A 50,380-nucleotide genomic window follows, 5' to 3' on the forward strand; every position below is an offset into this window, starting at 1 on the left:
TGCGAGCCGGATGGAGGCGTTCCCGAAGCTGCGGCACTCGGGCCGGCGATATCGGGCGGAGGATGAGGCGGCGACCTGGAGCCTGCCCGCGGCGCTGGCCCACCTGGCCACCTACTGCGTGAGGCGAGACGTGGACGAGGGGGGGGGCATCTCGCTGTGCAGCCGGAGCCGCTACGTGGGCTCGCGGCTGAAGAAGAAGCGGGTCTTCGTGTCGCTGGACCCATACGATATCGCCTGGCTGGTTCACGACAAGGACGGGGTCTGCTACCGCCGGCTGGAGGCCGACGAGCTGACCACGGAGCGGATCACCGGCCTGGATGTCAGCAACCATCGGCACCGCCCCGGCCCCCGGTCGCGACGGCGGAAAACAACCGTGGCCGATTTGCCGGCAAACAACTGTGGCGCGTGACACACCACGGCCACCCGGAGACACTCCTTGCCTGCCAGGATGTTCACGATCCGCCTTCGCGATGCGAGACGAGACGAGACGAGACGAGCCTTCGTTGAACGGTATTGAGCCTAACCCCGGATAATGCTTGGTCATCGACTCTGCACGATTGACCTTGCCGATCTCCGCTTGCTTCGTACACGTCGCGGTTGGACACTTCCCGCCACTCACCGGCACCCGGATACCCGATCCGGTCATCGAACCGACTCTCGACCGCGGAGCGGGTTCGATACCTTCTCAACGCCAATCTCCGTTGAGGACGAACGCGGCCCAGAGTCCAAGGTGAGGTCGATCAGTCTTGCGATCTTGTCCATGAGCTGTCGTCTCGGGGGAGGGGACGGCCTCGCTGAGCGACCCGCGGTGAGCATCGTACCGGTGGAGCATCGCGATCTGGGCCTGTCGCAGGGCCTCCAATCTTCCCAGCTTCTTGTGCCATAGATTTCGGTAGAACTCGACCATCAGGGCCCTGGTTGCAACGTCGTCGACCTTCCAGAGGCTGGCAACCGTGGTGCGGACACCCGCGAGATGGAAGGCTCTCTGGAGACCGAACACGCCTTCGCCCCCGCCGACATCACCGAGCCCGGTCTCGCAGGCGGAGAGAACCACGAGATCCGTCGCCCGAAGGTTGAGGGAGGCGACCTCCTCCGCCGTGAGAATGCCATCGGCGGCGGCCGGTAGGCCGGAGGCGTCCAGTTCGAGCGGCTGATTGGCCCCCGCGCAAACGAGTCCCGAGAGGAGCAACGGGTTGCGACCGGCGGCTTCCCCGAGAGCCGACAGCTCTACTCGCGGTTTTCGCGTCGCTTGCGACATGAGCAGCTCCACGTCGGCCGGATCGAGGGCCGGTGTCGGATCGAGTACCGAGCGGACCTTGGCACCAGTGAAGAACCCGTGAGTGGCCAGATGGGCGAAGCGAGAGAGTGCAATTTCCCGGCCGAGTGCGGGCTCGCTCGCGGCGCTACTTCTTAAGAGGGTGACCGCGTCCGCGGCAGGGGCTTCAGCCGCGATCCGCTCGACCTCAACAGTCGTTCCCGGGAGATAGGTCCATCGGTTCTGACTGACACCGACGACACGCGACTGGGCGAGCACGGGCTCGACGGGCTCGCCTTCTGCCGGGACGTCATAAGCCGCCCCGCCCATCAGGACGACCCGCCCAGCGTCCGGTCCCTTCGAGCCAAGAACGGCGAGGATCTGCTGCCCGCTGGTCGCGGTCGCGATCGCGATGTCCTCGATGAGGTAGCGGCCCGGGGACCGCCCCGACAAGGCCGGCCAGGGAAGCCGGGTCAGGGAGCCGTCAGGGATGATGACCACCGTTCGGGCGCCGGCGAGATGCGGTTCAAGGGAGGTCCAGAGCTTTTCCCGAAGGCGGCTCCTGGCGGCCTCCGGGCTTGACTCGTCATCGGGCCCTCGTTCGACCTCCACCGGAACCGCACCTCGGTTCCCAGCCTGGATCCAGGACCGCCAGGTTGCGATGTCCCGGTCGATCGGCGATGCGGGCCCGAGTTCCACACGTGCCAGGCAATATCCCGGCGCCCGGGTTTCGTTCCGGAGCACGAAGGCCGCGAAGCGCGGAGCTGGCTGATTGCCCGGGGCGGCGGATTTCGGGTCCGACCAGTCGAGATATCTCACGAAGTCGACGACGGCCACCCCCTCGGATAACGCGTGGGCGAGATCCGTGAAGCGCGACCGCAACCTGGCGGTCTCCTTCCGGTAGCCCTCACAGTTCCGGGCGAGCTCGCGTTCGAGGCGCTCCTTCGTCTCGGTCAGGCTTTCGAGCAGGGCTTTGCGCTCGGCCGGATTCTGACGAATCGACTCTGGGTAGAGTGTCAGAGCCGAGAGCTGAGATCGCGTGGCGCGAAGCCGGTCGAGCTGGGCGGCTGCGGTCGGGTTGGCTTCAATCAGAGACTTGCGCTCGGCCAGGGCCCGGGACACCATGGCGCGTGTCGACCAGACGACGTGGTATGCGGTCTCCGCATCCGACCCGGTCAGGCGAAGGGCCGTCAGAGCGGGATCACGTTCGGTCAGGGTGGCCACGAAGGCCAGGGCTTCGGCCTCCGAGAGCGTCGGTACGATGTCTTCCGCCATCGACCGCTTGATCCGCAAGGATTCCTCGAGCGGCTTCATGGCCTCGGCGGGACGTCCCGCCATCACCAGGACAATCCCCAGGCGCCGGAGCGTGTCGGCGTACTGCGGGCTCTGCGAACCGTGGACGTCCCGGTAGATGGCCGCTGCGCCCGTGAGCTGCTTGATCGACTCCTCGAACTCCCCGTTGCGGGCCCGGGCGATGCCGAGACTCACGCGGCAAAGAGCCGTTTCGGGATGGACGGCCCCGAACGACTTCACCCGACCTTCCAGCGATTGCTCGAACTGGCGGATCGCCCCGGGAATGTCGCCACGCTTGCGGGCGATGACACCGAGACTGTTCACGGCCACGTGGTTGTTGGGAGCGAACTCGATGACCTCGCGGAAGAGGCGTTCGGCTGACGTGTCGTCTCCCTCGACGAGCGCGATCGTCCCGAGATTGATCCGAGTGCTGACGTCCTTGTAACTGCCGGAGTCATTCGGCTTGCCGAAACGTCGCCGTGCCTCCGAGAAGTCGCCCATCTCGATCAGGACCGTCGAGAGGTTCTGTGCCGCCGCGCGGCCAAGATCGCTTCGCGTGATATCGCCGGCCGGGATCGCACGGAGAACCGTCTCGAAGAAACGACGGGCGGTGACCAGATCGCCCTGCGCACGGAGGATGACGCCGAGATCGTTGAGTGACGAATCGGCGTCCCTGGGGCGGTCCTTGCGCCCGCGACTCCTCAACTGCATCGCTTCCTCAACGCAGACGCGTGCCTCAGGGTAGCGACCGCTGCGGTAATGGACAGTGCCCAACGTGTTGATGGCAGAGGCGAGCTCAGGGTGAGCCGACCCGAGGGCCTCACGGTCCGCTGCCACACACGTCTCGAGCAGCTCGCGAGCCTCGGCCGTCAATCCTTCGTGGTAGAGTATGATCCCCAGTTGGAACCGGGCAGCGGCCAGTTGAGGGTGTCGTTCGCCCAGACGCGTCTGGAGAATGCGACAGGCGAGACGGGAGAGTTTCTCAGCACTCGCCAGAGCGTCACGCTTCTTCTGCTGAGTTGGCGGAAACGGCTCGAATGGCGTGATCATCGCGAGGTGGACAAGCAGGACACCTCTGTTGTTGGCGATGATGGCCGTGGCAGGATGTTCAGGCCCAAAGGCCCGTGTGCATTTCTCAACCGCCGGCAGCCTATGGATTTGATTGCGGTTCGCTGCAAGCCACGAGAGGATGGTCCAGGGGTTGTCCTCGCCGAGCAGAGTCGTGAGGATCTCGGTGCTTTTCTGCGCAAGGCTAATAGGTTGAGGGGTGCCCGAAATGACGAAGCTGCTGGATTCGGGAGAGTTTGCCATGCGTCGGAGGACGCGTGCTCGACCGAGTTCGAACGCGTTCGGATCTTCGAGCAGGGAGATGGGAGCAGCCTGGGGCCAGGCCAACGTTGAAGGCGTCATGGGAACGGGGATGACCGCGACGAAGGTGAGTATCGGGGCCGGAGACCTCGACATCGCCGCAAGTTGATAGTCGGCAGAATCGGGAGCCGCATCGTGGGCTCCGGATTCGATCATGGCGGCGGCTTCGAAGAGGGATCGGCGGAACTCCGACTCCGACTCCGACTTGCCGTAGGCGAGTCGCTCCGCTTCGCCGAGGTTCCGAAGTGCCTGCCATGTCCCGGGGTCGTGACGCCCCAGGCACTCAGCTCTTGCAAGGTAGGCGTTTCTCGCCTCGGCCGCGGCATCCCGATATCGACCGCTGAGCAATAACGCAACGCCCAGATTGTTCCGCGTGGACGCCGAGCGGGGATGATGTGCACCGAGCGCCTCCTCACAGAGAGAGGATGCCTCGCTGAACGAAGCAAGAGCCCTGGCACCGTCGTGCTGAGCTGCCTGGGCCAGTCCAATCCCCGTGAGCGCATCGACCACTTCCAGTGGGGCGTTCAGGCCCGATGAGCGAGCCAGAGCGACGGCCTTGCCGGCCTCGGTGGCGGCATCCGAGAACTTTCCCTCCCGAAGGTGGACTCGTGCCTGGAGTCCGGCGTCTCGCGCCTGGACCAATCGCCGAGAGCTGTCGTGGTTGACCCCTGCGAGACCTCGGGCGTCCTGAGAGGCAACCCGGGCGCTCCGGGCAAGCCAGTGGTTCGGCCCGAGACGCGCTACCATGCGGGCGGACAGGTCAGCGAGGCTGGCGTTCGCATCGGCCTGCGTGGGGTTGCGTACGACGCGGTCCAGCAACGCGGTGATGAGGCGATCGATGCCGGTCAACGCCACGTGTGTTCGAGGGTGAGCGGGACCGCAGCGCGTAAGCACAGTCGTCAGCGAAGCCTCCGCCTCGGGGGCGACCTCCGTGTAGGCTCCGGCGAGCAGGGCCGCCTCGGCAACCAGAAGGTGCATCCGGGAATAAACCCCGGGCCAGGTCGCTTCGAGGCCCTCGGCTTCAAGGGCCCGCAACAGTCTCCGGGCCCGATCGAGTCCGTCGGCAGGACGTCCTGCCCGGACCAGGCCGGACGCCTCGAAGGACGCCTCGGAGGCATCGCGCAGCGCCTTCGCACCGGCCGCATTGATCGCACTTGCATTCGCACTGCGAAGTTCAAAGCGTGCGATGGAGACCTGGCCATAGGCCACGATGGCTGTGATCTCGGTCGGGCCGTCGGTGAGCTCACCCGGCAGGTATGCGTCGATCCAGCGTTCGCCGCGAGACTCCACGAGGAGCCGTCCGTGCTCCCAGCTCACGCTCCAGTTGCCTTCCAGGGTGCGACCAGGCAAGGTGACGAAATGTCGTGAAATGCCGAACGCTTCCTTGTCGGCCTTCTGCTGGACCGCTAATTGATCGTGTGTACCCTCGCCGTTTCCCGACCAGGTCACCAGGATCGGGAGGCGATTCGGGATGACCAGTTTCACCGTCAACGCACAATCCAACCTGGTCGAACTCGTCGCCACGGGAGTCGTGCCTTGAGCGGGTGGCGGAATTTCGGGAATCGACCACGTGAGCTCGAACCGACCCGATGGGGCGCCGTTGGACGCGACTGTGAACTGGCCCTTAGGGTGGACCAAAAGGCGGCCAGATTTCCAGGTCACCGGGCCCTGGAGTCGGTGCTGCGGACGGCGGTCGGCCTGAAAGTCGTCGCTCACGAGAACAGGTAGCTCGGGCCTTGCCTCGGCCGGGACTTGACTCGATGCCTGGGCGGCCGCCGTCCTCGTCAACGAGCCCACGGCAAAACCGAGCGCAAGCATGCCGGTGCCGATGCGTGCCCAGGTCGATCGGGAAGCTCTCATGGCGAGGTATCTCTTTCCCGTTGGAGATGCTCTGTCGAGAACTTGCGAGCCTGGAATGACGCCCTATCAGATGATTCAATACTCATTTGATATTGTCAGCGAGACGGGCCGGCGTGGGGTGGGCGGGCGGACCGGGTCATTTCTTCCGCCTCACTTCCAGAACGAATTCCGCCGTACCCCAATCCGTGACCTCGGCCACCAGCGGATCGGCACCTCGAAGCTGCGCGGGGGGTGGGCCCTGATTCGGAGGCGGGTCGGGGTCTTCTCCCAGCACCGCCGCGCCGAGCAGTCGGGCCAGCCCGTGGTTCGGGCCGCCGCGCCCCCTGGCCACTCCTCGCCGTACCTCGTCACCCCCACGCTCGCCTTGACGCTGAAACACCAGGGCGTTGAGGTTCGCGTCCTCCATGGTGCCGAACGCCTTGTACCGGTCGACCTCGCTGTCCTTGTCCGTAGACATTTTCGTCCTGAAGAGGTACTGCCTCAGAGAGACCCATGGAGCGTTCTCGGCCGCCGGGGCTGCCTCGAACTTGGGCACTTCGCCGAAATAGGGGAAGGCGGCCGTGATCTCCCGGGTCGGGGTCATGTCCAGCACGGTGATGAACGCCGGACGGCGTTCGGAGAGGTTCCTCACCTCCAGCATGACGAAGTCGCCCTCGGTCACGGTAATCCGCCTGCCCTCCGGCTTGATGTCCTCACGGACCTTGAGCTTGGTCAGATCAACCTTGTGCGCGGCGGTGAACTGCACGTCCACGGCGACGAGTCGCAGGTCGACGTTGATCAGGCTGTCGGGGCCACCGTTGTTGAGTCTGGAGAGATATTTCCATTTCCAGGCCCCGAACAACTCCTCGCGGATTCGTTTCGGGGTTTCGGGCGATTTCGTGCTGAACTTCTGGAGACCGCCGTCTTTGCGCTCGACAACGATGTTGTTCAGCGGATCCGTCTCGTCGGGGTGAACGAACACCTCGTAGGTCTCTTTGGTCACATCCTTGGACGAGACAACCTTGAGCTTCTGGATCTCCCTGGCGATCGGACCGTCGATGCCCTCGAGCCAGAGCAGCAGCACGCAATCGCCGAAGCCGTGGCTGGTCTCGACGGCGCGTGCCGACTTGAATTCCCTGGCCGGGGGCCACTTGACCCGGTCACCTTCGAGTCGAGCGACGCTGCTTGTCGTCTTGACGTCCGAGACCACGGCCTCGGCGAACTGGTTCTCCTTATCCTTGACGTCCTCGCCGCGAGGGAAGATCGCGTACCGCGAGGCCGCGGTCACCCCCTGCAATCTGCCTGCGGGGAGCGTGACCACGCCCTGAGTCTCGTCGAAGTCCTCGACCAGAAGGTAAGGGTCGGCCGGGACCGCAGTGCCGGAGAAGAGCAGGCTGCTGTCCTCCCCCTCCTTGGTGGGATCCTGACCGGGTATGTCACCCGTCAACTCAGAACTGACCTGCTCGAACAGGTCGCGGTACGTCGTCCGCGCTGTCGCCTTGTCCAGCGCACGGACGAAGTAGTAGCTGAACGCTCCCATCGGGATCGCGTTCTCGTCCCGCTTTTCCTTGGCGACCTGGTCGCTCCGGGTCGCCGTGAGCAAGACGTAGCCGCTCGCGACCGCCTCGCCGGCGTCGAGCAAGCCGCTGCTGTCGTCTGCCGTACCTCGAGCACGCGTCTGGGCCGACGGAACAGGTCTGGGACCGTCGAGCGGTTTGCCTTCGTATTCCTCGATCCAGCCGCGCCCACGGTTTGGCAAACGCCCCGAGCCTTGAGGGAGGTTGCCGCCTCGCGTCGCCGACCCCGAGAAGCAACAGTCGAACGTCAGGGTGATATTCCCGAGCACTTTCCTGGCTCCGGGCGGGGTCATCCGTGCTTTCAGTTCCGCGAGCAGTTGCCCGATGGTGTCGTCACGGAGGTTGGAACGGGCGTTGTCAAGCGCCGACTGGCTCACGTAGTCCGCTGTGACAAGTGACTCGTCCTGCCCGTCGATCTCATCGCCGTTGTCATCGGGAATCTGCTGCCCATGGCCCGAGTAGTGGAAGTAGACGATGTCACCGGGACGAGCCTTGTCGACGAGATGGCTTCGGAACGCATCGATGATCCCCTGTCGGGTCGCCTGACCATCGGTCAGTACGAGCACGTCGGCGGGCACAAACTTAAATCGGTCGCGGAGAACCAGATTGATCCGCTCGACGTCATTCCTGGTATTGAGATTCCACCAGTCCGGGGGCTGCTGGCTCTTGTTCTTCGGCGGGTAGCGCTCAGGACGCTCGTACCTGCTGATGCCGACGAGGAGAGCGAGCTTACGGGCTCCTGCTTGCGGTTCTGCAAGCGCCTGTGGGGCAAGCCCAGCGTACAGCAGCGTGCCAGCCAATCCGACGGCGGCCCAGAAAGGTGACCTGGCGTGAGTCATGGTTGGTTCCTCTCAAGGAGGTTCCGCGAGCGGCGAAGGGTGCGGCCGAGCAGGCGGACGTCGTGGGACGGACGCACAACGATTCTCGGAAACGGCGAATCGGCTTCCCCTTGGGATCGTGACGTCACACCATTCAGGTTGGACTCAGATCGTGAACGGCTTCTGCATCCAGAACGCGATGTTCGGCTCGCCGATCGGATAGAAGTTCGGACATTGCGTCATGGGCATCCTGCTGACGATCGCGGAGTGAAAGGAACGGTAATTCGGCCTCTGGATTCGGTTGAACTTGCCGTCGTTCCAGACCTCCTTGAGCCTCGACGTGAACAGGCCGTTGCGATGCAAGTCGGCGGAGAGCTGGTTGTCCTGACAGCCGGAGAGCAGGAGCACCGACGCTTCGATACCCTGGTCATCCATCTCCCTGCTGCCGACGGTGTCCGAGACTCCATTCAGGACGGTTCTTTGCTGCTGGTACGCGGCCATGGCGACTTCGCTGGGCAGGTAGCGAAACACAACCTCCTTGAGGATTTTCTCCTTGTCGTCATCGCCACGGCCCGCTCCCGCTCGCTGGACCGCCGCGACGAAGGCATCGTCGGCGCCCCGAGCCACCGAGCCGCTGTGGCAACTGTCTGAGATCATGAGGATTCGCGTACCTCTGGGGAATCTGGTCCAGAGGCGGCCGAGCTCGTCATCGAGGAGCATCCGATCGTAGAGACACCAGGTTTCATCCAGGCCGTCTGGCTCGTCACTATTACGGTCCGGAACCTGGCAACCATGCCCGGCGTACTGGATCAGGAAGATACCCCCGGGGCTCTGCCTGAGTTCCCTGGCGGCGTCCTCAATCCCGCTGATCACCGCCGATGCGGTGGCCGCCTCATCGAGCAAGGGACTCTTGCACTCGAAGCCCTGGAGGCGGGCGATATCGAAGACGTCCCTGGCGTCGTTGACGGCTCCGCGCAGCGGCGGCGCACCCGGATACGCGGTCGGGCTGAGTCGGTTCAGTCCGATTGTCATCGCAATCCCGCGAGACTTCTCGGCTCCCACGGCCTCGGAAAACCCGAGACTCCAGGCTATCCCGCTCGCCCCCATGGCCGCCAGACCGGTGCCTCTGAGGAAACTCCTTCGAGCGAATCGCATGGTATTCCCCTTTGTCGGCTTGGGAGCTGGGCACCGAAGGTGCGATTCAGGACATGCTTGACAGGGAGGCCTTGCCTTCTCTGGCCAGGCAAATTGGGCGCGTTTCCAGCCGCAAGGATCCTCCCTGCTTGCATGTCCGGTGTCAAGAACGTTTGCAGAAAATTGCTTTACAAATCAGCACGGCACAATCAGGCCGCTCCCGCCGCCCTTGACGCATGGTGGACACGAATGTGAGTTGGCCAATCGCAAGGCGACGGGGCGAATTCGAGTGCAAGCGCGGTGGGTTCTCCGCCAACGCCCCATCGAACGGCCGATCGACATCCGTGGCGATGACCGTTCCATGGGTGGTCGGAAGGTCCGCCTCAGGCGAGCTATTTCGCCTCGGAGCGTTGTAGGAATTCGATCGCCACGCGTTCGTCCCAGCGAAGATTCTTCGATCGCTGGAAGACGCGAGTGACCCGCTCCATGGCGGCCTTTGCGTTCTCGGCGTGGTCGAGCTGGCGCTCGGCGGCGGCGATGAGAGCCAACCCCCAGAGGCTCGAGTGGTCAGGGCCAACGACGGTTTCGAATGGCTGAACCGACTTGATGACGTCGGCAGCATGGCCACCGCGGAGTGCGGCCCAGTGCTTCACGAATGGAAGCTCCCAGTCTCCCGAGTACCGGCTGTGGGCCCGCTCTGCCAGGGTGGAGAGAATCTTGGGGTCGGGCAACGCGTCTGGAAGAGCGGCCGCGAGGCGGACGTAAAGGCAGAGGAGCCTGGGGTCGTTCTCGGCATTCATCGCAGACAGCAGCTCACGGCAGGCCGTGCGGTAGCCGGACAGGTCGCCCTGTGCCAGGAGCACGAACCCTCGCAAGATCCTCGGCTTCACGGCGCCGGGTTGGAGACGCGCGGCCGTGGAGAATCCTCGGGCGGCGTCTTGCCAGTGGCCCAGCTCGGCCGCCGCGGTCGCCCACCGTGCGTGCAGGTCGGGGTCGTCCGCCCAGGTTCGCGTGAGGCGGTCGAGGTGGAATTTCGCGGCATACCATCGGCCCTCGGATTCACATAGCTCCGCAATTCCGCGATCGAAGCTCTCCGCGATCGACGCATCGGCCTGGGCGTCGGCGGGTGAAGACGCGGCGAGCTCTCGGCACGACGACTCCCATTCAGCGTACGGAGCCTGCGCCGGCTCCTGAAGGTCGTCAAGCTTGAGTCCGGTCCGCGGGGTGAGTATCGCCTCGAGCCGATCGGAGTCCGTGGGCAAGGGAGCGGGCAGGAAACGCCACCGCCGCGCCCTGGGAGGCGGTCGGTTGCCCGAGTCGATACTCATGATGCTCAGGCTGTCGACCGGCTTCACCTCGTAAGTGGTGACGGTGCCGTCGGCGCCCGCCTCGATGCGCTCGATCGGACGAGCGTGGGAGAATTCACGAAGCCAGGGGCGGCCCGTGGCCGCGTCCCACACCCGGAACGAACCTTCAACGCCACTGCCGTAAACACTCAGGCCGTCGGCGGAATATGCGAGCAGGCCGATCGGCTCGGCGGTTGCGATCTCGGGGCCGTCGGCGAGCCCGCTGGCGACATCGATGAACCAGAGCGACCGCCCGTGGGCCACGGCGAGCTGTCGACTGTCGGGGCGGAACGCTGTCAGAAACTGCCCGGCTCCGGATCCTCCCGCCTGAATTCCGAGGGGCCTGCCCGTGAACGTGTCGAACCCCAAACCTCGGCCATCCGGAAGGATCATGATCGAGGCCGCCAACCCCGCGCGGGACGACGAGAACCGGGGCCGGATGGGTATGCCACGAGCCGTGCCGCTCGACACGTCCCAGAGTCGTGCCGAGTTGTCGCCGAATTGGGTGAGGAGCGCCTTGCCGTCGGGGCTGAATTGGCTTCCCACGAGGGAGGTTCGATAGTCCTTCGGATTGGGAGCCGGGTGAGTCAGCGGCGCCCCGCGACGGGCGCCGGTCGTCGCGTCAAAAAGACCGACGGCCATCCGCCCGCGGACCAGGATGGTGGTGCCATCGGGGCTGAAGATCGGGGGATGGAACAGATTGTCGCCGGCCAGTCGGAGCGGCTCGGCGCGGGCACGCCCCGAAGCAACCTCCCAGAGCTGTACGGAGTCGGAGCCCTCGACCGCCAGGAGCGAACCGTCGGGGCTGAAGACCAGGTGGGAAACCGGCCCTTCGTGGTGGAGGGGTCCGTGTACGATCCGACCATCGGCCGCGTCACGAAGCCATGTACTGACGCCGCGGCTCTCCGCGCGAGACCGGCCGCCCGGGCCCGTGACAACGAGCGTGGGGGGCGGCTCCCCGATCGGATCGCCCGAGGGCCGGCCCGTCGCAAGGTCGAACCGGCGGAGCCGACCGTCGAGGGCGAACGCGCGGCGGCCATCGTCCGAGAAGCCGACCGCATGGATCCGGCCGTCCATCCGGAACGGCTCGCCCCGAGGCGCAGCCGTTGCGACGTCCCAGGCCCGGAAGGTTCCCCGTTCGCCGCCCACCAGGACAACTCCTCCTGGACGGTCGACTGCCAGTGCGGAGACCACCTCGGCCTGCGCCAGCGGTCCCGCGACCCGCTTGCCCGTGTCAACCTCCCAGACCCAGACCTGGTTTCCGGCGGCGGTCGCCACGCGTGCTCCTTCGCCGCTGAAGGCCGCGACATCCGCACCGCGCGGATGCGTCAGCCCGTCGTGCATGGCCTGGCCGCGCGCGTCGCGAATCTGGATCCGGTCGCCATCCTTGCCTTCGGCAAGGGCGAACCGGTTGCCCTGCGGGTTGATCGCCCGGAGACGCCCCACACCCTGACCGTAGGATCTGGTGGTTTGGCTCTTCCTGCGCGTCGCGTAGAGCTCCATGTTCTGGGACACGTACGTCCCGACGACTCCTGCGCTGTCGGGCAGGAAGATGACCGCATAGCCCCCCGCATAGCCTTGCTCGTACTCGGCAAGGAGCTTTCCGGTCGACCCCTCGCGGAATTGCAGGAGCGAGTTGGTGATCGCGTTGACCCCGCTCGAGAGCACGACCGTTCCGTCGGGACTGATCGCGTGGGCCGGGTTGCGGAGGTCCGGAAACTCGATCCGCTCTCCGATCGGCTTCAGGGTTTCGGCGTCCCACACGCGGCGATCACGCAGGAACCGCCGGCCGTCGGGCGTGACCGCGAGGACCGTGCCGGCGTCGGGGTTGGCCGGCGCATCGGCTTTGGGAAGTTCACCCCAGAGGGTTCGCACGGTCACACCGAGCGACTCCGGGCGGGCGCGTGGACCCCAGACCCGGGCGGTGCCATCGGCGCTCGCCGTGGCGAACGAGCGGCCGTCGGAGCTGAACGCGACGGCGAGCACGCTGTCGTCGTGCCGCAACGGCTCTCCGATTGTACGGCCGTTGGCCGTGTTCCAGAGCCGGGCCAGGCCGTCCTGGCTGCCGGTCAGGATCATTCGGCCGTCAGGGCTGAACGTCAGGGCAAGGACAGGCTTTGGGTGCTGCAAGAACGGACACACGAGGCGGCCCGTCTCGACGTCGATCAGGTAGACACCCAGGTCGGTCGCCAGGGCGACGGAGCGGTCGTCAGGTGAGATCCTCATCAGGACGACCCGGCTGGGGCCCTGGATCGGTTGACCGAGCGGCCGGCCGTTCGTCGTGTCGAATTTCTGCAGAAGACTCCCCCCCGCGCCTGTCCCTGTTGCGGTCCGGACCACGAGAAACGGGACGCGACCGCCGTGAGAGAAGTCGACCTCGATGTCCCCTCCTTGGCCCCCGGCGAGCGGCCGGACCGGCTTGCCCGTCGTCGAGTCCCAGAGCTGGAAGCCGCGGTAGTACGTGGCCCCGTCCGGCGCGAGCGCCACCAGTCCGGAGAACGGTTGCTGGACGAGAGACTTGCCGTCGGGAAGGCTCCATGAATGGAACCCGGCGCCGACCAGCCCCCCTGCGACCAGCATCCGTCCGTCCGCGGACACGGCGAGCTGGTTGACTCGAGTCAGCGTGGGCATCGGATCACGGAGAAGGCGGGACGTGCTGGCGTCCCATGCCCGCACTACCCGGTCCAGGCCACCGCCGCTGGTGAAGAGGGTTTTCCCGTCGCGAGCGAAGACGAGCGCGAGCACCCGGTCCTTGTGGAGCATCGGCGGGCCGAGCGTGCGGCCCGTCGCGGCGTCCCAGAGGCGGGCGGTCTTGTCGTACCCCGCGGTAGCGATGGTCCGGCTGTCCGGGCTGAACGCCACGAGGTCGACGGGAGCCTGGTGCCGGACGATGATCTCGAGGTGGCCCAGGCGGTCGGCGAGGAGACTCCGGATGCCTTCGCGGGCCGGACCACGCTCGGGCGCCAGCCGGTAGGCCTGGAGTAGGCGGTGGGTGGCCAGCTCGTGGCGGCCGACGGACCATTCCTCCAGACTTCGGTCGACAGCGATCATCGCCTGGCGCTGCCGGCTCCGCTCTCCGGGGGTGAGCCGCTGGGCCGTTTCCCGGAACACGAAGTCGCCGTCTCCGGGGCCGAGCTGGCCCCAGTCGGGAATCTGGCGGCTGTTCAATGCGTTGGCGACCTGGCCCTCGACCCGCGCGGCCACCTGCCGGAAGGTGAAGGCGTGGTCGGACCGGTCGGAGTCGGCACGCTCGCGGAGAACCTTGAGAAGCGCGGTCGTGAACACCGAATGCCGCTCCGCGCCCAGCCCGTCGGCCACCGGCGTGTAGCGGCCGGCTGACATGCCCCAGAAGGCTGGCTGACGGAAGTAATAGCCAAGATTCTCCCCGACCGGCTCCACGCGCCCCGGACCGCGCTGGCCTGCGTCCGAGCGGGCGCCCGGTGTTGCCTGACGCTGCGGCCCTGGCGTGCCGGCCGCCGCCGGGGTGAGATCCCGTGCGGGCGCAGGGGCATTGCGGCGCTCGAAGAGAGAGCCCGAGTAGCAGCTGTCGAGAATCAGGAGCTTGTGACGGCATGGGAGCCGCCCGATGGTGTCGCGGATCCATGTCACCGATAAGCAAGAGCCAGAGAGGTCGTCCGCCCGGGAATCGGCCGCCGCCAGGAAGCCCTCGCGACCTCCAGGATCGATCAGGCCGTGGCCGGCGAAGAAGACGAGCAGGCTGTCGTCCTCCCTGAGACCGCGTCCCGGCAACCACTCCTCGAACGCGGCGCGGAGGTTGTGCAGCGAGGCAGAGGCGTTGTCCAGGTAACGAATGTGGTCGTCGGTGTACGCGAATTCCGCGGCCAGAATTTCCCGGAGCTCGCGCGCGTCGTTCGCGGCGTACAGCAGTGGTTCCAGGCGACTTTCGCCGCCCTGGTAAGTGTCGATACCCACAATGATCGCGTACCGGGCGTGATAGTCTGCGATCTTGTCAGGGCCCTCCGGAAGCACGAGTTCCGCGCCCCTGGACGCTGTCTTCCCCTGGGAGTTCTCAGGAGCCCCGAACTGAGCGCGGCTGGCGCGTGCGCCCAGGAGAACGACCGTCAGTACCAGCGCAATCCACACTCTTCGCGGCATGGCCAGGCTCCGGGGATGTCGGCCTTGGGTGGGCAAGCGGACCAGTTCCACCTGTGCGAATCAGCGTTGGTTCCGCGGCGAATCGCGCACTCTTGCTACTTCGTTCGTGAGGTCGATTTGTGATGAGGGAACCCAGCGAGATGACATCGAGAATCGCAGGCAGGAGCCGATCGAGACCTGCTCAGAGGGCGTCTCGTTCGTCGCGGCCTTCGCATGGGAGAAACTCCTGCCGGGCCTTGCCATGACCGACTTTGCGGTGGGGTTTCTCCATTTCCGTCTGAAGTAAGACATTTTTCAACTCCGAACGCGAGGTGAGTCGTCCTGTGAGCGACGGGGAAGGTGATCACCTCGCGAATACGAGGAGTCCGTTGGCCGGCAAGACGAGCGGGGCGGAGAAGTCGAAACCGTGCATCGGCTGGGAATCGGCGAAGACGCGGCCCCCGTTTCCGGTCGTGTTCGGATTGACCCAGTTTTCGTACACGTCGCTGTTGAACACTTCTCGCCATTCCCCGCCGCCCGGGAAGCCGATCCGGTAATCGAACCGGTTGAACGTGGAGAGGTGGACGACGACCATCACGTCGTGCCCTTCCCCCGGCACCCAGCGGTGGAAGGCAAGCACACGGTTCTGATCGTGGACGTGCACCGGGCGGAAACCCTCGCCGCGGAGGGCCGGCTGACGCCATCGGAGTGCCAGCAGCTCGCGAGTGAACCGGATGTGGTCGAGCATCTGCTTGTCGCCCGACTCCACCCCGGCCCAGTACAGGAGCAGATTCGCATGGTTCTTCAGGTCGTCCGCCCACTGCTTGTCCTCGAGGAACTCCTGGCCCATGAACAGCATCGGGATGCCGGGGGCCGTCAGGCTGATGCCGGTGGCCACCCGGGCCCGACTCCGGCCATACCATGAGCGCGGATTGTTGAAATCACCGAGCCGGGCGATCCTCTGCTCTCGTTCTCGATACACGATGTCGTGATTCTCGGGCCCCTGCACGAACTGCCACTGACGAGGAAACCCATCGGGCCAGAGACGGGCCGCGAGATCGGTCAGGTTGAGAGGCCGCTCATCGGGCTGCGCGGCATTACCGATCACGTCGCGAACGGTGATCCGCAGGCCGTCCGTAAGCGTGGTGTCGAACCCCGCGCCCTCTCTCGGCGGCTTGACGACGTAGGGATTGACGTCCCAGTACTCGGCGTGGTCGATCGCGCCCGGCCGGAGATGGTTCAGGGTCGAGGTCAGGTCCTGGCAGAATGACCAACCATTGGGCCAGCCGTCATGGTCGATGACGCTCACCTGGTCGTAGCGGAATCCGTCGACGCGGTACTCCTCGAGGAAGAACCTGGCGTTCTGGATCAGGAAGTCGCGGACCTCGGGCTTGCCGAAGTCGAAGACCTCGCCCCCCGCGTGCTCGTGCCCGTTGAAGTAGAGCGAGTTCCGCTTCCCACCGGAGGTCGGCTGGCGGTCGAAGAACCAGAGGCTTTCGTCGCCGAAGTCGCCCCCGGCGTGGTTGTAGACCACGTCCAGGATCACCGCCAGCCCGTGGATGTGGCAGAGGTCGATCAGGGCCTTGAGCTGGTTCATCTCGCCCCGCAGGTCATCCACCGCATACTGGTCCAGCCCCCGGGCGGCGAGCAGTTGATTCACGGCGGCGACATAAGGCGGGAGGTCCGCGTCCTCGACGGCGAAGTCCATCTCGGGCGAGAAGTAGTCGGTCCCGTTGTAGCCGAGGCTGAACTCGGTCTGGAACTCCTGGATCGGCAAGAGCTGGAGCGCGGTCACCCCAAGCTCCGACAGGTGAGGGATCTTCCGGGCCACGTCGAGGAAGGTGCCGGCCTTGCGTGGCCAGTTCGGGGTGTAGAACGTGCCGACGTGGAGCTGGTAGATGACGAAGTTGTGGAACTGGGGCGTGACGAACCCCGTCTCGTGCCAGGGGAAGTCGGTCGTTCGGATGATGCAATCGCCTGGGAAGGGCGTCTCCAGCTCGCGAGCAAAGGGGTCGCGTTTCGGCCCCGAGCTGCCCGTTCCCTCAACGTGGAAGATGTAGCGGTCCCGATCTTTCGCCCCCTTGAAGAAGCCGCGCCAGTGACCGGCCCCGTCCCTCGTCAGCAGGCTCGAATCGTCCTTGACGCGGCCGTTGAAGTCGCCGAGGGCGTACACCTCCAGGGCGTTGGGCGCCCAGACACGGAACGTGGCGCCGTCGGCGATCAGGTTCGCCCCCATCGGTGTGCTGGGCGTGACGTGGTCGAGCGAAGCGGGCATGGGCTCTCCGCGAAATGGCCTGAGACAGGGTGCGGGGCACAGCTCAGCAAACATCCGGAATCGTGCGTCAAGCAGACTATTCGGGAGCGAGGGCATTCGGCAACGGAAATCCGACCCGTTCCGTTCAAGAATTCAACGTCTGTGAGCAATCCAGGCGCCCCGTGCTTCAGAGTGTGTAAGCTCCCAGATCCGCGACGAACCGAGTCTTCGCCGAGATCCTGCCTCGGGAAATACCCCACTCCTCGATCAGCGACACCAGGTCCTCCCACACGTCCCGGTCGTCCCACCGGTCCTTCCGGAGGGCCTGCTCTCCGTAGGTCTCCTTCACGATCGCCCGCGTCAGGCCGGAGATCGTCTCGCAACCCTGGGGCGGCTCCGTATGAAGCGGGGTCAGCGCCAAGAGCAGAATCATGGCGAGCATCGCGGCGATGATCGGATACGGGAACGGAAGAACCGTGAAGAACATCGCTGGGACAATGCCACTTGCCGCCAAGACGATGGAAAACGGGAGCGGCCACGTGATGAGACTGAGAATGAGGCACCACTTCAGCACTCGAGATGGTGGATCGAGTGACGGCAGCCTCAGGCCGATGCAGTCCTCAAGACGTGACCAGGACAGTCGCCGACTGGCTCGCGGCAGCAGATCCTCCACGCGGGAGTCAGGTCGCAAACGGTCTCTCGGCAGACCGAACACGGCACCGAACCCACGACGAACACGACGGAAGGTCGCTGCGGTCAGACAGGCCACCGGGGGCCGTGGCCGCCGGTGCAGGAGGATGTACCGATGGAGATCGCCGACGGTCTCGAACGTGTCCGCCTTCCCGTTGAAGGCATTCGGAACCCCGAATTCCTCCTCGACCCTGGCCAGCAGTTCGTAGGTTTCGATTCCCATCTGGCACCATGAAAGCGGGTCGTCAGCTTGGCCTGGCATACGTGTCGAACAGGCTCCGGACCTTCAGGGCCTTCTGGAATTCCTCCTTGCTCATCGGCCTGGCGGGCGAGACCTCGATCGTCACCGGATGGTCCTGGGTGACGTGGACGAAGTTGTCGGAGAGACGAGCGTCCACCCCGTCCAGCTCGAGCCAGGTCCAGAGGGCCGGGTGGGCTGAATGGAGGACCACCTTGAACCGGCCGTCGTGCTCCACGACCTCGGACGTGAGCTGGGGATCGACGAGCGGGATCGCGCGGGGATAGGTCAGCGTGACCAGGTTCTCGGACTCGGTGGTGTGGTCCACGTCGACCTTGAGCCAGACCAGCAGGTCCTCGGGCTTGCGGCCCCGGAGCAGCTCTTGCAGGGAGATCGACTGGACCAGCCGGGACTTCCGGGCGGGAAGGTCGACGGCCTTCGATCCGGACGTGAGCGTCTTGCCGGAGACGTCGGTCACGGTCCACCAGACCTGCCCCTTCGCGTCGCTCAGGCGGTCGCTCGTGACGTGGACGTCCACCGTACCCGCCTTCGCGTCCTCGACGCCCGAGACCAGGACCGGGGCGTAGAAGCGCCTGGCCAGGTACTGGAGGGCCTTCCAGCGGCCGAAGTAGTCGACCGAGGACCACGAGGTGCTCGGCCAGGTGTCGTTGTATTGCCAGTAGACGCAGCCCATCGACCTCGGCATCTCGCGCCGCCAGCCCTCGGCGCCGTACTTGATGCCGTACGCCTGGGTGATCTGGCTCAGCCAGAGCGTGCTCTCGAAGTCTTTCGGGTCGCGGAAGTATTTCTTGACGATGACCATGATCTTGTCGGTGCCGATCGTCCCATCCTCGGCCACATTCATGTACATGCGATTCGACCGCATGTGGTACTTCATCACGGGCGAGTAGACCGACTCGCGGTCCGAGGGCTCGGTGAACGTGGCCACGGTCTTGGGCTCGGGGAAGGACTGGAAGCCGAACTCGCTGACGAAGCCGTGGATGTTGCGATAGACCTCGAACGGCTTGCCGCCGTGCCAGACGTCCCAGAAATGGACGTCGCCGCAGTCGGGTGAGCCGGTGACGTAGTCGGTCTGCGGGGCGAGCTCGCGGACCTGGGTGCCCAGGAGGTCGCGGAAGAGCTTGTAGTAGTCCCCCGCGCTCATCTTGTCCTTCGTCCACTCCTCCTTGCCGCGAAACGCCTCGATCTCGTTGTTGCCGCACCAGAGGGCGATCGACGGGTGATGGCGGAGCCGCTTGAGGTTGTCGCGAGCCTCCTCCTTGACGTTAGCGAGGAACGCCTCGTCGAACGAGGGATAGGTGGTGCAACCGAACTTGAAGTCGAGCCAGATGCAGATCCCCATCTCGTCGCAGGCGTTGAACAGGTCGTCGTCCTCGTAATAGCCGCCGCCCCAAAACCGAAGGCAGTTCATGTTGGCCGCGACGGCGTCCGCCACGAAGCGCCGGAGGATCTCTTTCGTGGGCCGGGTGGCGAAGCTGTCTGGCGGGATCCAGTTGGCCCCCTTGGCGAAGAACGGGACACCGTTGACCACCAGGTGCATCGGCTCGTCGCCGGCCTTCTCGACGGCCCGGAGGGTGCGCAGGCCGATCCGTCGGCTCGACGTGTCGAACACATGGCCACCGCCGTCGATCAGCTCCACCTTCACGTCATAGAGCGGCTGGGCGCCCATGCCCGTCGGCCACCAGAGCTTCGGGTCGGGCACCGCAATCTCGACCTTCGCCTTGCCGTCCTGAATCGGGGACGAGGACGACCCGATCTCATCCGAGCCTAGTCGGACGGTCACCTTCGCGGCGGTACCTGGGAATGGAGCGGGGGAGGCGTGGGCCGTCACCGTCAGGCCCACCTTGCCGGGCTGCGAGTGGTCCTGGAGGATCGCCAGGTCATCGATTCGGGTGGTGTCGAAGGCGACGAGCTCAATCTTCCGCCAGATGCCGCAGGTGATCAGGGTCGGTCCCCAGTCCCAGCCGAAGTTGCAGGGCTCCTTGCGGACGTAAGCGGCGCCGGGGTAGGCCCAGGTGGGGAGCTTGCGAAAGGTCTCCTTCTCGCGGATCAGCGGGAGCACGGAATCGAACCGGATCTCGATCTGGTTGGCGCCGGGCTTCAGGTGTTTCTTCACTTCGAATTCATAGGTCCGGAACATGTTGTCGGTGCGGGCGATCTCCGCCCCGTTGAGCTTGATGGTTGCCAGGGTATCGAGGCCCTCGCAGCGCAAGAGGACGTGCTCGCGAGAGAGGATATCTGCCGGGACGTCGAAGGTCCGGCTGTAGATCCAGTTGGCCTCGCCGACCCACTGGACGATCCGCTCGTTGTTGCGGAAGAACGGGTCGGGGATCTGGCCGGCGGCCAGCAGGTCGGTGTGGATCGTGCCCGGCACCCTGGCGGGGATCGGGTCGCGGCTCCCTTCCTGGACCACCCGCCAGGCGCCGCCCAGGTCGAGGTGCGACGGGCCGGACGCATTGGCTCCCGTGACGTTTACCACAGCAACTCCCGCGAGAAGGACCGAAGCAAGCCGGCCGAGGGGGGACATGGGGCTCCTCTTTCGTCCAGACGTCAGAATTCGCGTTCCGGGAAATGTCACGGTTTGCGCAGGAATTGGCATCGAGCAATTGGCATTTGGAACAGATCTGCAAGTGTGCGTGACCACGATCGTCAGATCGTGGTTCGGACGGGGCGCAGCCCCCCAGCCTCGCACGTCAGTGCGATCCGCCGGACGGGCCGACGCTCGCCCGAGGTCCGTCCGGCTCACGCCGGAGGTTGGGGGCTTCGCCTGTCCGAACCACCCGCTCACGCGGGTGGTCACGTATTCACGAGTTGCTTCGCCAAGCATCATGTGCAGGCCTCCGCAACGGGGGCAGTCCCGATCGACACGGCTTGCGTTGCTGCGACGGTCTCATCCGCGGAGCAACTTCGGGTAGCGGTCGTGGATCGTCAGGATCAGCTCGCCGAAGAGGGTATTGGCCCAGGCGAACCAGGATCGCGTGAAGTTCTTGGCGTCATCCTTGTGGAAGGACTCGTGCATGAAGCCGGTGCCGGCGTGGGTCTGCTTGAGCGTGGACAGGCAGCGGGCGACCTCCGACTCGTCGCGGCTGGTCAGGGCCCGGGTGATGATGCCGAGGGGCCAGATCATGTCCATGCCCGAGTGCGGGCCGCCCAGGCCCTCGGCGGCCTTGCCCCGGAAGTAGTAGGGGTTGTCGTCGCTGAGGACCCAGGCACGGGTCCGCAGATACGTGGGATCGTCGACCGCCACGCAGCCGAGATAGGGCAGCGAGATCAGGCTCGGGACGTTGGCGTCGTCCATGAAGACCCGGCTGCCGTAGCCGTCCACCTCGTAGGCGTAGACGTCCCCGCCCTCGCGAGCGACCAGGCCGTGGGCGCGGACGGCTTCCCGGACCTGCTCGGCGAACTCGTGGCACTCGTTCGCGAACGACTTGTCGGCCAGCTCGGCCTCGTAGATCTCGCGGAGGTGCTCGAGCGACGTCACCGCGAAGAGGTTCGAGGGGATCAGGAAGGGGAAGATGCAGGCGTCATCGGAGGGACGGAAGCCGGAGTGGATCAGGCCGCAGGGGCGGGTCGGGTTGCCGTAGCCGCGATTCGGGAGCGAGTCGGTCGGGTTCGCGGTGTCGCGCTGGAAGGTGTACGGGCCGCGATCCTTGAGCCGCTGCTGCTCGCGGAAGGTCCTCACGACCGTCGACATGGCCTTGCGCCAGTCGGCGTCGAACAGGGAGGCGTCGCCGGTGGTCTTCCAGTAGCCGTGGGCGAGTCGGATCGGGTAGCAGAGCGAGTCGATCTCCCACTTCCGCTCGTGGAGATCGGGCCGCATCTTCGTGTGGTCCTTCTCCCAGTGGCTGCCGGTCGGGCCCTCGTTGAAGGCGTTGGCGTACGGGTCGATGTTGATGCAACGGGCCTGGCGATTGATGACGCCCGCGAGGAAGGTCTTGAGCGCCGGGTCGTCCTTGGCGAGGGGCAGGTACGGCCAGACCTGCGCGGTGGAGTCGCGCAGCCACATGGCGTCGATGTCGCCGGTGATCACGAAGGTGTCGGCCTTGCCGTCCTTCTTGCCGGTCCGGACCGTGGTGTCGAGGGTGTTCGGGAAGCAGTTCTCGAAGAGCCAGGCGAGCTCCGGGTCCGCGATCGCCTTCTTGACCTCGGCGATCTTCGCCTCGACGGCCTCGCTCGTGAACTTTCGCGCCGAGGCCGGCGGCCGGCGGCTTTGCAGGGCCTCGGCCTGCCCGGCGACGGCCGGGGCCAGGAATGCCCGAGAGAAGGGCGCCGCGGCGGCGGTCCACCGGAGGAATGATCGTCGGTTACGCATGCGAAGCTCGCTGGGGGGGCACCGGGATGATCGCCGGTCCCCGGCACGTCCGGAGAACGCGGGACCAGGCCGAGCGGCACAGGTTCCCCTATACACGAACCCGCGGGCCTCGTCCACGGTGCGGAGTTCGCGACCGAGACGCCCCGGCGGAACGTCGCGCGAGCAGGGCGAGCCCCTTGATTCGGCCCTTGCGCCGGCCTCATAATGGGTCCCTGTGTAGCCGCGATCGGCCGGGGGCTGGGCCCCGCGCAGGCCGTCGCGCGTGTCGACTTGAATCATGAGAAGATCCCGTTCCCTCGACCGTGGGATCGCCTCGGCGCCCGGCGTCGGCGGCTGCGCGTCCACTCGTCTCTGAGAGCCTCTCCGATGCAATTCAAGACCCTGCCGATCTTCCTGGCGTTCTTCCTGATGGGCCTCGCCGACGCCATGGGCCCCAACGCCGAGAAGATGAAAACGGCCTACGACCTGAGCAACTGGCAATCGACGCTCGTCTCGTTCAGCGTGTTCATCGCGTTCGCCGTCTGCAGCGTCCCGGGCGGGGTGCTCGCGGCCCGGATCGGCAAGAAAAAGCTGCTGCTCTTGGGCCTGGGCCTCAACGCCCTGGCGCTGGTGCTGCCGTCGATCATGGAGCCGCCGTTCGCCGTGGTGCTCGGCTGCATCTTCCTCCTGGGCGTGGGCACGACCTTCCTCCAGGTGGCCGGCAATCCGATCATGCGGGACGTCAGCCCCTCGGGGAGCTACAGCCGCAACCTGGCCCTGGCCCAGGGGATCAAAGGGCTCGGCAGCGCGGCCTCCACCTATATCGTGCTCGCGATCGGCTCGCTGGCGCTCTTCAGCTCGATGGGCTGGCGGGGCGCCTTCCCCGTCTTCTGCGTCCTGATGATGCTGGCGTTCGTGGCCGTGCTCTTCCTGAAGGTGGACGAGGCCAAGGTGGATGAGCCGCCGAGCATCGCCTCCAGCCTGTCGCTGCTCAGTCAGCCGGTCTTCCTGCTGGCGGTCGTCGGGATCTTCCTCTACGTCGGGGCCGAGGCCTCGATGGGCCGGTTCCTCCAGCCGACCCTCCAGGGATTCGGCCTGGACGAGAAGGCCTCGGCGTTCTGGGGGCCGTCCGTCTTCTTCCTGGCGTTGACGGTCGGCCGGCTCCTCGGGAGCGCCATCCTGACCGTGATGACGCCGCGGACCTGCTTCCGGATCTCCGCCCTGCTGGGCTTGCTGGGTGCGGCCGCGCTGATGAGCGGCTCGCAGCCGCTGTCGCTGGCGGGCGTGATCATGGCGGGCCTGGGCTTCGCCAACATCTGGCCGATGCTCTTCTCGATCACCGTGGAGGAGCGGCCCGATCGCGCCAACGAGCTGAGCGGCCTGATGTGCATGGCGATCTCGGGCGGGGCGATCGTGCCGCTCGTGATGGGTGCCCTGAAGGACATGAACCTGGGGGCATGGGCCTACATCGTCCCGGCCGCCTGCTTCGCGTACCTGCTGGTGCTGTCGCTGCGGGGCGGCAAGCCGGCGACGGCCCTCGACCCCGCGCGGGTGGCCTGAGACCGGCCCACCGGAACGGAGACTGCCAGCCATGAGCTTCGGCGACGATCCTCGCATCGTGATGACCCTGGACGCCGGCGGGACCAACTTCCGGTTCGTTGCCATGCGGGGCAAGGAGCCGGTCACCGAGACGGTCGCGCTCCCCTCCAACGGCGACGACCTGGACCGGTGCCTCGCCAACATGATCGAGGGCTTCACGCGGACCCGCGACCTCTGCCCCGAGCCGCCGGTGGCGATCAGCTTCGCCTTCCCCGGCCCGGCGGACTACCCGGCGGGTGTCGTCGGCGACCTGCAAAACCTGCCGGGCTTCCGCGGCGGCGTGGCGGTGGGGCCGATGCTCGAGGATCGCTTCGGGATCCCGACGTTCATCAACAACGACGGCGACCTGTTCGTCTACGGCGAGGCCATCGCGGGTTTCCTCCCCCACGTCAACGGCCTGCTCGAGAAGGCGGGAAGTCCCAAGCGATACAGGAACCTCTTCGGAGTGACCCTCGGCACCGGCTTCGGCGGCGGGATCGTCCGGGACGGCGAGCTGTTCGTCGGCGACAACTCGATGGCCGGCGAGGTCTGGCTGCTGCGGAACAAGCTGGACCGCGACCTGAACGCCGAGGAGGGCGTGAGCATCCGCGCCGTCCGGCGGACCTTCGCCGAGAAGGCGGGCCTCTCGTTCGACCGGGCCCCGGAGCCGCGCGAGATCTTCGACATCGGCGTGGGCAAGGCACCGGGCGACCGCGCGGCCGCCCTCGAGGCCTTCCGCCGGATGGGCGAGGTCGTCGGCGACGCGATGGCCAATGCGCTCACGCTGACCGACAGCCTGGCAGTCATCGGCGGCGGGCTCTCCGGGGCCTCGGCGCTCTTCCTGCCCGCGGTCGTGGACGAGCTCAATGGCACGTTCACGGGCCTCGACGGCCGGCATTTCGGCCGGCTCGCCTCGAAGGCCTTCAATCTCGAGGACCCGGCCCAGCTCGAGGCGTTCCTGAAGGGCGCCGCCCGCTCGATCACGGTCCCGGGCGGGACCCGAACCTTGCAGTACGACCCGCTCCCGAGGATCGGGATCGGGATGTCCCGCCTCGGCACCAGCGAGGCGGTCGCCGTCGGCGCCTGTGCCTTCGCCCTGAGGAAGCTCGATCGCGGGGCGGCCGCGTCCGCGTGATTTCCGAGGGATCGGCGACACCAAAGAACCCAGACTCCATCAACGTCTCCAGAGGATTGCCCCCATGAAATGCCTTCTTCACAGGGCCGGCGGACTTCCCGCAATCGCCCTGACCTTCCTGACGACGGCCTGCCTGGCGGCCGGCCCGGCCGACCACGTCAAGCCGCTGATCGGGACCGACGGGCACGGCCACGTCTTCCCGGGCGCGACGCTCCCCTTCGGCATGATGCAGCTCTCCCCGGACACCCGGGACGAGACCTGGGACGGCTGCTCCGGCTATCACTACTCCGACGGCAGCATCATGGGCTTTTCCCACAACCACCTCAGCGGCACGGGCTGCGGCGACCTCGGCAATATCCTGCTGATGCCGACCGTCGGCACGCTCCGGCTCGATGCGGGGGGCAAGCCCGGCGAGGGCTACCGCTCCGCCTTCTCGCACGACCAGGAGGAGGCAAGGCCCGGCTATTACCGGGTGATGCTCACCGACCCCAAGGTCAACGTCGAGCTGACCTCCACCACCCGCACGGGCCTGCACCGCTACACCTTCCCGCAGGCCGATGATGCGCACGTGGTCCTGGACCTCTGGCACGGCATCAGCAACCGGCCGACCGATTCGCAGGTCACCGTCGCCGACGATCGCACCCTGACCGGCTTTCGTCGCTCCGACGGCTGGGGGGGCGACAAGATCTTCTACTTCGTGATCGAGTTCTCCCGCCCGTTCGACGGCGCCGGGGTGGCGAGGGACCACAAGCCGGCCGAGGGGAAAGAAGCCCAGGGCAAGAACGTCCAGGCCCACGTCGATTTCAGGACGAAGGCGGGCGAGGTCATCCTGGCCCGGGTGGCGCTCTCCACGGTGTCCGTCGAGGGGGCCCGCAAGAACCTCCGGGCCGAGATGCCCGGCTGGGACTTCGACGCCACGGCCGCGGCGGCCTTCACCGCCTGGGACAGGGCGCTCTCGCCGATCCAGGTCGAGTCGAAGGATGAGAACTTCAAGCAGACGTTCTACTCGTCGGTCTATCACACCCTGGTCGCGCCGACCGTCCTGAACGACGTGGACGGGCAGGTCCGCGGGCCCGACGGCAAGGTCCACACCGTCAAGGGCTTCGACTACTACACCGAGCTCTCGTTCTGGGACACCTTCCGCGCCGAGCATCCGCTCCTCACCCTCACCCAGCCGCAGCGGGTGAACGACTTCGTGAAGACCTGCCTGGCTCACTTCCAGTTCGCCAACCCGGACAACCGCTACCTGCCTGTCTGGGCGAACGGCGGCAAGGAGACGGACTGCATGATCGGGAACCACTCGATCCCGGTCATCGTCGACGCCTACCTCAAGGGCTTCCGCGACTGGGATGCCGGCGCGGCCTTGAACGCGATGGTGGACTCCACGAACATGAACCGCCAGTTCCTGGACTCCTATCGCGATGCCGGCTACGTGATCCAAAAGAAGGACGAGCAGAGCGCGGCCAAGACCCTGGAATACGCCTTCGACGACATCTGCATCGCCCGGTTCGCCCGCGCGATGGGCAAGACCGAGCTCGCGGACAGGTACGAGAAGCGGGCGCAGAACTGGCAGAACGTCTTCGACACCGAGACGGGCTTCGTCCGGAGCCGCAACGAGAAGGGGGAGTGGGTCCTGCCCTTCGATCCGAAGGCGATCGACATGAACTGCTACACCGAGGCGAATGCCTGGCACTACGAGTTCTTCGTCCCGCATAACGTCCCGGGCCTGATCGGCAAGCTCGGCGGCGACGCCAAGTTCACGGCGAAGCTCGACGAGATGTTCGACCCCGCACAGAAGATCCCCAACCAGTTGCAGGACATCACCGGGGTCATCGGCATGTATGCTCATGGCAACGAGCCCTGCCACCATGTGGCCTACCTGTACAACTACGCCGGCGCGGCGTGGAAGACGCAGGCCCTGGTCCGCAAGATCGCGGACACCCTGTACAACAACAGCCCCTCGGGCATCTGCGGCAACGACGACTGCGGCCAGACCTCGGCCTGGTACGTCTTCTCCGCGCTGGGCTTCTACCCCGTGGACCCGGCCGACGGCGTCTACGTGATCGGCAGCCCGCTCGCCGACTCGGCCACCATCACGCTCGATCCCGCCCATTACAAGGGGGGCAAGTTCACGGTCGTGGCGAAGGATAACTCGCCGCAGAACGTCTACATCCAGTCGGCCACGCTCAACGGCCAGCCCTACGCAAAGAGCTACATCACCCACAACCAGATCGTGGCCGGCGGGACGCTCGAGCTCCAGATGGGACCGAATCCCTGCAAGACCTGGGGGACCGCCGCCGGAGATCGGCCCGGGAACCCCGTCCCGACATCCGTAACCGCAAGGTAGGGAAACGTACGATTCCTTATCAGACCTCCTGAATCAGCCGAGTTAAGCGAGGAACGAACGTTCCTCGCTTTTTTTCTTGCATTCCTCGCACGCGAGCGACTAGGCTTGATGAGTCGCATGTGTCGCCAGTTTTGCTATTGTTCGCCAAAGCGTCTGTGATGACGCGTCAAGTTCGCCAGTGTCGTCGGTGAGGTCGACTCTCGGTCGTGCCGGCCCATGGGTCCGGACTGCGTCCGGCAGCGCCGAACGCAACCGTGGCTGCGTGGCCATTCTAGCCCATTAATCTCGCGATGACGGACCGAGCGCCGGTGGCGCCCGGCATTGGGTCGTTGTGCGCCATCGGTTTGCAGGTCCTCGGGCGCCCAATCTGAGCGAGAATGCCGCTGAATGATTGACATTGAAGGCGGACGACGCCGTCCGCCGCGGATCTGCCCCGGCGATGTCCACGCGCCGCATGGTGTCGCAGTAAGAGCAACGGGTCATCTCGAAATCGATCCAACCTTGATCTTGCAACGGAGAGTCGCAATGCTGCTCGGTGCCCGGTTGATGGCTCGGCTCCATGCAATGGCGGGTCGGGATCCGAAGAGGAGCCTGGTGCGGCGCCGGGTACGGTCCGCCGGGGTCATCAGGCGGTTCGAGCATTTCGTTTCAGGCGTGGAGCGGCTGGAAGACCGGATCCACCTGTCCGTCGCGGCCTCGGTCTCGGGCAACAACGTCAGCCTCGTCGGCGACGGCGCGGACGACGCGCTGACGGTGTCGGTCAACGGCGGCCTCTTGCAGTTCAGCGTGGATGGCGGCCAGACCTATTCCCAGAGTTTCCAGGATGGCGGGTCCGCGCGGACGGTCGGCGCCGCCGCCCCACTGGTCATCGGGGTGAATCTCGGCGGCGGCTCCAATTCGCTCACGGTGACCTCGGCCCTGACGTCCGCCCTGTCCGGGAATGGCGGCGTCCTCAGCGATCAGGGGCAGGGCGGCGGGGACACCCTCGTCGGGCCGTCGAGCAATTCGGTCTGGCAGATCACCGGGCCGAATAGCGGCACGCTGAACGGGTCGGTTTCCTTCTCGGGCGTCGGGAACCTCACCGGGGGCGTCGGATCCCATGATCAGTTCGTCGTCGGGATGGCGGGGAGCGTATCCGGTCAGATCTCCGGAGGCGGCGGCGGCACCGATTCGCTCAGCTTCAATGGCGGGAGCTATGCCCAGGAGACCTTCCAGGCCACCGGCGCCGACTCCGGGACGGTCACGCTCGGGTCCAAGGTCCTCAGCTACAAGGGGCTGACCTCGATCGTGGCGAGCACGACCTCGACCACGATCTCGATGATCACCGCGGGCGAGAACGAGAGCATTGGCGTGGTGGCCGCGGGGAGCACGCAGTCGACCATCCGGAGCATGAACTCGACGCCCACGTTCGCCAGCGTCACGTTCAGCAACGCGGGGCTGACCACGCTGAAGATCACCCCGGGGACGAAGACCACCACCCTGGCGGTCTCGCCGCTGGGGGCATCCTTCACCGCGGCGATCAACGTGACCTCCAGCGACACGGTCCGCCTGGCCAGCATCGCCGCGCCGGGGGGACTGACGGTCAACGCCGCCAACGCGATCATCGCGGGCCCGGCCATCGCCGATCAGCATCGAGTGCCCCAGTCCGACTGGACGCCCGGCGCGACCTTCGCGGCGGTCGCGCCGTCCTCGACGACGGGGCAGGGTCAGGGGATGAAAGTCTCGATCGCCGTCGGTGCATCCGGGACGCCCGTCGCCACGATCACCGCGTTCGGGACGGGCTACCTGCCGGGCGATCTCGTGACGTTCCAGCCGCCCGACGGCCACGGCACCCCGGTCAAGCTCCAGGTCACCGGCACGCCGGCGATCAAGCAGGCCAGCGTCCCCACGACGTTCAACGCCTGGACGCCGAACCGGCCGAACCCCTCGGTGCCCGCCTCGAAGACCACCGGCAAGGGGACCGGCATGGTCGCGAGCATCGCGACCGACGCCCTGGGCAATCCGACCGTGGTCGTGACCAGCCCGGGGACCGGCTACCTGCCCGGCGACTCGGTCTTCTTCAACCCGCCCGACACCAAGGGGACGCCGGTCCTCATCGAGGTCACGCCCGTCCTGACCACGCCTTCCCCGCCGGCCGGATTCCAAGCCTGGACCGCGAACCAGCTCTGGACGACGGTCCCCTCCTCGGCCACCTCCGGGACCGGGACCGGAATGAGTGCTTATATCAAGGTAGATGCGAACGGCAATCCCACCGCCTTCGTCCACGACCTCGGCACGGGTTACCACGTCGGCGACACGGTCGTCTTCTACCCGCCCGACAACGTCGGCGACTCGATCACGGTCACGATCACGTCCGCGATCAACGTCCAGCAGGTGAACGTGGAGTGGACGCCCAACTCCACGTTCAAGGCGCTCGCCCAGGCCTCGACGACCGGCGCGGGGACCGGCATGACGGTGGACGTGACCACCGACGAGCAGGGCGAGCCCGCCCTGACGTTGAACGCGATCGGCACCGGCTACCAGGTCGGCGACTCGGTCACGTTCGACTCCCCGGACAACGGCGCGGAGCCGCTGAGCGCCGTGGTCACCAGCCTGGGGACGGCCACGCAGCTCGCGGGGGCCTCGTGGACCGCCGGGGCGTCGTTCGCCAGCGTCGCGGCCTCGTCCTCGTCCGGCTCCGGGACGGGGATGACCGTCAAGATCAGCGTCGATTCCGGCGGGACGCCGACGGCGGCCCTGATCAGCCCCGGGACCGGCTACAAGGACGGGGACACGGTCAACTTCCTCCCGCCCGACGGCACCGGCGCCGCCCTGCAGATTGTCGTCGCGGGTAGCCTGGACCAGAGCGAGGCCGCCCCGGTCATCAGCACCCGGACCATCGCGGGGGGCGATCCCGCTTCGGCCGCGTCCACCGGGAATTCGGGCAGCATCACCCTCCAGGCGCCGGCGATCACCATCGGGCCGGGGACCAAGCTCCTGGCCCAGGCCACCGGCTCCTACACGCCCGGGGACCTCTTCCTCTCCGCCAGTGCCGCCCTGGATTTCACCTGGGCCGGGGCGCTCACGCCCTTCAAGCAGGAGGACGTGAGGGCCACGGTGGCCGTGACCAGCGCCATGCTCCAGGGGGGAAACGTCTCGATCTTCGCCAACGCCACGTCGAATCGGTTCGCCGGCTACGACGTCTTCCAGGATGGACTGGCCAGCTACGTGGCGGGGAAGACCGTCGGGAATCTGAGCGATCCCACCGACACGACGCTGACGTTCACGGACCGCACGCCGACGACCGGCGCCACCATCACGCGCGACCGCGGGAGCTGGATCTCGGACGGCTTCGCGATCGGCCAGCAGATCATCGCCGCCGGCTCGCGCTACAACGACAACGTGACCTTCACGGTCGCGCAGATCAGCCCGACCGTGCTGACGCTCTCCTCGGCGGACTTCCTCAAGGCCGAGACGGATACCGGGACGGTAGTCGTCAAGCAGTTGCTCTCCTCGGTCCTTCCGCAGGACCTGCCGATCGTGGCGAAGGACCAGAGCGGGAACACGATCTCGCCCGGGACGCTGATCCGCCCCGGCGACCTGCTGACCGGGCTCGGGCAGCAGATCCAGCTCTTCGGCCTGTTCCCGGTCTTCGAGGGCCTGGTGGCCAAGGCGACGACATCCGTCCTGATCACGGGCTCCACCACCATCATCGCCTCGAAGGCCGTGGACATCGAGAGCGCCAGCACCGCCCAGGCCAAGGTCTCCACGCCGTCCTTCATCCTGGGGGCAGCCTACGCCGACTCCGAGGGGCGGGCCACGACGACCATCGGCTCGGGCGTGCAGATCCTCGCGGGTGGCCAGTTCACGCTCAAGTCCGCCGTGACGAACACCATGGAGGCCGAGGTCAACATCACCGGCGGTACGGTCTTCCCCAATAGCACGTATCTGGCCAACGGATTCGCCAATCGGGCGCAGTCGGTCGCCTTCAAGATCCCGGGTCCGGCCATCTCCGTGGCCTACGGCAAGGCGATCTCGGAGTCGGTGACCGAGATCCAGGCCGGGGCACAGATCACCGCCCTGGGGGTCGTCATCGGGTCGACGAACGTCAACGACTTCCGCGTCAACACGGCGAGTATCGTGATGGCGCCGGGGCTCTACAACCCGAAGAATCAGACGGGCTCCGGGAACAACCAGGGGAGCGGGGTCGCCGTCTCGATCAGCGACGTTTCCTCGTCCAGCAAGTCCCAGGTCGACGGCAGCGTGACGACGACCGGCGGCGCCGCGTCGGTGACATCGGAGTCGGAGAACGAGTACAACAACACGATCGCGGAGACGGTGGTCCGGCAGCGGCCGATCCTGGAAGACATCGGCGTCCTGAACAAGATCGGCAACGACTACAACTTCGCCGCGGGGGGGGTCCGGCAGAAGACCGGGCTGCTCGGGATCGGGGCCGGCGTCGCCGTGGCGAACAGCACCAACCGGGCGGACGCCCACATCGGCGCGACCGCGACCTTCGCCGTCCGCGGCAAGCCGGCCGACGGCTCCACCCCGGCCGTAGCCGGCGACCTGACGGTCGAGGCCTCGGCGACCGACACCTTCCGCTCCTCGGCCATCGGCGCCGGGCTCTCGAAGTCGGAGATCGCGATCGGCGGGGCCGTCTCCGACGCCCACGAGTCGAACCAGGCGTTCGCCTCCATCGACAGCACGGTCGGCGTCAACGCGACCGGCAAGACCGAGGTATCGGCCAATGCCCTGATCCCCCGGACGATCCTCCCGATCGAGGATTACAACAAGCTCAAGCAGTTCTTCGTGAACGAGACCCAGTCGAGCCTCCCCTCCGTGAGCCACGTCGGCCTCAACGGCCAGACGCTCGACGCCGTGGACAGCTTCCTGTCGCGGTTCCAGCTCGCGGTGGGCCTGCTCGGCGACATCTCCGTGTATCTCCAGCCGACCCTGGGCGCGCCGGAGACCATCACGACGACCTACGTCGGGGCGGCGTCCGAGTCGGGCGACGAGGACGCACAGACCAAGACGCCCAGCCGGCTCTCCGTCTCCGGCAGCGTCAACCTGCTGACGATGAACAACCAGGCCGCCGCCACGATCGGAGCCGGGGCGAAGGTCAACCTCGACCCGTCGTTCGAGTCCTCGACCCAGTCGGTGGAGGTCACCTCCTCGGCGACGACCAACGCGATCAACGCCGGCGGCTTCACCGCGATCCCGACCATCCTGGTCCCGACGGAGCACGGCGAGGCGTCGGTCGGCGGCACGTTCGTCTACCTCGACTTCACGAACGCGTCGAAGGCGGCCATCGGCGCGGGGGCCGTGGTCCACGCGGAGGAGGACGTCGACGTCACCTCGACGACGAACGACTTCCTGGTGAACCTCACGAAGCAGGGGGGGGCGGGCCACTCGTTCGGCGTGGAGGGGGGCGTCGCCTTCACCTCGCTCGCGAACACCAACCTCGCCTACATCGACTCGTCGGCCACGGTCCAGGCCGGCAAGGACGTGACGGTCCGCGCGGATCAGACGCTCTTCGGCGTGCTCATCACCGGCGCCTACAGCCTGGCCCCGATCGGCGTGGGGGCGTCGGTCGCCTGGAATCGGCTCTCCAACGACACCGAGGCGTTCATCGGCAACCCGACGCCGGCGACGCCCCAGGCCGTCGCGGGGTCGGTCTCGGCGGGCGAGAACGTCTCGGTCACGTCGACGACGGACGAGAAGATCTTCATCGTCTCGCTGGCCGGCTCGGTCGGGAGCGGCGGCGGCCACCATGCCAATGAGGGCGAGGGGACCGGCAACGGCACTGGGAGCCTCAGCGGCGAATCGAACCCCAGCGGCAGCCCTTCCGGGAGCAGCGGTTCGAATTCCGTGCTCGACGGCGCCAACATCATCGAAGACGTCCTGGACCTGAACCAGGGGGGACCTTCGGCCAGCGAGCCCGAGGCCAACGCCAGCCCGGCCAGCAATCCGGCGTCCGGTCAGGGCAGCCAGTACGGCCTGAACATCTCGGGTGCGGTGACCATCAACGACCTCCACGACGACGCCACCCGGGCCTTCATCAGCGACGGCGTCACGGTCAACGCCGGCCAGACGCTCACGGTCTCGGCGACGACCACCCTGCTCGACGTCGCCATCTCCGGCGCCATCGCGGCCTACATGCAGGCCGGCGAGGAGGGGGGAGCGTCCGCCTCCGCCGCCGCGCTCGCCGGGTCGTTCACCTGGAACAACTTCGCCGCGGATTCGAACGGCCGTCAGCGCGAGGCGTCGGCCTACACGAAAAACGTGACCCTGCACGCGGTCACGACCAACGTCACGGCGACCAGCACGGACCAGGTCTACACCTTCGCCGCGGGGGGCGCCGGGACGTCGTTCAACGCCAACACCGCGGCCAGCGGGGCCCTCGCCGGATCGGTGGGACTCAACCAGTTCGACATCAAGACGGTCGCCGGGCTGCTCGACCGGACGATCCTCAAGGCGACCTCGGACATCGCCCCCCAGACGGTCTCGATCACCGCCAACGGCAACGTCCGGCTGATCTCCGCCGACGGCGGCGTGGCGGTTTCCGGCAAGGTCGGCATCGGCGCGGCGATCGACGTCGGGATCCTTAAGAACACCGTCGTGGCGAGCATCGGCCCGGCGGCGGACATCGAGCCGACGGGGAATGTCCAGGTGGTCGCCCGGGGAAACGAGTACGTCGTCTCGGTCGGCGGAAGCCTCGCGCTGGGGACCCAGGGGCTGGGCCTGGTCGGGGGCGCCGCGGCCCAGCGGATCACGACCGACGTCCGCGCCTACGTCGACAGCGGCGCGACGGTCATCACCGCCGGCAGCCTGATGGTCTCGGCCGACGATTCGCTGACGGCCATCATCGTCGGCGGCGGCCTCGGCGCCGGCGACAAGGCCGGCTTCGGCTTGGCCGCGGGAGTCGGCGTCATCAGCCAGACCGTGGAAGCCTACGTCGCCACCAATGCCGTGATCGTGGCCAAGGGGAACGGCCAGGCCCTCACGACACCGACCGGCGACCTGACCGGCCAGGGGCTCCTGATCGACGCCGTCGGCAAGGAGAATCTGACGACGGTCGGCGCCGCCGGGGCGGGGGGCCTGATGTTCGGTATCGCCGGCTCCGCGTCCGTGAACACGATCGACAACACCGTCCTGGCCTGGATCGGCCAGGGGACGACCGTCAACGCGGGGATCAACGACCTGGCGGCCGGCCAGTCAGTCCAGGTCAATGCGGCGCAGACGCTGGACGCGCTCCACGTCGGCGGCTCCCTCGCCCTCTCCTTCACGTCGGGCGGCGAGTCGGGCGGGCTGGCCGGCTCGATCGGGGTCGGCGTGGCGGTGGACCTGATCAACGGCCAGACGAAGGCGACCATCGACGGTGCGACGGTCGAGAGCAAGGGCGACGTCAACGTCACCGCGGCCGAGCTGGCGACCGTCTTCGCCCTGGCGATCGGCGGGGCCGTCGCGATCAGCGGGGGAGGCGGAGGCGGGACGGCGATCGGCTTCGCGGGGGCCGGGTCCGGGATGGTCATCAAGAATGACACCGAGGCCGGGATCCAAGGGAAGGCCAGGGTCCGCTCGACTTCCGGAAAGGTCCGGGTCAACGCGAAGGATACGTCCACCATCACGGCCAACGGCGGCGGGGTCGGGATCGGCGTCGGCATCGGCGGATCCGGCGGCGCGGGGGTGGGCTTCTCGCTGGGGGCGGCGGTCGCGGTCAACAAGGTGTTCAACACCGTCAAGTCGTTCGTCACGTCCTCCCAGGTGACGGCCGGGCAGGGGGTCTCGGTGACCTCGAACGAGGCGGCGACGATCAAGGCCCTGACCATCGGCGGCGCAGTCGCGGTGGCCTCGGGCAGCAACGGAGTCGCCATCGGCGTCGCGGGCTCGTACTCCTACAACACGATCAAGAACGACGTGGAGGCCCAGGTCGTGGGCACGACGGCCGCGCCGACCTCGATCGAGGGGGGGAGCGGTCCGGTTACGATCTCCGCGACCGACGTCTCCCAGGTCACGGCCAACGGCGGCGGAGTCGGCATCGGGGTCGCCATCAGCGGCGGCACGGCGGTCGGCGTGACGCTCGGCCTTTCCGCGGCCACGAATGACGTGGAGAACGTCGTCAAGGCGTACGTCGAGGGGGCGACCGTCGCGACCACCGGGACCTCGTCGGGCATCACGGTGCAGGCGACGGAGACGCCCACGATCTCCGCCCTGACCATCGGCGGCGCGATCGCCGTCGGCGGCGGCGGCGAGGTCGGCGGCGGCGTGGGGCTCGCGGGCGCGGGCTCCGGCAATACGATCAAGGACACGGTCGATGCCCACGTCGCGGCGTCGTCCACGGTCACAGTCCGCGGCTCGGGGCCGATCCTGATCGCCGCGGCCGACAGCCCGACGGTCACCGCCAATGCGGGCGGGGTGGGCCTGACCGTCGGGGGGAGCGGCGGCGTCGGGGTGGGCGTCTCGGCGGGCGTCGGCTACGCCAGCAACACGATCCAGGATCCGGCCGTCAGGGCCTATGTGGATCATTCCACGGTTTCCTCCGCGTCGGGCGATATCGGGGTCATGGCGACGGTCGTCAGCACCATCTCCACTCTCAGCATCGGCGGGGCGCTCGCCGTGGGTATCGGGGCCAATGGGGGAGCCAGCATCTCGGTTGCCGGCGCGGATGTCGAGAACTCGATCCGGAACGACGTCGAGGCGTACGTCTCCAACGGAGGAAGCCTCGCCGCATCCGCCGGGGCGGCCCGCGTGCTGGCGACCGACACCACGAACGTCACCGCCGGAGCGGGGGGCGTGGGGCTGGGCATCAGCGGCGGCAGCGCAGCGGGCGTCGGGGTGGCCGTTGGATTTGCGGAGCTGAGCACGAACGTCGCCAACACCGTGAAGGCGACGTTCGTCAATGCGACCGTGTCGGCCTCCGGCCCCGCCGCGGACGGCGGCACGGCCGGGGTCCAGGTCAAGGCGACGGAGTCGGTCACGATCAATGCGCAGGCGCTGGGCGGCGCCGCGGCGATCTCCGGCGCCGGCGGGGTGGCCGTCTCGGCCGCCGGCGCGGGCGCCAACGCCACGACGACCACCGCCAACGACGTCGAGGCCTTCGTCCAGGGAGGGTCCGTCACCACGACCGGCTCCGGCGACATCCTCGTGCAGGCGACCGACACCAGGAACCTGACCGCCTGGGGAGTCGGCGGCGCCGTCTCGGTCGCGGCCGGCGGCGAATTCGCGGGGACGCTGGCCATCGGGATCGGGTTCGCCACCAATCGCGTCAACGACACGGTCCGCGCCTACCTCTCCTCCGCAACGGCCAGCTCGGCCGGTGCCCTGACCGTGAACGCCTCCGGGTCGACGACGGCCGAGGCCAAGGCCAACGCGGCGAGCATCTCCGCCGCGCTCTCGAGCGTGAGCGTCGCGCTCTCCGGCGGCGGAGCGACCGCGACGAACGCCATCGGCAGCACGGGCAACATCGTGGACGCCCACATCTCGGGCGCCGGGGCGAACGCGAAGAGCACCATCAAGGCGGCCGGGGCCGTGGGAGTCACGGCCTCGAACGCAGTCACGAGCACGGCCACGGTCGGGATCCTGGATCTGGCGATCGGGATCTTCGGCGCGTCGGTCGGCGTCGCGACGACGAGCAGTTCCGATGCGAGCAGCGTCTCCGCCGGCCTGGACAATGCGGACCTGACCGCGGGGTCCTTGCAGGTCAGCGGCACCGCGACCGACACGACCACCTCCACGGCGAATGCCACGGCCGTCACCGTCGCGATCGGCGGCTCCGGCGTCGGCGGCACGGCCACCGCGACGGTCAGCCCGGTGGTCCACACCACGGTGGGGCAGGGGACTTCGGTGCAGGTTACCGGTGCCATCTCGGTCGCCTCGAGCAGCACGCTCAACGTCCAGGCCGTCAGCAACGGCTCCGCCTTCGGCCTCGTCGGCGTGGGCATCTGCTCGGCCACGACCACGATCGGCGGCAGCACCTCGACGGACGTCCTGGGAGGGGCCAGGCTCAATTCCAGCGGCCAGCTCCCGTCGGCCGTGACGTCGGTCGGCGCGACGTCGTCACAGTCCGCCGCCACCAGCTCCGTGGGCACGACCGGAGGGCTCGGCGCGGGGGGAAGCTCGACCTCCACCACCAACGTCCAGCGCGCCGTGGAAGCCTCCGTGGGCGACGGCGCGAACCTCTCCGGCTATTCCGTCTCCGTCACCTCGTCGAACACGACCACCAAGGCCCTGGCCACGAGCACCAATTCCAGCTCCGGCGGGATCGCCTCGGGCAATCCGACCAGCACCGTCACGCTGAGCAACAGCAGCGCGGCCACGTTCGGCACCGGAAGCTCCGGCGCCTCGGCCTCCGCCAACGGCGGCGGCTTCACGCTCGACGCCCTCTCCGAGGATGACTCGGTCACGGCGACGACCAGCGCGACCGGGGGCGGTTTCATCAAATTCGCCCAGGCCAACAGCACCACCACCCTGACCGATCCGGCGACCGCCACGGTTGGGGCCAGGTCCGTCATCACGGCCCCGTTCGGGGCGATCCTGGTCCGATCGAGGACCGGAACATCCGCCGACGCCGATGCCTCCGCCAGCGGCGGCGGCGTGGGTGTTTCCGGCAAGTCCACCGCGACCGGCTCCGTCACCTCGTCCGCCACCACCGCCGTCAACACCGGTGCCTCCCTCTCCGGCCAGAGCGTCCAGGTGGCCGCCCAGGGGGGCACGCAGCGGTCCGCCGTGGTCAAGGCCACCACAAGCTCCGCCGGGGTCGGCGCCAGCACCAACGCCACCGCCACCCTGACCCCGACCTATTCGTCCAGCCTGACCATCGCCGGCGGGACAAGCCTCGCGGGCACGAACTCGGTGACGCTGCTGGCGGACACCGGCAGCCCCTCGTTGACGGTCCAGTCCTCGAGCTCGTCGTCGGACGTCGGCGCCAGCACCAACTCGACCGCCTCGAATATCGGCACGATTTCCGCATCCCTCACCACGGCGGCCGGCTCGAAGATCGCCGCCGGCAGCCTGGTGGTGACGGCGAACACGGGAACCCCAGCGCTCTCGACGGTCGCCGACCGCAACGGGGCGTTCATCGACACGGGCTCCTCCGGCAACACCCAGACCGTCCCGATCGCGGGCGCGATCCAGTTCAACTCCGACGTCACCCTCAACGCTCCCGGACCGCGGCTCACCATCGACGCCGGCGGGAATGCGGTCGTCCAGAGCGGCGTGACCTTCAGCAGCACGGCCAGCCAGATCTCGGTGGACAACATCCCCGCCGGCGCGGGGGGGCTCGCCTCGGCGACGCTCGGCACGCCCGGCAACGGTTCGGGCCAGATCAGCGGCAACGCCTCGTTCCATCTCAACCCCTCGGCGGCGGCCGTCCTGATCCAGAACCTCTCCGCCAAGGAGCTGCTCCTCCACGACATCGCGGACCAGGTCAGCACGGCCAGCCCGACGATCACCGTCAGCTCCGCGAGCACCGGCGGCTTCCACTACACGAGCAACATCGGGCCGGCCACCGGGACGGCCGTCCGGATTGCCAGCGAGGCCGGAGCGAACGTCATCCTGGCCGGATCGATCCTCGATCCCCTCGGCTCCGTGACGATCGGCGTCGCGTCGCGGACCGGCGGAGGCGGCGGCGGCGTCCTGGCGTCGGGCACCCGAGCCCTGATCCAGACCGCGAGCGTCAACCTCGCGAGCGGCGACGGCGCGATCGGCTCGGCGGCGAATCCCGTCAAGGTCCAGTTGATCCAGGCCGGCCAGTCGACGCCCGCGCTGACCGCAACCGCGAAGGGCGACGTCACGCTCTCGGCGGCGGGCCAGAATCGCACGACGTCCCCATTCTCCGCCTCCGGAGTCCTCTCGGGCGCGACGGTGAACCTGAGCCTCGGGGACACCGAGCTCGTCTCGGGCCAGACTTCCAGCGGGACGACGAGCGGTAGCTACTCGTTCACGAGCCCGTCGATCAGCGGGCCGCTGACGATCAACGCCGGGACGGGGGCGGCGGTGAACGTCGCGCTCTCGGCGACCGGTTCCCTCAACGTCCAGTCCGTCTATTCCCGGTTCGGCGACGTCTCGCTGTCGGCGACCGACTCCCTCCTGGACGCCGCGGGCTCCGCCGCGACGGACGTCATCGGCAACAACATCGCCCTCACGGCCGGCGCGGGGATCGGCACCTCCCAGGCCCCCTTCAAGATCAACTCGGCCCACGCCGCGGCCGGGACCGTCTCGCTGACGGCCGCCCAGGACATCAACGTCCGCGAGACGGCCGGGGACCTCAGCCTTCGGCTCGCGCAGTCGACGTCGGGGGATCTGAACCTCACGTCTGCCGGCCAGATCCTCAGCGGTGGGGCCGCGGGGGCCGTCGTCCTCGTCGGCCCCAGGGCCTCGCTCGTCGCGGCGCAGGGGATCGGCTCCGTCTCAACGCCGCTCGAGGCCCAGATACGGAGCCTCTCCGCGAAGGCCGGCGCGGGGGGCCTCTGGCTGGACAACTCGGGCGGCCTGACGGTGGGCGCCGGCCTGCTGGCCTCGGGCCTGACCGCCTCGGGACCGATCGTCGTGCGGAGCACCGGCGACATGATCGCGGATGCCGACGTGTCGTCCGCGGCCGACGTCAGACTTGTCCCCAACCTGGCGCCCGCGGGGGGCGAGACCTTCACGCTCAAGGACGGCAGGACGCTTCGGAGTACCGCCGGCGCGATCACGATCGACGCGGCCGGGAACATCACGCTGGCCGCGTCGAGCACGATCGCCGCCGCCGGGAAGCTGGCGATCCTCGGGGAGCTCCACGGCGGAGCCTCGGGCTCGACCGTGATCCACGTCGCCGGCTCGATCACCGCGAGCGGGGCCACCATCGCGGTGGGAGACGGGACCGGCTCGATCTTCCTGGACCGGCTGCCCGGAGGCGTCCCGACGACCGTCCTCGGCGGCGCGGGGAACGACCTCCTCCAACTGACAGGCAGCCCTTCCTCGGAGAATTACACGATCTCGAAGACGCAGGTCCTCACCACGGCCCCCGGCGGGCCCGTCGCGATCACCTATTCGTCGATCCGCAGCCTGACGATCCTGGGCACGGCCGGCAATGACACGTTCACGGTGAACGGCACGTCCGCGATCACGACGATCGAATGCGGCGCCGGGGACAATGCCCTGACCGTCAACGCGGCGGCCCAGGGAGGCCAGGCCGTCCTGAATGCCCCGCTGATCTTCCTGGGAGGTGCGGGGACCAACTCCGTCCGGGTGAACGGCACCGGTCTCGGCGACCGCCTCGTGCTGGCGAACGAGCCCAACGTCCTGGACGGAGCGGACCTCTACGGCGGCGGGCTTCAGCTCCGCTATGTGAACGTCGCGACGCTCGCGCTCAACACCCTGGGCGGTGCCAGTACCGTTGACGTCCTCGGGACGTATGCCAGAACCACGATCACCACCGGGGACGGCGACAACGCGATCCTCCTGGGCGGCCTGGGGCCGGCGGCGGCCAGCCAGGCGATCGCGATCCCCACCCTCGCCGGGCCGGCCCGCGTCTTCAATGCGGATGAGACCCTGGCCCAGTTCAAGAAACCGCTCGCGATCCAGGGAGGGGGCGGCAACAACAGCCTGGTCGTCGACGACAGTCTCGACGTCAACACGCGATACCCCACGCTCAAGCCGGCGTCGATCGCGGACCTGATCGACGCCCCCGGCGCGACGCTCTCTTTCACGGGGATCTCCGCGCTGACCCTGAACCTGGGAGCGGGCGGGACGGCGGCCCTGCCGCAGGTCCTGACCGTGGCGGACACGTTCGGCGTATCGGCCGCGCGACTGGCCGCACATCCCGAGGATGGCGTCTTCGTCACGGCCGGATCCGGGATCACGAACGTCGAGATCACCGGCACGTCCGCCCCGATGACGGTCACAGGCTTCGGGACCGGCGACACCATCCTCTTCGACGCCCATCTCCAGACCAAATCGATGACGGGCATCCAGCTCCTGCAAGGGCCGACGACCTCGCAGGCCGTCGTCACCGGCATGGGTTCGATCGGGAAGGTGACCTTCGGCGGCTTCGCCTCGGCGAATCTCGACCTCGGCAGCGGCAGCGACGCGATCACGATCAACGAGAACGTGCCGGCCGCTTTCCTGATCAAGGGGAACGGAGGCGACGACACGTTCCGCGTGGAGGGGATCGGGACGGGCTCCACCATGATCCTGGGGAATGCGGGGATCAACACGGTCCGCGTCGTGATCCCGGGCGATCCTTCCGGCTTCGACCAGGGCCACCTGGCCAACCTGCAAGTCTCGGTCCAGACCCTCATCGTGGACAACCAGGCCAACTCGGCGCCCGTTTCGTGGCTGGCGTCGAATGGAGAGCTGAGCGGCAACGGCGCGGGCGTGCTCTCGACGGACGGCGCGGACACGATTCAGATCCTCGGCGGGACGGGGAAGAACACGCTCGGGATCACCTCGAACGCCGGCCCGGCCGACGTCACCCTCAACCGGGATCGGGTCACCCTGATCGCCGGCCAGAACGTGCTGGAATCCTCGGGTTATGGGAGCTACAGCGCGACCCTGGCGAACATCCAGTTCTCGAGCCTGGGCGCGGCCTCGGCCAGCTACACCGAGGCCGGGTTCACGCTTCAGAGCACCGGGACGAACGGGCTGGTGCCCGACAACAACGTGGGAACATCGGTCAAGGCGGCGGATGCGTCGAACGTCTTCACCCTCGCGACGGCCGACAGCACGGCGGCCGGTTCCGGCCTCTTCTCGCTCTACGCGATCTCGCTCCGGCTCGTCTCCGGCACCACGCCCAGGACCTTGACGTTCACCGGCAAGACCGCGAACGGCCAGACCGTGGTCCAGTCATTCACGGTCAGGACCACGGGCACGTTCCAGACGTTCGCGTTCCCGACGAGCTTCGCGGCCCTGGAGGCCGTCTCGTGGACGCCGGGCGTCACGGCGGCGACCAACATCGTGGCGATCGAGACCTCGCCGGCCGTCGCCGCGACCCCCTCGCCGGCCGCCGTCCCGCCGACGTCGCCGACGACCCATCCGCTCACGATCACGTTCGACACGCTGCACCAGTGGATCGTCGTCCACGACCAGACGACGAACCAGGACAGCACGCTCTCCGCGGGCCAGAGCTTCAACGGCACCGTCTTCTACGTCCAGGCCATCGGCAACGGGGTCTTGCAGTATCGGTTCGCGGGGGACCTCGACATCCCGGCGAACTCCACCGTCACGGCCACGGGCCAGTACGCCGTGTCGCTCTATGCCGCCAACGACGTCAACATCGGCGCGGGGACGAGCATCGATGTGTCCGCCTACCTGACGACCGCGGGCGTCGGCGGGGGCAACGGCGGCGGGCAGGTGACGGGCGGGAACGGCGGCGGCGGCGGCAACGGGGGTTCCATCATCGCGAACGGCGGAGCCGGCAGCAGCGAGGAGGGATCGCCCGGCACGAGCGGCTCGACCGGGAGCACCGGGAATGCCGGCAACCCGGGGACGACGGGATCGACCGGGACATCGGGACTGAATACGACCGGCGGCACCGGCGCGGGGGGAACAGCCGGGACCAGCGGCGCGGGGGCCAGCCCGGGAGGGGCCGGCGGCGCCGGCGGTGAGGGCGGCGACGACGGATCGTTCTTCAGCCCCGGCGGGTACGGAGGAGGGGGCGGCTACAACGGATCGAACGGGAATTCCCCCACCCTGGGCGGGGGCACCGGCGGCGGCGGCGGCGGTGGAACCAACCCCGGGACCAATGGGCTCCTGATCTCCGGCGGTTCCGGCGGCGGCGGCGGCGGCTCGGGTGGTGGCGGCGGCGGCGGCTCGGGTGGCGGCGGTGGTGGCGGTGGTGGTGGCGGCGGCGGCGGGGATACCATCACGTCCACCTATGGCGGCGGTGGAGGCTACGGCAACTACGGCGGCACGGGCGGGACCGGTGGGACTGGCGGTTCCGGCGGCGTCGGCGGGGCCGGTGGAGGAGCGATCGAGATCCTCGCCAACGGCGTGATCAACGTCGGTGCCGGCGTCGGACTCAACGCCCGGGGCGGCGACGGTCAGGCCGGCACGTCCGGCTCGGGCGGCTCGGGTGGGTCCACGGGGGGAGCCGCCTCGTCGGGGGGCAGCAGCGCCGGCGGCTCCGGCGATCCGCCGTCCGACACCCGGGGCGGGACCGGGGCCCGCGGCGAATCCGGATTCTCCGCCAGCGGCGGCGGGGGCGGGGGCGGCGGCGGCGGCGGCACGGGGGGCTCGGGTGCCGGCGGCGGCGGGGGCGGCACCGGCGGAGGTGGCGCCGGCGGGACGATCAAGCTCTTCGCCACGGCGCTGAACGCCTCCGGCGGATCGGTCAATACCTCGGGGGGCGCGGGCGCCAATGCCGGCGGCAGTGGCCGCCTGATCCTCGGAAGCAACGTCGCCGGGGGAACGCCCGCGGCGACCGGGGCCCAGACCTATTCGACGACCGGCATGGTCGCCGTCAATCCGTATCTGAGCAACTCCCCGTCCACGCCCCGGATCGCCGGTGTCTCCGGCGGGGCGGAGGTCTACGGGCTGGTGCCGCAGGGGAGCCTGTTGACCGCGCTGCTGGATTCGACGGGCGTGAAGACGGCCCTCGCCAATGCCCCCTCGAATGCCCTGGCGACCGTGCTCCGCGAGGCGATCCCCGCGGGCTTCACGCAATACGCGGGATACGACCTGGTCCTGTTTGTCAACCTCACGGACAATGCCCTGGCGAGCCCGACGATGGGGCTCTCGCCGTCCGCCAACCCGAGCTTCGCGCCCGCGCTGGCCGTGGGCGGCGTCCTGAGCAATCCGCTCTTCGGGGGCTCCGGACAGAGCCAGATCATCGCCGGGCTGCCCGCCAACGCCGTCTGGGCGACGCTCGTGCCGACGGGCTCCGCGGAATCGGTCAACGCGTCGCTGGGCGGCTCGATCGTCCCGATCACGGCCCAGTCGCTGGCGGCCGGAGGCTTCCAGTACATCACGTCGCTGCGGAGCCCGGATCCCTCCGCGTACTCGCTGCCGGGCCTCCAGGCGGTCGCGGTCAGCCCGGACGGAAAGAGCGTGTACGCGGTCAACTCGGCACAGGGGGCCCTGGTTGTTGCCAATGCCTCCGACCTCTCGCAGCGGCAGGCGTTCCTGGACAGGACCGCGGGGGTCACCGGCCTGGCGGGCGCCGACGCCGTGATCGTCAGCCCGGACGGCGCCAACGTGTACGTCGCGTCGCCCACCGACCACACCATCGCGATCTTCTCGCGCGACGGCCTCGGCAATCTGACCTTCGTGGGGAACACCTCGGCCGGGGGCGTGAGTGTTTACGCGTCGCTGGCGATCGATGCGACCGGGACCCACCTCTACGCGGCCGGGAGCAGCGGGATCTCCGTGCTGTCCCGAACCTCGAACGGCGCGCTCACCCAGACCAAGGGGCCGCTGGCGTGGGGCGGATACTCGGGGCTCGTCAGCCTGGCGGTGAGTCGCGACGGCAGCTACCTCTATGCGTTGGATCAGGCGGGCGCCACGCTGGTCGTCTACAACGCGTCCGACCTGTCCGTCGCGGCGACCTTCTCCGGCACGTCGCAGGGGCTCGACGGTGCCAGCTCGGTCGCGGTGAGCCCCGATGATCAGTACGTCTACGTGACGGGCCAGACCAACGGCACGCTCGCCGTCTTCCAGCGGAGCGGCGCCACATTCAAGGCCTTCCAGGTCGTCCAGGAGGGGGTTGCCGGCGCCCGCGGGTTGATCGGTGCCGATAGCGTCGCCACCTCTCCGAGCGGGCACGACATCTACGTCACCAGCGGCACGCAGGACACCCTGGCGATCTACGGCCGCCAGGACGACGGGACGCTCGTCCTGGAGCAGGTCATCCGGGGCACGCTCGGCCTCGATCAGCCTTCCTCGCTGGCCCTCAGCGGCGGCGCCGACGGCGGCGTCTTCGTCGCCTCGCAGGCGGGGGCCGGGACGCTCCACGGCGGCCTCGCCTCGTTCCGGCCCGTCTCCGGCGGCAGCCCCAAGCCGTCCACCCTGGACGTCCGCCACACGGCGATGGACACCCTCAACCTGACCCTCGGCGATGCGGACAACTTCGTCACCGAGACGAGGGCCGCCACGGTGGCGACGCTGAACATCCAGGCCGGCAACGGGTCGAACACGGTGCTCCTCCAGGACCCCGCCGGGACCACGACGGTGCAGCTCGGCAACGGCTACAACGTGGTCACCGCGCATCCGACGACCGCCAACACCAACCTCTCGATCGCCGTCGGCGACGGCCGCAACTTCGTCCTCCTTGAATCGGCCGCGGCCGGCGACATGATCGGCGTCACGCTCGGGACGGGCGATAACGTCGTCCAGGTCGGCGGCAGCCGCCTGGACCCGACCTCCCGCGTCACGCTGACCGGGAACACCGGCTACGACACCCTCCTCTTCGACGCCTCGAACCGGCCGATCAACCCGAGCGTGCCCGAAATCCCGAGCGGCTCGGTCCAGGTCATCGGCGGTTACGGCATCGTGGGCTATACCGACTTCAGCAACATCCCCGGATTCGTCGGCGCGACGATCGACACGGGCGGTCCGTACACGATCACGGCGGGAAGCAACCTGACCCTCAACGGCGCCGCCACCCCCGCGACCAGCACCCAGATCCTCAATGTGGCCTGGGACCTTCAGGGTGACGGCTCCTACGGCGACGCGATCGGACTGACGCCGACGCTCACCTGGTCGCGCCTGGCGGCGCTCGGGCTGGGGAGTCCCGGCACCTACAAGATCGGCCTTCGCGTCGAGTCGACCACCAACACGGTCGACGAGTTCACGACCCTGACGGTCGCCAACGCGGCCCCCGCGGTGACCCTCACCGCCGGCTCGCCCACGACCGTCGGCCAGCCCTATTCCATCCAGTTCAGTGCGGTGCCGGTCACCGCCGATCCGATCCTGGGCTGGATCGTCGCGTGGGGAGACGGGACGACCGACACTCTGCCGAGCGACGCGACCTCGGCGAGCCATGAGTATTCGCTGGGCGGGGCGGTGACCGTCCAGGCCACGGCGATCGACGCCAACTACACGCCGTCCCAGATCGCGGCGTACTCGGCATCCGCCCCCGTGCAGGTCCAGTACGGCGCCTCGTCGATCGACGCCGGTGGGCCGTACGTGATCCAGGCCGGTGGGGGACTCATCCTCACCGCCACGTCCCTCGGAACGCCGACCGCCGCGGCCTGGGACCTCACCGGCTCCGGCCTCTTCAACGATGGAACGGCGTCCTTCCAGAACGTCGCGGGAGTGGAGACCGCCCAGGTCACCCTGTCCTGGAGCGCCCTCGAGGCGCTCGGGATCAACATCCCGGAGATCCTCTCGAATGTTCGCGTCCGGGTGAGCTACTCCGACAGCAGCGTCGCCACGTCGGCCCCCACCTCGCTGACGATCCTCGACACGCCGCCCACGGCGACCTTCACCGCGTCGCCCGCCCAGAAGGGGGGGACGGCCACGGTCGCGTTCACGGGCTCGACTTCGGTGGCCTCGGGCGTGGTCGCGGCCGGCTTCCTGTACAGCTACGATTTCGACGACGACGGGACCTTCGAGATCGCCGGCAGCACGACCCCCAGCGCCGGCGTGCCGGCGGACCTGCTGGCCCATTCCGGCTCCCACGTCATCCACGGCCGGATCGCCGACACGTTCGGCGGCTACACGGACTACGAAACGACGCTGACGATCGCGAACATAGCCCCGACGGTGACCGCGGGCCCCAACCAGACGGTCGCCGCCGGCACCCTCGTCACGCTCGGGGCGGCCGGCTTCCACGATCCCGGTTACAGCACGTCGGATCACCTCGAGGCGTTCACCGCCTCGATCAACTGGGGTGACGGCAAGGTCGAGCCGGGGATCCTGAGCGTGACCAATGGCGGCCCCGGCGTGCCGACAACGGGCACGATCTCGGGCTCCCACCTCTTCGCCCCCGGCAACACGTATGTCGTCACGATCTCGGTCACCGACAATGAGGGGCTGTCCGGCCAGGCGACGTTCCAGGTCGTCGTCGGGGCCCCCGTCGTGACGGTCTCGACCGGCCCGGATGCAACGGCCGACGTCGGGGCCCTCTTCGACCTGAGCTCGCTCACGTTCACCGACCTCGGGGCGCCAACGACCTACACGGCGAGCATCGACTGGGGTGACGGGACTCCGCTCCAGACGGTCCCCGCCTCGGCCATCTCCGGCCCGGGGACGCCCACGGATCTCGGCTCGGTCGGCGGCAGTCATCGCTACGGCCGTCCCGGCCCCTACCAGGTGATCGTCACGGTCACGGACGGCTACGGGGCGACCGGCCGGGGCGCATTCGGCGTCACCGTCCAGGATGTGCCCCCGATCGTCGATCCGATCGCCGACATCCCCGGAGGGCTGAATGTCCCGATCCAGGCGGTGGCGAGCTTCTCCGCGCCCGGATTCCCCGCCAACGGGTCGAGCCCGGGCTTCACCGCGACGATCGACTGGGGCGACGGATCCTCGGGCCCGGCGGCGGTGGTCGTCACCCTGGGCAGTGCGGGCGTCCCCACCATCGGGACCATCACGGCGACGCACACCTATTCGACCAACGGGAACCATCGGGCGACCCTGACCCTGGTGGACGACCAGGGCGAGCAGGCGACCGCGACGTTCAACGTCGTGGACGTCCCGCCGACGATCGTGGCTCCGCCCCAGTCGGGGGCCGCGGAGGGCTCGCTCTTCGTGCTTTCCGGCGTGTCCTTCAGCGACACCGGCTTCACGTCCGGGGGCGCGGTCGCCACGTTCACCGCGGTGGTCGACTGGGGCGACGGATCCTCGAGCCCCGCCACCCTGTCCGTCCGGCAGGGCGGCCCGGGACGGTCGACCACGGGGACGATTTCCGCGAGTCACGTCTACCAGACCTTCGGATCGTTCCCGATCGCGATCCAGGTGATCGACTCCGCGGGCGTGTCGGCGCTGGCCACGACCTCGGCCCCGATCCGGAACCTGCCGCCCACCGCGGACCTGCTCCCCATCAGGTCGTTCGTCCCCGGCCGCATCCTCACGCTCACGGATACCTTCGGCGATCCCGGCCTCCTCGATACCCACTCCGCGACCATCGACTGGGGCGACGGGACGACGACCCGGGTCGACCGCGATTCCACCTACATCCTCAACGGCCAGACGGGACGATTCCTGATCGAGCCGACCGCGACCAGCCCGGGAATCCTCACCGTTGGTCATGTGTACCAGGATTCGGACACTCACTTCGTGACGCTGACGATCACCGACAACGGGGGGCTCTCCGTGACCGTCGGCCAGACCTACACGCCGCCGGTCGCGACCGTGGCGAAGCTGACGCAGACCGTCGACCGGCCGATCTACGGGCAATCGCAGCAGTTCGTCCTCGTGCTGACGCCGGCCACGCCCGGCCCGGTTCCCACGGGGACAGTCCAGTTCTTCATCGACGGCAACCCCATGGGAGTCCCGGCGAGCCTGATCCGCGGCCGCGCCGTGAGCCCATCACTCGGGACGATCTCCGCCGGGACACACCGGATCACGGCGTCCTACTCGGGGGACGGCGTCTATGCCTCGCACGATTCGGGTCCTCTGTCCGAGGTGGTTTCCCGGGCACCGCTGATCATCCGGGCGGCCGACGCGGTGCGTGTCGAGGGCCAGCCCAATCCCGCCTTCACCGCGACCATGTCCGGCTTCGTCCCCGGCGACGACCTCGGGACCGCGGTCGTCGGCGTGCCGGTCTTCTCGACGATCGCCACCGACGGCAGCCCTCCGGGCTTTTACCGGATCGGGATCTCCGGCTATGACGCGGCGAATTACGACATCACGTACGTGGACGGGACGCTCACCATCGTGACGCCGGCCTACGCCGCCCACGCCGCGTTCATCAGCTCGGTCTTCCAGGCGGTCCTCGGCCGGGATCCTCTCGCCGCCGAGCTGGACGACTGGGCGGGCCGGATGGACGCCGGGCTGGCCCCCTCGATCGTGGTCAACTCCGTCTTCGCCCTGACGGAACGCCAGCTCCTCTCGCAGCAGGGCCGGGCATCGGCCGTCACCCCCGCCGCGGTCCTGAACCAGGCCTACCTGGCGGAGTGGGAGGTCATCCGGATCAACTCGGTCCACCCGACCGGATCCGTCCTCTTCGTGACGTCCCTCTACAACCAGGTCCTGGGACGTGCCCCCCAGGCCGCCGACCTGAAGTTCTGGACGAAGGTCTTCAGCCGGGGATATCCGTCCGCACGGATCGTCCTGAGCTTCTTCCAGTCGGCCGAGCGGCGGATGATCGAGAAGGCCGGCCGGGCCCCCGGCTACTCGAAGGGCCAGGTGCAGTCCAACGCGCGGAATTCCTACCTCAACCTCATCCTCAGTCGCGGCAAGCACCCGAAGGGGCCGTTCATCTACCGGTCGGGACATTCGGGATCCAAGACGGTTTCCTCCAACCTGCTCAGGCGCCGCGGCGGACTTTGACCGGGAGCCGCGGGGCGGTGCGATGAAGTGCCCGTGTTGACGTCGCGTGCGGTCTGGGGGGAACTCGACTCGCCAGACCGTCGAATCCCGGGCCCGTCCGACTCGGCTCCCTGCGCGGACGGGGGGAACCAGACCCCGAGGATGAGGCTCGAGCCGGGTCGAGCGGGGACCGTGATCGCGACGCGGCCCACGCGACAGTCGCGGCAGCCGGGAACACAACCGGCGCGCCCGCTACAGGCCGCCACCCGGGATCAGGTGGCCAAGGACCGCTCCGATCGTGTGGGCCTCGCCCCGGCGCACCATCACCGTCCACCCCGACGGGTTCCCCCAGTACTCGAAAACGTCCCAGCCGCCGCGGGCGGCGAATGACCGCACGGCCTTGCCGACGGCGAAGCCGGGGTGATGGGCGTCGTGGAAGGCGATCGCCCGGCAGCGATCGGCGTAGAGGTCGAGCCAGCGCAGGGTCTGGGCCTCGGTGTGCGGATCGGTGTCGATGTGGAGCAGATCAATCGACTCCCACCGCGCCACGACCGCCGGATCGCCGGCATCGCCGTGGATGAAGACGAACCGCGGGTCGTCGATGCCGTGGGCGTCTTCCAGGTCCACGCCCCAGACCGTCCCGCCGGTCGCTGCGACCCCCTCCAGCAAGGCCCGCGTGCTCGACCCCCGGCGCACGCCCAGCTCCACCACGGTCGTCGCCGCCAGGTCA

General features: G+C 68.0%; 14 protein-coding genes. 5 read left to right on the top strand and 9 right to left on the bottom strand.

The features are described from left to right. Positions 1-409: hypothetical protein (locus G6O54_RS26605; RefSeq protein WP_165230137.1), on the top strand; the 409-nt coding region annotated here is incomplete at its 5' end. Positions 410-685: 276 nt separating this feature from the next. Here the strand turns inward: G6O54_RS26605 and G6O54_RS26610 are convergent. From G6O54_RS26610 to G6O54_RS26645, 8 genes are all read right to left on the bottom strand, one after another. Next, entirely contained in the window at positions 686-5,401 is a 4,716-nt protein-coding gene (locus G6O54_RS26610; protein WP_250847104.1) for a CHAT domain-containing protein, read from the bottom strand. A gap of 511 nt (positions 5,402-5,912) precedes the next feature. Continuing rightward, the gene (locus G6O54_RS26615; RefSeq protein ID WP_165230143.1) at positions 5,913-8,171 is read right to left on the bottom strand and encodes a caspase family protein; all 2,259 of its coding nucleotides are present in this window, start codon (positions 8,169-8,171) and stop codon (positions 5,913-5,915) included. Positions 8,172-8,315: 144 nt separating this feature from the next. Further along, complete coding sequence (locus G6O54_RS26620) at positions 8,316-9,182, bottom strand: caspase family protein (protein WP_165230146.1); 867 nt, start codon at positions 9,180-9,182, stop codon at positions 8,316-8,318. A gap of 494 nt (positions 9,183-9,676) precedes the next feature. Then, positions 9,677-14,746, bottom strand: coding sequence for a caspase family protein (locus G6O54_RS26625; protein ID WP_165230149.1), 5,070 nt, complete (start codon positions 14,744-14,746; stop codon positions 9,677-9,679). A 343-nt stretch (positions 14,747-15,089) separates the two neighbouring features. Then, positions 15,090-17,000, bottom strand: a complete 1,911-nt coding sequence (locus tag G6O54_RS26630) for an alpha amylase C-terminal domain-containing protein (protein ID WP_165230151.1) — start codon at positions 16,998-17,000, stop codon at positions 15,090-15,092. Positions 17,001-17,166: 166 nt separating this feature from the next. After that, positions 17,167-17,892 (bottom strand): hypothetical protein, encoded by a 726-nt coding sequence (locus G6O54_RS26635; protein WP_165230154.1) that lies wholly within the window; start codon positions 17,890-17,892, stop codon positions 17,167-17,169. Between the two features lie 22 nt (positions 17,893-17,914). Beyond that, the gene (locus G6O54_RS26640) at positions 17,915-20,455 is read right to left on the bottom strand and encodes a beta-mannosidase (RefSeq protein ID WP_165230157.1); all 2,541 of its coding nucleotides are present in this window, start codon (positions 20,453-20,455) and stop codon (positions 17,915-17,917) included. A gap of 363 nt (positions 20,456-20,818) precedes the next feature. Beyond that, positions 20,819-22,240 carry a glycoside hydrolase family 125 protein gene (locus tag G6O54_RS26645; RefSeq protein WP_165230159.1) on the bottom strand — a complete coding sequence of 474 codons (1,422 nt, stop codon included), beginning with the start codon at positions 22,238-22,240 and terminating at the stop codon, positions 20,819-20,821. A 366-nt stretch (positions 22,241-22,606) separates the two neighbouring features. Here G6O54_RS26645 and G6O54_RS26650 point away from each other — a divergent pair, with 366 nt between their 5' ends. From G6O54_RS26650 to G6O54_RS26665, 4 genes are all read left to right on the top strand, one after another. After that, a complete protein-coding gene (locus G6O54_RS26650) occupies positions 22,607-23,779 on the top strand; it encodes an MFS transporter (RefSeq protein WP_165230162.1) in 1,173 nt (390 codons plus the stop codon). A gap of 31 nt (positions 23,780-23,810) precedes the next feature. Beyond that, positions 23,811-24,932, top strand: coding sequence for an ROK family protein (locus G6O54_RS26655; protein WP_165230165.1), 1,122 nt, complete (start codon positions 23,811-23,813; stop codon positions 24,930-24,932). Positions 24,933-24,996: 64 nt separating this feature from the next. Continuing rightward, positions 24,997-27,279, top strand: a complete 2,283-nt coding sequence (locus G6O54_RS26660; RefSeq protein WP_165230168.1) for a GH92 family glycosyl hydrolase — start codon at positions 24,997-24,999, stop codon at positions 27,277-27,279. Between the two features lie 594 nt (positions 27,280-27,873). Beyond that, positions 27,874-49,671: a beta-propeller fold lactonase family protein gene (locus G6O54_RS26665; protein ID WP_165230171.1), complete on the top strand. Its 21,798-nt coding sequence runs from the start codon at positions 27,874-27,876 to the stop codon at positions 49,669-49,671. Between the two features lie 231 nt (positions 49,672-49,902). On the opposite strand, the gene G6O54_RS26670 is transcribed toward G6O54_RS26665, so the two are convergent. Further along, the coding region (locus tag G6O54_RS26670) for a class I SAM-dependent methyltransferase (RefSeq protein WP_165230174.1) at positions 49,903-50,380 on the bottom strand (478 nt) is incomplete at its 5' end.

The sequence above is a fragment of the Aquisphaera insulae genome (assembly GCF_011064615.1).
In the GTDB taxonomy this organism is placed as follows: Bacteria; Planctomycetota; Planctomycetia; order Isosphaerales; family Isosphaeraceae; genus Aquisphaera; species Aquisphaera insulae.

Excerpts from the sequence above, each read along its gene's own strand:
- G6O54_RS26645 (WP_165230159.1), bottom strand. The coding sequence starts at position 22,240 with ATGCGTAACCGACGATCATTCCTCCGGTGGACCGCCGCCGCGGCGCCC.
- G6O54_RS26640 (WP_165230157.1), bottom strand. The coding sequence starts at position 20,455 with ATGTCCCCCCTCGGCCGGCTTGCTTCGGTCCTTCTCGCGGGAGTTGCT.
- G6O54_RS26635 (WP_165230154.1), bottom strand. The coding sequence starts at position 17,892 with ATGGGAATCGAAACCTACGAACTGCTGGCCAGGGTCGAGGAGGAATTC.
- G6O54_RS26615 (WP_165230143.1), bottom strand. The coding sequence starts at position 8,171 with ATGACTCACGCCAGGTCACCTTTCTGGGCCGCCGTCGGATTGGCTGGC.
- G6O54_RS26620 (WP_165230146.1), bottom strand. The coding sequence starts at position 9,182 with ATGACAATCGGACTGAACCGACTCAGCCCGACCGCGTATCCGGGTGCG.
- G6O54_RS26625 (WP_165230149.1), bottom strand. The coding sequence starts at position 14,746 with ATGCCGCGAAGAGTGTGGATTGCGCTGGTACTGACGGTCGTTCTCCTG.
- G6O54_RS26650 (WP_165230162.1), top strand. The coding sequence starts at position 22,607 with ATGCAATTCAAGACCCTGCCGATCTTCCTGGCGTTCTTCCTGATGGGC.
- G6O54_RS26655 (WP_165230165.1), top strand. The coding sequence starts at position 23,811 with ATGAGCTTCGGCGACGATCCTCGCATCGTGATGACCCTGGACGCCGGC.
- G6O54_RS26660 (WP_165230168.1), top strand. The coding sequence starts at position 24,997 with ATGAAATGCCTTCTTCACAGGGCCGGCGGACTTCCCGCAATCGCCCTG.
- G6O54_RS26630 (WP_165230151.1), bottom strand. The coding sequence starts at position 17,000 with ATGCCCGCTTCGCTCGACCACGTCACGCCCAGCACACCGATGGGGGCG.